The 49,966-nt window shown below is 71.6% G+C and carries 40 protein-coding genes; 16 read left to right on the forward strand and 24 right to left on the reverse strand.

What is annotated here, in order from left to right; all coding sequences use genetic code 11:
* Positions 1-290 precede the first annotated feature (290 nt).
* The gene (locus tag Dsi01nite_RS26625; RefSeq protein WP_203849005.1) at positions 291-797 is read left to right on the forward strand and encodes a hypothetical protein; all 507 of its coding nucleotides are present in this window, start codon (positions 291-293) and stop codon (positions 795-797) included.
* A 199-nt stretch (positions 798-996) separates the two neighbouring features.
* Here Dsi01nite_RS26625 and Dsi01nite_RS26630 read toward each other — a convergent pair whose 3' ends face one another.
* The 6 genes from Dsi01nite_RS26630 to Dsi01nite_RS26655 all read right to left on the reverse strand — a co-directional run bounded on the left by Dsi01nite_RS26630 (position 997) and on the right by Dsi01nite_RS26655 (position 7,370).
* A complete protein-coding gene (locus tag Dsi01nite_RS26630) occupies positions 997-2,658 on the reverse strand; it encodes a copper resistance CopC/CopD family protein (protein ID WP_203849006.1) in 1,662 nt (553 codons plus the stop codon).
* On the reverse strand, positions 2,655-3,212 hold the full coding sequence (locus Dsi01nite_RS26635) for a vitamin K epoxide reductase family protein (protein ID WP_203849007.1): 558 nt from the start codon (positions 3,210-3,212) through the stop codon (positions 2,655-2,657). The genes Dsi01nite_RS26630 and Dsi01nite_RS26635 overlap by 4 nt, the downstream gene beginning before the upstream one ends.
* Positions 3,212-3,856, reverse strand: a complete 645-nt coding sequence (locus tag Dsi01nite_RS26640) for a DsbA family protein (RefSeq protein WP_203849042.1) — start codon at positions 3,854-3,856, stop codon at positions 3,212-3,214. The genes Dsi01nite_RS26635 and Dsi01nite_RS26640 overlap by 1 nt, the downstream gene beginning before the upstream one ends.
* A gap of 107 nt (positions 3,857-3,963) precedes the next feature.
* Complete coding sequence (locus Dsi01nite_RS26645) at positions 3,964-6,003, reverse strand: bifunctional copper resistance protein CopD/cytochrome c oxidase assembly protein (RefSeq protein ID WP_203849008.1); 2,040 nt, start codon at positions 6,001-6,003, stop codon at positions 3,964-3,966.
* Entirely contained in the window at positions 6,000-6,686 is a 687-nt protein-coding gene (locus Dsi01nite_RS26650; protein WP_203849009.1) for a YcnI family protein, read from the reverse strand. Before Dsi01nite_RS26650 ends, Dsi01nite_RS26645 begins: the two co-directional genes overlap by 4 nt.
* Before the next feature lie 24 nt (positions 6,687-6,710).
* Entirely contained in the window at positions 6,711-7,370 is a 660-nt protein-coding gene (locus Dsi01nite_RS26655) for a copper resistance CopC family protein (RefSeq protein WP_203849010.1), read from the reverse strand.
* Between the two features lie 214 nt (positions 7,371-7,584).
* Here Dsi01nite_RS26655 and Dsi01nite_RS26660 point away from each other — a divergent pair, with 214 nt between their 5' ends.
* Complete coding sequence (locus tag Dsi01nite_RS26660) at positions 7,585-8,505, forward strand: cation diffusion facilitator family transporter (RefSeq protein WP_203849011.1); 921 nt, start codon at positions 7,585-7,587, stop codon at positions 8,503-8,505.
* Between the two features lie 77 nt (positions 8,506-8,582).
* Here the strand turns inward: Dsi01nite_RS26660 and Dsi01nite_RS26665 are convergent, their stop codons facing one another.
* The gene (locus Dsi01nite_RS26665) at positions 8,583-8,966 is read right to left on the reverse strand and encodes a winged helix-turn-helix transcriptional regulator (RefSeq protein WP_203849012.1); all 384 of its coding nucleotides are present in this window, start codon (positions 8,964-8,966) and stop codon (positions 8,583-8,585) included.
* 149 nt (positions 8,967-9,115) lie between these two features.
* On the opposite strand from Dsi01nite_RS26665, the gene Dsi01nite_RS26670 reads away from it, so the two are divergent.
* Complete coding sequence (locus Dsi01nite_RS26670) at positions 9,116-9,961, forward strand: NAD(P)H-binding protein (RefSeq protein ID WP_203849013.1); 846 nt, start codon at positions 9,116-9,118, stop codon at positions 9,959-9,961.
* A 30-nt stretch (positions 9,962-9,991) separates the two neighbouring features.
* Here the strand turns inward: Dsi01nite_RS26670 and Dsi01nite_RS26675 are convergent, their stop codons facing one another.
* From Dsi01nite_RS26675 to Dsi01nite_RS26685, 3 genes are all read right to left on the reverse strand, one after another.
* Entirely contained in the window at positions 9,992-10,183 is a 192-nt protein-coding gene (locus tag Dsi01nite_RS26675; RefSeq protein ID WP_203849014.1) for a hypothetical protein, read from the reverse strand.
* A 25-nt stretch (positions 10,184-10,208) separates the two neighbouring features.
* Positions 10,209-10,901 carry a ZIP family metal transporter gene (locus tag Dsi01nite_RS26680; protein ID WP_203849015.1) on the reverse strand — a complete coding sequence of 231 codons (693 nt, stop codon included), beginning with the start codon at positions 10,899-10,901 and terminating at the stop codon, positions 10,209-10,211.
* 125 nt (positions 10,902-11,026) lie between these two features.
* On the reverse strand, positions 11,027-11,533 hold the full coding sequence (locus Dsi01nite_RS26685; protein WP_203849016.1) for a DUF1269 domain-containing protein: 507 nt from the start codon (positions 11,531-11,533) through the stop codon (positions 11,027-11,029).
* Between the two features lie 151 nt (positions 11,534-11,684).
* On the opposite strand from Dsi01nite_RS26685, the gene Dsi01nite_RS26690 reads away from it, so the two are divergent.
* From Dsi01nite_RS26690 to Dsi01nite_RS58425, 3 genes are all read left to right on the forward strand, one after another.
* The gene (locus Dsi01nite_RS26690; protein ID WP_203849017.1) at positions 11,685-12,662 is read left to right on the forward strand and encodes a YihY/virulence factor BrkB family protein; all 978 of its coding nucleotides are present in this window, start codon (positions 11,685-11,687) and stop codon (positions 12,660-12,662) included.
* 244 nt (positions 12,663-12,906) lie between these two features.
* Positions 12,907-15,687 carry a hybrid sensor histidine kinase/response regulator gene (locus tag Dsi01nite_RS26695; protein WP_203849018.1) on the forward strand — a complete coding sequence of 927 codons (2,781 nt, stop codon included), beginning with the start codon at positions 12,907-12,909 and terminating at the stop codon, positions 15,685-15,687.
* A gap of 282 nt (positions 15,688-15,969) precedes the next feature.
* Positions 15,970-19,407 (forward strand): NB-ARC domain-containing protein, encoded by a 3,438-nt coding sequence (locus tag Dsi01nite_RS58425; RefSeq protein WP_203849019.1) that lies wholly within the window; start codon positions 15,970-15,972, stop codon positions 19,405-19,407.
* Here the strand turns inward: Dsi01nite_RS58425 and Dsi01nite_RS26705 are convergent.
* The 4 genes from Dsi01nite_RS26705 to Dsi01nite_RS26720 all read right to left on the reverse strand — a co-directional run bounded on the left by Dsi01nite_RS26705 (position 19,382) and on the right by Dsi01nite_RS26720 (position 28,170).
* A complete protein-coding gene (locus Dsi01nite_RS26705; RefSeq protein ID WP_203849020.1) occupies positions 19,382-21,166 on the reverse strand; it encodes a sensor histidine kinase in 1,785 nt (594 codons plus the stop codon). The two genes, Dsi01nite_RS58425 and Dsi01nite_RS26705, sit on opposite strands and share 26 nt — an antisense overlap.
* A gap of 149 nt (positions 21,167-21,315) precedes the next feature.
* A complete protein-coding gene (locus Dsi01nite_RS26710) occupies positions 21,316-21,834 on the reverse strand; it encodes a GAF domain-containing protein (protein ID WP_203849021.1) in 519 nt (172 codons plus the stop codon).
* A 72-nt stretch (positions 21,835-21,906) separates the two neighbouring features.
* The gene (locus Dsi01nite_RS26715) at positions 21,907-27,315 is read right to left on the reverse strand and encodes an AAA family ATPase (RefSeq protein ID WP_203849022.1); all 5,409 of its coding nucleotides are present in this window, start codon (positions 27,313-27,315) and stop codon (positions 21,907-21,909) included.
* A gap of 423 nt (positions 27,316-27,738) precedes the next feature.
* A complete protein-coding gene (locus tag Dsi01nite_RS26720) occupies positions 27,739-28,170 on the reverse strand; it encodes a DUF7144 family membrane protein (RefSeq protein ID WP_203849023.1) in 432 nt (143 codons plus the stop codon).
* 418 nt (positions 28,171-28,588) lie between these two features.
* On the opposite strand from Dsi01nite_RS26720, the gene Dsi01nite_RS26725 reads away from it, so the two are divergent.
* A complete protein-coding gene (locus tag Dsi01nite_RS26725) occupies positions 28,589-29,914 on the forward strand; it encodes a diacylglycerol/lipid kinase family protein (protein ID WP_203849024.1) in 1,326 nt (441 codons plus the stop codon).
* A complete protein-coding gene (locus tag Dsi01nite_RS26730; RefSeq protein ID WP_239136189.1) occupies positions 29,911-30,717 on the forward strand; it encodes a metallophosphoesterase family protein in 807 nt (268 codons plus the stop codon). Before Dsi01nite_RS26725 ends, Dsi01nite_RS26730 begins: the two co-directional genes overlap by 4 nt.
* A gap of 78 nt (positions 30,718-30,795) precedes the next feature.
* Here Dsi01nite_RS26730 and Dsi01nite_RS26735 read toward each other — a convergent pair whose 3' ends face one another.
* The 3 genes from Dsi01nite_RS26735 to Dsi01nite_RS26745 form a co-directional block, all read right to left on the reverse strand.
* Positions 30,796-31,830, reverse strand: a complete 1,035-nt coding sequence (locus Dsi01nite_RS26735; RefSeq protein WP_203849025.1) for a cellulase family glycosylhydrolase — start codon at positions 31,828-31,830, stop codon at positions 30,796-30,798.
* An 86-nt stretch (positions 31,831-31,916) separates the two neighbouring features.
* Positions 31,917-32,576: a DUF6226 family protein gene (locus tag Dsi01nite_RS26740; protein ID WP_203849026.1), complete on the reverse strand. Its 660-nt coding sequence runs from the start codon at positions 32,574-32,576 to the stop codon at positions 31,917-31,919.
* A gap of 49 nt (positions 32,577-32,625) precedes the next feature.
* Complete coding sequence (locus tag Dsi01nite_RS26745) at positions 32,626-33,249, reverse strand: maleylpyruvate isomerase family mycothiol-dependent enzyme (protein WP_203849027.1); 624 nt, start codon at positions 33,247-33,249, stop codon at positions 32,626-32,628.
* Between the two features lie 152 nt (positions 33,250-33,401).
* On the opposite strand from Dsi01nite_RS26745, the gene Dsi01nite_RS26750 reads away from it, so the two are divergent.
* Positions 33,402-35,516 carry a cellulase family glycosylhydrolase gene (locus Dsi01nite_RS26750; protein ID WP_203849028.1) on the forward strand — a complete coding sequence of 705 codons (2,115 nt, stop codon included), beginning with the start codon at positions 33,402-33,404 and terminating at the stop codon, positions 35,514-35,516.
* An 89-nt stretch (positions 35,517-35,605) separates the two neighbouring features.
* Here the strand turns inward: Dsi01nite_RS26750 and Dsi01nite_RS26755 are convergent, their stop codons facing one another.
* A complete protein-coding gene (locus Dsi01nite_RS26755) occupies positions 35,606-36,835 on the reverse strand; it encodes a hypothetical protein (RefSeq protein ID WP_203849029.1) in 1,230 nt (409 codons plus the stop codon).
* An 88-nt stretch (positions 36,836-36,923) separates the two neighbouring features.
* Positions 36,924-37,925, reverse strand: coding sequence for an RNA polymerase subunit sigma-70 (locus Dsi01nite_RS26760; protein ID WP_239136190.1), 1,002 nt, complete (start codon positions 37,923-37,925; stop codon positions 36,924-36,926).
* A gap of 152 nt (positions 37,926-38,077) precedes the next feature.
* Here Dsi01nite_RS26760 and Dsi01nite_RS26765 point away from each other — a divergent pair, with 152 nt between their 5' ends.
* The gene (locus tag Dsi01nite_RS26765; protein WP_203849031.1) at positions 38,078-38,623 is read left to right on the forward strand and encodes a dihydrofolate reductase family protein; all 546 of its coding nucleotides are present in this window, start codon (positions 38,078-38,080) and stop codon (positions 38,621-38,623) included.
* A gap of 318 nt (positions 38,624-38,941) precedes the next feature.
* Positions 38,942-39,199 carry a hypothetical protein gene (locus Dsi01nite_RS26770; RefSeq protein WP_203849032.1) on the forward strand — a complete coding sequence of 86 codons (258 nt, stop codon included), beginning with the start codon at positions 38,942-38,944 and terminating at the stop codon, positions 39,197-39,199.
* 93 nt (positions 39,200-39,292) lie between these two features.
* Here the strand turns inward: Dsi01nite_RS26770 and Dsi01nite_RS26775 are convergent, their stop codons facing one another.
* On the reverse strand, positions 39,293-39,847 hold the full coding sequence (locus tag Dsi01nite_RS26775) for a DUF4360 domain-containing protein (RefSeq protein ID WP_373318840.1): 555 nt from the start codon (positions 39,845-39,847) through the stop codon (positions 39,293-39,295).
* Between Dsi01nite_RS26775 and Dsi01nite_RS58930 the strand changes: the two genes are divergently transcribed.
* Together Dsi01nite_RS58930 and Dsi01nite_RS26780 are read left to right on the forward strand one after the other, a co-directional pair.
* The gene (locus Dsi01nite_RS58930; protein ID WP_373318841.1) at positions 39,741-39,971 is read left to right on the forward strand and encodes a hypothetical protein; all 231 of its coding nucleotides are present in this window, start codon (positions 39,741-39,743) and stop codon (positions 39,969-39,971) included. The two genes, Dsi01nite_RS26775 and Dsi01nite_RS58930, sit on opposite strands and share 107 nt — an antisense overlap.
* A gap of 303 nt (positions 39,972-40,274) precedes the next feature.
* Positions 40,275-40,940, forward strand: a complete 666-nt coding sequence (locus tag Dsi01nite_RS26780) for a hemerythrin domain-containing protein (protein WP_203849034.1) — start codon at positions 40,275-40,277, stop codon at positions 40,938-40,940.
* On the opposite strand, the gene Dsi01nite_RS26785 is transcribed toward Dsi01nite_RS26780, so the two are convergent.
* A complete protein-coding gene (locus Dsi01nite_RS26785) occupies positions 40,906-43,326 on the reverse strand; it encodes an ATP-binding protein (RefSeq protein WP_203849035.1) in 2,421 nt (806 codons plus the stop codon). The genes Dsi01nite_RS26780 and Dsi01nite_RS26785 overlap by 35 nt on opposite strands.
* Before the next feature lie 257 nt (positions 43,327-43,583).
* On the opposite strand from Dsi01nite_RS26785, the gene Dsi01nite_RS26790 reads away from it, so the two are divergent.
* A complete protein-coding gene (locus tag Dsi01nite_RS26790) occupies positions 43,584-43,943 on the forward strand; it encodes a hypothetical protein (protein WP_203849036.1) in 360 nt (119 codons plus the stop codon).
* A 15-nt stretch (positions 43,944-43,958) separates the two neighbouring features.
* Here Dsi01nite_RS26790 and Dsi01nite_RS26795 read toward each other — a convergent pair whose 3' ends face one another.
* Together Dsi01nite_RS26795 and Dsi01nite_RS26800 are read right to left on the reverse strand one after the other, a co-directional pair.
* On the reverse strand, positions 43,959-44,360 hold the full coding sequence (locus Dsi01nite_RS26795; RefSeq protein WP_203849037.1) for a DUF8820 family protein: 402 nt from the start codon (positions 44,358-44,360) through the stop codon (positions 43,959-43,961).
* Positions 44,361-44,385: 25 nt separating this feature from the next.
* Positions 44,386-45,525, reverse strand: coding sequence for a DUF6745 domain-containing protein (locus Dsi01nite_RS26800; protein WP_203849038.1), 1,140 nt, complete (start codon positions 45,523-45,525; stop codon positions 44,386-44,388).
* Positions 45,526-45,587: 62 nt separating this feature from the next.
* Between Dsi01nite_RS26800 and Dsi01nite_RS26805 the strand changes: the two genes are divergently transcribed.
* Positions 45,588-46,493, forward strand: coding sequence for a leucine-rich repeat domain-containing protein (locus tag Dsi01nite_RS26805; RefSeq protein WP_203849039.1), 906 nt, complete (start codon positions 45,588-45,590; stop codon positions 46,491-46,493).
* Positions 46,490-48,355 carry a hypothetical protein gene (locus Dsi01nite_RS26810; RefSeq protein WP_203849040.1) on the forward strand — a complete coding sequence of 622 codons (1,866 nt, stop codon included), beginning with the start codon at positions 46,490-46,492 and terminating at the stop codon, positions 48,353-48,355. Before Dsi01nite_RS26805 ends, Dsi01nite_RS26810 begins: the two co-directional genes overlap by 4 nt.
* A 94-nt stretch (positions 48,356-48,449) precedes the next feature.
* On the opposite strand, the gene Dsi01nite_RS26815 is transcribed toward Dsi01nite_RS26810, so the two are convergent.
* Positions 48,450-49,622, reverse strand: a complete 1,173-nt coding sequence (locus tag Dsi01nite_RS26815; protein WP_203849041.1) for a CapA family protein — start codon at positions 49,620-49,622, stop codon at positions 48,450-48,452.
* Between the last annotated feature and the right edge of the window lie 344 nt (positions 49,623-49,966).

Below are 49,966 nucleotides of genomic sequence, written 5' to 3' on the forward strand. Positions count from 1 at the left end.
AAGTCGGTGGACTCCGCCGACGCGCTGTCCTGGCTGTAGACGCCGAAGTCGGACTGGTAGTCCTGCTCGCTGCCGGCCTCGGTGTGCAGCTGCTCCACGTCACCGGACTCGTACCCGGTGTTGAACTCGCCGTACTCACTCATCGCGGTGTTCCTTCCAAGTGGCTGTGCCGTTGTCGTTCGTTCCGATGAGGAGGACACTACTAGGCGCGATCGTAGTGACGAATCCCCGAATCGTGCCACCGCCGCGGCCGGGTCAGGCGACGGTGGGCGGTCGCGTACGGTGACGGGGTGCAACTACGCGGGATCCAGACGGCGGACGGGACCACGGCGACACTGCGGTTCACCGGCGACGGTGTGTTCGTCGTCGGCCGCTCCGCTCGCCAGCACATGTTGCTGCGCCTGGCCGGCGGATCCGCGTTCGCCGCGCTGGCCGTCGCGATGACCGCGATGGGCGTCGGCGGTGCCGTCAGCGCCCGGGCCGGCGTGGTGCTCTTCGTGCTGGCCGGCGTTGTGGGCGCCGCTGCCGTGGCCGTGGCGTGCGCCGGTTGGGCGCTGTCGGTGCGGGCCGGCCGGGCAGTCCGTGACGGCGTGACGCCTCCGGACCTGCCGCTGTCCGCGATGCGCTGGGCGCGCAGCACTGACGAAGGAGGGCGGGTGCGCGTCACCGTTGGTATGGACGACGGCGGCGAGTTCGAATTCATGGCATCGGGTCAAGCCGGCGCCGACCTGGTCCGACGGTTCGCCGGCCTGCTGGGCGCGGGCGGTCCGCCCGGCGGATTCTCGGCGCAGGGCTGAGTGCGGCTGGCGCCCTTCTCCTGCTGAGGGTAGGAGTCGGCGATCGCTGTCACGCGACGCGAGTCCCTGAGCGATGCAGAACTCGCGCCGCGTCAAGCCGGGTTAACAGCGACCACACCAGAGGTCCCCGACTCACGCCGAATACTACTATCGCGTCTAGTAGACGTCGAGAGCGTGTGTGCTCGCCGGCAGCGCGCTCCTAACGGACGGGAACTCTGGCGGTCACGGTCGCCTGGTTGATGTCGTCGACGCGCACGGTGATACGCATGTCCCAGGTGCCGGCGCTCGGGAATGCGACCTGTCCGCTGGCATGGTCCGGACTGAGCGCCACCATCGGCACCGTGATCGGCTCGACCTCCTTCGCCGGCAGCGCGACCGTCGCCTTCCACTCCACGACCTGCAGCGGCGCGCTGCCGTCGGGTTTGCGCGCGTACAGGTGGACGGTGTTGATCCCGGTCTTCGCCGGCGAGACGTCGACGACGACCTGGAACAGGTTGCTGCTGACCTTGACCTCGACGGGGCGGCCGGGCTGCGCCGAGGCGGCTTCGACGCTGCGCGCGGGGGTCGTCTGCACCAGGACGGACGTCACGCCGAGGATGAGCACGACGACGCCGATCTCGACGAGGACCCCGATCCGCAGCCGCCCGCGCACGGAGGCGGCCTCCTTCTCGTCGTCGGCGGCGGCCGGGAAGTCGCGGTTGGTGATGTCGCGCGCGTATGCGGCTGCCACGATGATGACCGCGAAGAGGCCGACCTTCGTGATGACGAGCCGGCCGTAGAGCGTGCCGGTGAGTGCGCTGAGCGTGCCGATCTCGACGAGCGCCTGGGCGGTGCCGGCCAGGACGAGCACGGTGACGGCGAGCAGCGCCCAGCCGGACCACACGGGCATGATGGCGGCGAGCTCCCGGTGGCTCGCGCGGCGCAGGAGGAACCCGAACAGCACGACCAGTCCGCCGACCCAGACGGCCATGGCCGCGAGGTGGGCGGCGTCGGCGACGACCGTCAGCGCGGGGACCGGCGACGCGCTCGGATGCCCGGACAGCGGCCAGGTGGCGGCGCCGACGACCGCCACGAGAATCAGGAGCGCCCGGTCGACCTTGCCGGCGCGCAGGCCGGCGACCGGTCGCAGGAGCAGCACGGCGGCGGCGACGGCGGCGAGACGGACCAGGTGGGCGGCGCCGTAGGCGGTGCCGAGCGACTCGGCCGCCCCGTCGAGGGTCCCGCCCAGGAGCCCGTTGCCGGAGGTGTACGGGATCTGCAGGTACAGCTCCAGCAGCGTGCTGACCGCGACGAGCCCACCGCCGACGACGGCGAGGCGGGCCGGGCCGGTGGTGGGCAGCCGGGCCGGCCACAGCGTGAGGAGGATGAGGGCCGGGCCGACGAGCAGGATCAGTCCCAGGAAGCCGATCCACCGTGCGGCGGACATGGCGTTCTTCACGAGCGGGTCGGTCTGGACGCCGGCGCCCGCGTCGTCGGTCGGGGTGGCGGAGACCTGACCGTAGGAGAAGGCGAAGCCGCCGCTGATCGGGTGGTTGTCGGCGGAGATGACCCGGTAGCTGACGAGGTAGGTGCCCTTCGACCCGTCGCCGCGGACCGGGATGACGAGGTCGGCGCCGCGTGCGGTGGCTTTGCCGGTGTCCAGGCGTCCGCCGTCGGGCGTGATGACCCTGACCTTGTCGGCGACGGGCCGGACCGGCTCGCTGAACGTGACGACGACCTCGCCGGGCAGCGCGTCGACGACGACGTCCGCGGTCGGGGCCGAGCCGACCAGGGTCGCGTGCGCGTTCGCGGGGGCCGCCGGCAGCGCGAGGACGGTGAGCGCGCCGAGCATCATGGCGGCGAGGTGTGTCCGCCACCTCATCGCAGGGTCCTCCAGAAGTCCCAGAATTTCACGCCGATCAGTGCGACCAGGACCAGGAGCCAGCCGGTGAGGATCGTGCTGTGATACCGGACGAGGATGCCGGCGATCGGCCGTCCACCGAGGTTGTGCAGCGTCACGTACCAGAAGATGGCGATCGTGACGACCCAGACGCCCATGCAGTACGGGCACAGGGCACCGATGCGGTACACGCTCTGCACGAACAACCAGTGCACGAACGCCACGCCGAGGGTCGCGCCCGCCTGCAGGCCGAGCCACCACCAGCGGGGCAGCACGGCGCCGGCGAGCACCGCGACGCCGGTCGTGCCGACCACGGTGAACCCGACCAGGCCGAGCAGCGGGTTCGGGAACCCGAACACCTCGGCCTGGTCACTGGCCATGATCGAGCCACAGGACAGGATCGGGTTGATGCTGCACGTCGGCCGGTACGCCGGGTCCTGCAGCAGCCGGACCTTCTCGACGGTCAGCACGAACGCGGCGACCAGCCCGAGCCCGCCCGCGACGGTGAGCAGCCACCCGAGCCTGCGGACGGGCATCAGCTGCCGGCCGTGAGCGCGTCGTCGACGGCCTTCTTCAGGTTGGTGTAGGTGGGGGAGACCTGCAGCCGCTTGCCGTTGAGGAAGAACGTCGGGGTGCCCTGCACGCCGAGGTCGGTGCCGTCGGCCTTGTCCCGGTTGACGCGCTCGACGGTGGCCTGGGCGGTGACGTCGGCGCGGTAGCGGGTCATGTCGAGGCCGAGCTGCTCGGCGAAGCCCTCGAACGTCGCCGCGTGCGACGTGCGCGCCTCGCCCCAGTCCTTCTGGGTGTCGAAGAGTTTGGTGTACATGGCCTCGAACTTGTCCTGTTTCGCCGCGGCCTCGGCCGCCTGGGCGGCGTTCTGGGCGTTGGTGTGGTTCGGCAGCGGGAAGTACCGCACCACGTAGGTGATCTTCCCGGTGTACTCCTTGCGGATCCGTTCGACCGACGGGTACGCGGCGCCGCAGGACTCGCATTCGAAGTCCAGGAACTCGACCAGGGTGACCTTGCCATCGGCGGCGACGTCGAGGCGGTGGCTGTCCTCACGCACGAGGCGCGGGTCGGTGGCGCTGGTGACCGGCTCGGCCTCGCTGCCGGTGTCGTCGAGGACCAGGAACGCACCGACGGTGATCACGGCGGCGACCACGAGGGTGACGGTCAGCATCAGGTTGCCGTTCTGCCACCACCTGCGAGCCGGCCGGCGAGGTGAGCTGGTCCGTCGGGGCGGGGCGGTGAACGTCTGTCGCGTGGTGCGGGGCTTGGCCTTCTTGGTCATCGGCGGGAGGCTCCCTCGTCGGTGGCGTCTTGGCTGGTGCGGCGTGATCCGGCGGCCCAGGCGGCCAGCTGCCGGTTGTAGGCGGCGAGCGCGTGGTCTTCGCCGTCCGCCTCGGCGCGGTCGATGGCCCGGTCGACCCGTCGTGCCTCGCGCTGGTCGGCGCGCCACCACTGGGCGAGCAGGATGATCGCGACAAGCGCGGTCGGCAGTTCCCCGAACGACCAGGCGATGCCACCGCCGAGCCGTTGATCCTGCAGCGGCGACGCACCCCACGGCCGGGCGATGGCGGTGTACCAGTCGGCCGCGAGCACCGTCGTGGACTGCTGGATGGCCAGGCCGAAGATGGCGTGCAGCGCCATCGCGGCGAACAGCAGCAGCATCCGCAGCGGGTAGGGTGCGGGCCGCCGGCCGGGGTCGACGCCGATCAGGGCGTGGAAGAACAGGTACCCGGCGGTGAGGAAGTGCGCCTGCATCGCCAGGTGCGCGGCATGGGAGCGCAGCGCGAGCTCGAACAGGCCGGTGAAGTACAGCCCGTACAGGCTGCCGACGTAGACCGCGAGCGCGACGAGCGGATGGCTGAGCAGGACGGCGGGGCGGCTGTGCAGGGCGGCGGTCAGCCATTCCCGCGGCCCCGGCCAGTCCGATGCGCGGGTGGGACGCAGGGCCCGCAGCGCGAGGGTGACCGGTGCGCCGAGGACGAGCAGGATCGGGGCGAGCATGCTCAACGCCATGTGCACCACCATGTGCGCGCTGAACAGCACCGGCGCGTAGCGGGCCAGCCCCGAGCCGGTCACGAGGACCACCACCGCCCAGCCGGCCGTCCACACGACCAGGCGGTGCACCGGCCAGGTGACGCCTCGCCGCCGTAGGCGCCACCAGCCGGCGAGGTAGCTGCCGACCGCTACGACTGCGACCGTGACGGCGAGGGGTTCGACGAGCCACTGCGTGAGCAGCCGGCCGGCGGACAGCGGGCCGGGCATCGGGAAGCCGAGCAGGGTCTGGGCGATGGTCTCCTCGCCGCTGTCACCGGTGGGTGGCGGCGTGCGGGACAGCGCGACCGCGAGCCCGGACGCCGCGGCGAGGACGGCCACCTCGACGACGGCGATCCGCCGGAACGTCCCGGGCCGGCCGTCGGCCAGGGCCGGGACGCTGAACCGCCGGTGCCATGCGGCGAGCACCACGACCACCGCCACGGCGGCGATCTTGACGGTGAGGAGCTGTCCGTACGTGCTGTTCCACAGCTCGGCCGGGTGTTGCAGGCGGGTCGTGGCGTTGAGGGCGCCGGCGGCGACGACGAGCGGCAGGCACCAGGTGGCGAGGACCGAGAAGCGGCGCACTGCCCGGTGCCGGTCGGCGGTGCCGCGATGACGCAGGAGGAGCAGCGCGGTGAGTCCGCCGACCCAGGCGGCCGCGGCGACGCTGTGCAGGACCAGCGACGACACGGCGAGCTGATGGTCGCCGGACGAGGCGGCGTGCCCGGCGAACGCCGGCGCGGCGAGCCCGGCCACCGCCACCGCCGCGAGGGGGACGACCGTGCGCACCTCGAGGGCGAACCGTGCCACGACCGCGGTCACCACGGCGGCGCTCGCGCTCACGAGCAGCGCCCTGCCCTGCACCAGGTCGAGCAGGAAGCTCACGGTCGCCCGCCCGCGCAGGACTTCGACCGCCGGGGTGGCCAGGAGGTCCGACACGGTGAACACGGCGAGCGCGGCGACCGCCAGCAGCCATCCGGTCGCGGCGAGCGACGCCAGCCGGACCGCATGGAATCCGGTGGCGGAGAGTGCAAGGCGGGCCCGTTCACGTTCGACCGGTGCGAGGCAGGCGGCGGCGACGAGCAGCCCGAGCGTCGCGGCCGCACTCACGTCGGCGAGCACCCGGGCGACCGGCAGCCCCCACGCTGTCACCGGCCCGGCCACCGGCAAACCCGGCAGCGCCGTGGTGCCGGTGCCGCCACCGGCATACACCGCGCTCGCCGCCGCGGCGACCCCGACGACGACCAGCGTGGCGACGGTCGCGCGCCGGTTCGCGAGCGTCACGCGCTCCGCTCGCTCCGCCGGGCGGCGGCGATGGTCAGTACCAACGCCGCGACGGCGATCGCGAGCGCTGCGGCGGACACGGCGAACGGCAGAGGGCCGGTGCCGGAGGACGCGGGCGGTGCCACAGCCGCGGGAGCGCTGGTGGGTGCGGTGCGGTCGAGCTTGAGGATCGGTGCCGGGTCGTCGGGTTCCTGGCCGCCGGTCGGCTCCTCGATCCAGCGGGACACCTCGCCGTCGGAGTATGTCTGCAGCGCCTTGAACACGATGGTGTCCACGTCGGGCAGCGGACCGGCGGACAGCTCGAAGTCCTCGAAGTAGCCGGGTTTGATGCCGCCGCCGGCTGCCGCGGTCCAGGTGACCTTGGTGACGGCCTCGGTGAGCTGTCCGTCCGGCGTGTCGACCGGCTTGGGTAGCGGGGCGTGTTCCGTGGTGGCGGTCCAGCCGGGGACCGCCTTGAGGGCGACGAACGCGATCGGGGTCGCGGTCGGCATGACCAGTTCGAGTTTGACGGTGCTGGCGGTGTCGCTCTCGTTCGGCACCCGGAACGTCAGCCGGGCGGTGTTGCCCGGCACCGCGTCGACGGCGGTGACGCTGACGTGCGCGGCGGCGACACCCGGCGCCAGCAGGAGCGCGGCAGTGACGGCAACGACGACGGCGACCCGCTGCCACGTGGCTCTGAGCATGTACGTCCTCCGGTGGTGCGGCGGTCAGGTGGCGTCCGGCGATCCGGCGGGGGCCGGCGCGCTCGGTGGATCGCGACGTCGGCGGCGGGGCCAGAACGCGAGGGCGGCGGCGATCGCGATGAGGCCGACGAGAAGCCCGACGACGAACGCGACGCCCCACGGCTGCATGGGCTCCTCCGCCGCGGCCGCGGCCGGAGCGGTGGCAGCGGCCGTTGTGGGTGCCGGGGCGGCAGCGCTGGTCCGGGCCGGGGACGGACTGCTGGCAGCCGGCGACGCGGCCGGGACCGTGGTGACCGTGAAGGTGATCTTCCCTTGGACGGGGTGGCCATCGGTGGAGACGACCCGGTACGTGACGGTGACCGTGCCGGCCGCCGTCGCCGCGCGCAGGGGCTGGGTGAGGGTCGTCCCGGCCCCGGTCGGTGCACCGGCGACCAGGTCGGCGCCGGCGGCGTCGACGATCACCACCTGCGCCATCGCCGGGTTCGGCGACTCGCGGAACGTCATCGTGATGGCGGTGGGGCTGTTCGGGAGGCTCACGCCCTCGGCCGGGTTGCTGCTGCGCAGCGCGTTGTGCGCCCAGGCCGGTGCCGCCGTGGCGGCCAGGGCCGTGACGACGCTCACCACCGTGAGCGCGGCGCCCGCGCTCCACCGGCACCGCCGTCCCGCCAGCGTCTCTGACCTCACCGCGCCCGTTCCTTCCTTCCTCTGGCCCGACTCCTATGCCACATAGTCGTTCACCGTGACGCAAAAGTTCCCGTGGCCCGCAACTCGATCGCTACCGGGACGTAAGTACGAAGCAACATAGTAGACAGGGATGCGGGCCGAATACCTCTTGACGCGTCGTCGTTGATACATATTAGTATGCGCATGTGAACATGGGTTATGCGGAGGTGCCCTGATGGGCCACGGACACGACCACGACCACCAGGTGACGGCGACCGGCCGGCACCGTGCCGCGCTCGCCGGGGCCCTCGCCGTGTCGGTGGTGATCTTCGCCGTCGAGGTCGTCGGCGCGCTGGTCACCGGCAGTCTCGCGCTGTTCGCTGACGCCGGTCACGTCCTCGCCGACGCCGGCGGGGTGGCGCTCGCCCTCGGCGCGACGGTGCTCGCCGCCCGTCCCGCGACGGGCCGGCGCGCGTTCGGCTGGGCGCGGGCGGAGATCCTCGCCGCCGCCGTCAACGGCCTGGTGCTCGCCGGTATGAGCGTCTACGTGTTCGTCGAGGGTGTCCGGCGGTTGATCGAGCCGTCCGAGGTCGAGCCGGGCGGGATGGCCTTGTTCGGGGTCATCGGCCTGGCCGGCAACCTCGTGGGCGTCGCGCTGCTGTGGCGGGCCCGCAACGCCAGCCTCAACATGCGCGGCGCGTTTCTCGAGGTCGCCACCGACGCCGCCACCTCCGTCGGTGTCATCGTCGCGGCCGGGGTGATCGCGGCGACCGACTTCACCCGTGCCGACGCGATCGTGTCGGTGCTGATCGGTCTCATCATCGCGCCGCGAGCGGTCCGCCTGCTGCGTGAGGCGGTCAACGTCCTGCTCGAAGCGACTCCGGCCGGCATCGACCTGGATCAGCTCCGCGGTCACATCACCGACCTCGAACACGTGCTGGACGTGCACGACCTGCACGTGCACGCCGTCACGTCCGGGTTGCCGGTGCTGACCGCGCATGTCGTCGTGCGCGACGAGTGCTTCCAGGACGGGCGCGCCCCGCGGCTGCTGGACGCCCTGCAGGCGTGCGTGGCCGGGCACTTCGACGTGGCCCACTCGACGTTCCAGCTGGAGCCGGCCGGCCACACCGACCACGAACACCCCAGCCACCCGTAGGAGCGCATCATGTCCGGACGCTGGGCGCTGACCGGCCTCACCGTCGCCGTCGTCGCCATCGGGCCGTCGCCCTCAAGTCAGCGGGCGGATTTGCTGTCGTGGTCCTGGCGGGCCTGTTCGACCTTGTCGAGGTTGGTGGCGGCCCATTGGGCGAGGTGGGCGAACAGCGGGGCGAGGCTGCGGCCGAGGTCGCTGATCTCGTACTCCACCCGCGGAGGGATCTCGGGGTGGTAGGTGCGCACGATCAGTCCGTCGCGTTCGAGTTGGCGCAGCCGCTGGGTCAGCACCTTCGGCGTGATCGTGCTGATTCGCCGCTCCAGCTCGACGAACCGCTGCCGGCCGTATTCGTTGAGGGACCACAGGATCGGTGTGGTCCATCGACTGAACACGATATCCACGACCGGTGCGATCGGGCATGCCTGCTCGGGGTCGATCGGCGCGGGCGCCTGGGTCGCCGTCACGTCTGTCCTCTCGGAAAGCCACTTTCCTGTAGGTACCTACTATACCGGCGATGTTAGCGTCCTCGAGTCGCCGCAAGGCCACCCGGCCTGCGACGTTGTCGCCCGCCCGGGCGACGACGACCACGACTGAGATGACATCGGAGCCATTCATGATCGTAGTGACGGGAGCGACCGGCAACGTCGGCCGGCCGCTCGTGCAGGCCCTCGCGGCAGCCGGCGAGCAGGTGATGGCGGTGTCCCGGCGGGTCCCGGACGCGGCCGTGCCGGACGGCGTGGGACACCGGCAGGCGGACCTGACCGACCCGGAGCGCCTTCGTCCCGTGCTTGACGGCGCTGACGCGCTGTTCCTCCACGACGGCGGCGCCGGTGCCCACCTGTTGCGCCCACGGGACATCGTCGACGTCGCGAAAGCCGGCGGCGTCGGCCGCATCGTGTTGCTGTCCTCCATCGGCGTCGCCACCCGACCACAGTCGGCATCCCACGGCGGCATGATGCGGGCATTCGAAGACGCCGTGCGGCAATCGGCGATGGCCTGGACGATCCTGCGGCCCGGCGCCTTCAACTCCAACATGTACGCCTGGGCGGAGACGGTCCGTGCGCAGCGGACGGTCGCCGCGCCCTTCGGCGACGTCGGCCTGCCGACCGTCGACCCGGCCGACATCGCCGAGGTCGCCGCCGCGGCCCTGCGCGGAGACGGCCACGCCGGACAGGTCTACGCGCTGACCGGGCCGGCCCTCACCACACCGCGGCAACGGGCCGAGATGCTCGGCCACGCGCTCGGCGAGCCGATCCGGTTCGTCGAACAGACCCGCGACGAGGCCCGCGCGCAGATGCTGCAGTTCCTGCCCGAACCCGTGGTCGAGACCACGCTCGACGCCATCGGCGAGCCCACCTCCGCCGAACAGCGGATCAGTCCCGACGTCGAACGGGTTCTCGGCCGGGCACCGCACACCTTCACCGACTGGGTCCAGCGCAACATCACCGCCTTCCGCTGAGGGGCGGCCAGTGTCGGATGTCCCTGTACGTCAGGCTGCGCTGGTCCGGCGCCGCCGGGCGGCGGTGCTGAGGATCCGCCAGCCGCCGCGGGCGGCACCGAGGAGCGCAAGGGACGACGGCGCGACCGCCACCGCCAGGGCGGCGAGCCCTTTCCAGGCGGCGAGAGTGCGCAGGCCATCGGCGCGGATCGGGGCGACGCACAGGCCGACGAGATGCGGCACGCTGGGCAGGACGAACCTCGAGCTTTCAGTCCAGCGTCGTGAGGTAGGCGGCGACCGCGAATCCCAGCGCCGTCAGCAGCGCGATCGGGCGACCGCCCCGGCTGAAGGCCTCAGGCATCATCGAGTCGGCGAGCATCGTCAGCACGGAGCCGGCGGCGAGCGCCTGCACGTAACGTCCGTCCACGTTGGACAGGTGCGACGCGAGGGCGTAGCCGAGGACGGCGGCCAGCCCGGAGCAGACGACGATGGCCGCCCAGAGCCGGTAGATCCAGGCAGCGGAGTGGGTCCTGCGCAGGTCGGCGGTCGAGGAGAGACTCTCGGGCACGTTCGACACGAGCACGGCCACGAAGAAGCCGATGCTGACCGTCCCGCCGACGGCCATGCCAACACCGAGCACGATGGACTCCGGGACGCCGTCGAGCAGCGCGCCGAGGGCGATCGACACGCCCGCTCCGCCCCCGGTCGCCGATCGGCGCTCCAGCAGGCTGTCCAGGCCGTAGAAGACCAGGGCGCCGATGCCGAAGTTGACCCAGATCAGCCAGTCGGAGACGTGGCCGGTGGGGATGAGCTCATAGGCGAGCGCTGCCACCAGCGCCCCGGCGCCGAAACCCATGACGTTGCCCACGACCTTCGGCGGCACCCTGACCGTCAGCGCGACGACAGCCCCGAGCAGCAACGACGCGGCCGCGAGCATCGCCCACGCCCCAGCTCCGATCATAGGATTCAGTCCAAAGGCGTCTGTCGCTGCGAAGCCGCGACCGTCGACGGCACCACACCCGTCCCGGCCGTCGGCGGTCTGCGGTCCACACCGTGCACCCGGTTACCGGTGCACGTGCTCGGGCGTTACGCGGGGGTCAGATGCAACGCCTGGATGGCGTCGCGCAGGCGTTGCTCCGCCTCCATGCTCAGGGAGCTGCGGAGCAGCTTGCCGCCGAACTGATACGGCGCCATCTCCGCGATGACCTTGTCGACGGTGACCTGGTCGACGAGTAGGAACAGGGCCGCGGAGCCGGGCTGCATGGCCGCGCCGACGTCCTTCATGAACTTGTCGTCGACCCCGACGTCGGTGGCCTTGCCGGCCAGCGCGCCGGCGCCCGCACCGATTGCCATGCCGAGGAAGGGCGCGAAGAACAGCAGCCCGATGAGGCCACCCCACAGGGCCCCACCGGCAGCTCCGACCGCGGTCGCGCTGGTTCCCTGATGCAGCCGGATCTTGCCGTCGGGACCGACGTCCACGACAGCGGCGTCGCGCACGGTGATGAGTCCCTGCCGTTGCAGGTCGATGATCTTTTCCCGGGCGGCGTTCGCCGTGTCCAGGTCGCGGTATCCGATTGCGATCAGATCGCTCATGATGCGTCCTCTCCGACGATGGTCAGCTCCTAGCTGCAACGGTCGCCACCATGTCGCCGAGTCGCCTCACTCGGAAGGAGTGGCGCTGTCCCACCCCAGCACTGCGGGGACGGGCGAGCGTGACGCCGGGGCGACGGGGTAGGTGCTCACCGTGGTCGCGTGGTTGGATCGCTACCAGCGCCGGCACACCTGGCTCGGGTTCCCGCTGGCGGTGGTCTACAAGTTCGTCGACGACCGTGGTCCGTACCTTGCCGCGATGGTGACCTACTACGGCTTCATCTCGTTGTTCCCGCTGACGCTGCTGTTCTTCACCGCGCTGGGCTTCGTGCTGGAGGCCAACCCTGACCTGCACCAGCAACTGGTGCAGACGGCGGTGGGGGATCTGCCGGCCATCGGGCCGGAGTTGGAGCGCAACGTCAGCGGGTTACGCGGCAGCGGCACGCGTCTGGTGCTCAGCATCCTCGGAGCGCTGTACGGCGGACTCGGGGCGATGCAGGCCGCGCAGGCCGGCTTCAACCACATCTACGGCATCCCGCGCAACGAACAGCCCAATCCGATCCGGTCCAGGCTGCGCAGCCTCGGGCTGTTGCTGATGCTCGGCAGCGCGGTGCTGCTGTCCGCGGCGGCCTCGACGTTTGTGGCGTTCGCCAATGAGCTCACCGGCCGGTCCGGGCCCGGACTGCAGCTCCTCGGCTATGTGCTGACGTTCGTGATCAATGCCGGCCTGTTCACCGCGGCGATGCAGCTGTTGACAGCCCGGACGCTGCGGGTGCGCCAGGTCCTCGCCGGCGGGTTGATCGCCGCGACCTTCTGGATGGCATTGCAGGCCGTAGGTGCTCGATACGTCGCCGCTCAGCTCAGCCACGCGAGCGCGCTCTACGGCACGTTCGGGCTCGTGCTCGCCGCCCTCGCCTGGATCTACGTGCAGGCGCTCGTGGTGATGCTCTGCGCCGAGATCAACATGATCGCGAACTACCGCCTGTGGCCCCGGGCGCTGCTCACCCTGTTCACCGACGATGTCGAACTGACCGAGGCCGACCGGCGGATCTACACGACGCTCGCGACCGCGCAGCGATTCAAGGACTTCGAGACGGTGCGGGTCGACTTCGGCCCGCCCTCGCAACGATGAGCTCCTGTTCCTGGGCGGACGACGCGGCAATGCCTCGGCTGGTGACCATCGAGGCGAGGTGGCCGCACGTCAGGGAGCGCAAGACCCAGGTTCGCCGCGCACCGCCACAGCCTGACACACGCCGCCGTTGCCCGGCCCGTTGTTGGCCGCACCACAACCGAACTGCACCGGAAACGGGCCGGCGGGCTCACGCGCTCAGGTCGACGGTGGACCAGCCGATGGTCACGACGACAGGAGGGCAGGAATGGCGGACAGGCCCGGGCGGCGGCGCTTGCGAGGGTGGACGGTCGCGCGCCTGCTCGCTTCCGGGTATCTGCTGGCCATCAGTGGGTTGCTGCTGGTCGGGGCGGCGGCGTACGAGCGGATCGGGGTCCTGCTGGCCAATCGCGCCCAGGTCGAGGCCAACCACGCGGTCATGGACGACATCGACCTGCTGGGTAGCCAGCTCCGCAACGCCGAGCGGGGTCAGCGCGGCTACGTCATCACCGGCGACACGGCGTACCTCGCGCCGTACACCGAGGCCATGACCAGCATCCGCGAGACGATGCAGCGACTGCAGCAGCGCACGGTCCCCAACACCGACCTGCACTCGGCGGCGTACCGGTTGCGCGGGCCCGTCGACGACAAGCTCCGTGAGCTGGAGGTGACGATCGAGCTGCGCCGCGAGGAAGGGTTCGAGCCGGCCCAACGGGTCGTCAGCGGCGGTCGCGGGGCGCGGTACATGGCCAAGATCGAGTCCATCCTGGACGAGATGCGCGACGCTCAGCGTGCCACTCTGGCCGCCGACGAGCGGCGCACCGCCGACGCGGCGGCGGCCACCAGGCGGTTGATGGTCGGCGTGACCCTCGGGACGGCGTTGCTGGCCGCGGCCGGTGCGTGGTGGGCAACTCGCAGCATGTCCCGGTCGATCGCCGCGGTGACCCGGGCAGCCCGTGGAGTCGCCACGGGTGAGCGCGGCGCCCTACCGGTCCTGCGCGGGGCCGCGCGTGTGCGCGGGCCGACCGAGATCGCCGAGATGGCCGAGGCCGTCGGGGAGGCCACCCTTGTCGTGCTGCGCGCCCGCGACGAGGCGATGGCTGCCGCCCAGGCCAAGTCGGCGTTCCTGGCCACCATGAGCCACGAGATCCGCACCCCGATGAACGCCGTCATCGGCATGACCGGCCTGCTGCTGGACACCGACCTCAGCGACGGGCAGCGCGAGCTCGCCACCGTCGTGCGCGACAGCGGCGAGGCGCTGCTCACGATCATCAACGACATCCTCGACTTCTCCAAGATCGAGGCGGGTCACCTGGACCTCGAGGACGCGGTCTTCGATCTGCGTGAATGCGTCGAGAGCGCGCTCGCGCTGGTCGCGGCACCTGCCGCGGCGAAGGATCTGGAGCTCGTCGCCGACGTCGCCGACTGCCGGCCGCTGCGTGGGGACGTGACGCGGCTGCGGCAGGTGCTGGTGAACCTGCTGGCCAACGCGGTGAAGTTCACCGCTGCCGGCGAGGTCGTGGTGGTCGGGCGGACCGAGGCCACCGACGGCGACATGATCCGCGTGTCGCTGGCCGTCACGGACACCGGCATCGGCATCCCGCCCGACCGGATGGACCGGCTGTTCCGCTCGTTCTCCCAGGTGGACGAGTCGACCACCCGCATGTACGGCGGCACCGGCCTCGGCCTCGCCATCAGCCGGCGGCTCGCCGTCGCCATGGGTGGTGACATCACCGTGACCAGCTGCCCAGGGGAGGGCTCCACGTTCACCGCCACGGCCGTCGTGCGGGTCTGTGACGAGCTTGCCGCGGCGGCATCCCCGGCCGATCTGGCCGGCCGTGCCGCGCTCGTCGTCGACGACAACGCCACGAACCGGCGCGTGCTGCAGGCTCAGCTGACCGGCTGGGGCATGACCTGCATCGGCGCAGCCTCGGCGGCAGAGGCGCTGGCGCTGATCGCCGGCGGCGCGCGCTTCGATGTCGGCCTGCTCGACCTGCGCATGCCCGACGTCGACGGCGTGGACCTGGCCGAGCGGCTGCGTGCGGAGCCAGGGACCGCCGCGACCCCGCTCGTCCTGCTCAGCAGCGTCAACTGGCACGCTGAGCGCGATCGGGTCGGGAACTTCGCGGCGGTGCTGACGAAACCGGCCCGTGCCACGGCCCTGCTCGCCGTCCTGAGCCGGGTGCTGCCCGGCTCCGGCGAACCGGTCCCGGCGCCCGCCGCCGATGTCGCGGTGCCGGTGCCACCCGCACGTCCGCTGCGCGTCCTGATCGCCGAGGACAACCAGGTCAACCAGACCGTCGCCACGATGATGCTGGCCAAGCTCGGCTACCGCGCCGATGTCGCTGCCAACGGCGTGGAGGTCCTCGACGCGGTCCGCCGCATCCGGTACGACGTGATCCTGATGGACCTGCAGATGCCGATCCTCGACGGCCTCGACGCGACCCGCCGCATCCGCGCGGAGCTACCCGCCGAGCAGCAGCCGCACGTCATCGCCCTGACCGCGAGCGCGCTCATGGACGACCGGGCCGCCTGCGAGGCCGCCGGCATGGACGACTATCTCACCAAACCGGTCCGCCCCGCAGCGTTGGCCGCCGCCCTGCACGCTGTCCCCGGTGCGCCGGCCGCCGCCGGCCCCTCGGACGCGATCGTGGGCCCGGACGCGACCGGCGGGCTCGAAGACGAGATCCGGACCCGCGTCGGCGAGCTCATCGACGACGAGCCGACGCCGCAGGAGCTGGAGCTGATCAGCCGGCTGCTCGGCGGGTTCTGCACCAACGCCCCCGACACGCTGGCCCGGCTGGCCACCGTCGTGGCCGCCGGCGATGCGCCCGCCGTCGTCGGCGTCGCCCACACCCTGACCGGCGCGGCCGGCAACGTCGGCGCGACCACGCTCGCCCGGCTCAGCCGCGACCTCGAGACCCGGGCCCGCGCCGGCCAGCTCACCGCCGCCGAGGACGACCTGGCGGCGATGCGCCACGAACTGGATCGCGTGGTGACGGCCGTTGCCGCGGTGCGCCGCCGACTCGGCCGGCCAGACGGTCGTTGACCGCGGGCCGTTGACCGCGGCGGGGCACCGAGACGATCACCGCAGCCCGGCGTCGCCTCACGGTCATCAATTCAGCCGACTCGGCTGGTGACCGAGCGTGTGTGGGTGGGCTTGGATGGGTGGTTGTTCGCGAGAATAGGGGCATTGACGCGGCGTCGGTGGCGGCTGGTTGTGGTTGTTGTTGCCGTGGTGGTAGGGGTAGCTGCCACCACGCTGGCGGGGATTGCGGGAGCTGCGGCGACGGGCGGTTCTGTCGGGTGGTGGCCGTTGTGGTTGCCGTCGATGAATGACAACTATCTCCTGTGGTTGGCGGGGTCGACGGCGGCGGTGGCCGGTTCGGGGTGCTTCGGGTGGTGGTCGCAGCGGTGGTATGAGCACGGTCTGGCGGAGTTGGTGCCGGCGGAGCAGCGACCGGAGTCGTGGCTGGTGGACCGGCCGGTCGAGGTGGCGGAGATCAGTGTTGCGTTGCGCAGCAGGCGCGGTGCGGGGACGGTCGGGATCACGACGGCTGTGCATGGCGCCGGTGGGTTTGGCAAGACGTCGGTGGCACGGATGGTGCGGGTGGATCGGCGCGTGCTGCGCCGGTTCGACGGCCGCGTGTACTGGGTGACGCTGGGCCGGGACCTGCGTCATGGTGCGCTGGTGGAGAAGGTCAACGACCTGATCCGGCGGGTCGACGCCGACCGGGCGGAGCCGTTCACCGACGTGCGGCAGGCGGCGGAGCATCTGGCGGCGGTGCTGGCTGAGGGGCCTCGGCGGTTGATCGTGCTCGACGATGTGTGGTTCGACGATCAGCTCGCCGCATTCCCGGTGGCGGGCAGGTGCGCTCGGTTGGTGACGACCCGGAAGCCGTCGCTGGTGGCCGGCCAGTCGTTCGGGGTGCGGGTGGATCAGATGTCGCAGGAGCAGGCGCGGCGAGTGCTGACTGCTGATCTGCCCGGGTTGTCGCCGGCGGCGGTGGAGGCGTTGTTGGTGGAGACGGGTCGGTGGCCACTGCTGCTGCGGCTGACCAACCGGAACCTGCTCGCACAGACACAGTCACACACCGATCTGGCCGTGCTGGCGGACGACCTGCTGCAGCGGCTGCGCCGCGACGGTCCGTTACGCGCGGCCGGGCACCTGCCGGACGTCGGCGACATACAGCAGCTCGACGTCAGCGATCCGGACCAACGAAGCAAGGCGGTGTCGGCCACGATCGAGGCAAGCGTCGGTCTCCTCACCACCGAGGACCGCGCTCGGCTGACCGAGCTGGCAATCTTTGTCGAGGACGAGACCATCCCGGTCAACCTGGTGGCGGCGCTGTGGCGAGCCACCGGAGGGCACGACGGGGCACAAACCCGAATGCTGTGCGCAAGGCTGACAGACCTGGCCCTGCTGACGCTTACTCCGACCGGCGACGGTGGCACGATCGGCCTGCACGACGTGATCCGTGACTACCTGCACGAGCAACTCGGCGCCCGGGAGCGCCAGGTGCATGCGATGCTCCTCGACGCGGTCGCTGCCGACCTGGGCGGGGATCCGGCTGACTCCGGTGGTGGATCGGTAGCGGTGGTGGCCTGGTGGCAGCTGCCGGTGCAGGCCCGGTACATGCGCGAGCACCTGATCGAGCACATGCTCAGCGCCGGCCGCCGGGTTGAAGCCGAGGCCCTCGCCACAGACCTGCGCTGGGTCCAGTCCCGGCTGCAGGAAACCGGACCCGCCGGCCCTTTCGCCGACCTGGGCCAACTCGCCGGCCCGCGGGCAGCCCGGCTGTCCCGCCTGCTCGGCCAGTCCGCGCACCTCCTGGCGCCCACGGAGCCGCCCCACTCGCTGCCCGACATCCTGTGCTCCTTGGTCGCGCACGACCCGGACTGGGGCCCCCAAGCCCAGGCCCTCGCCCAGTCACGGAACACTGCGGCACTGTGCAACACCTGGCCGCTGCCCGACCTGCCCGACAGCGCATCACGTCGCGTCCTCACCGGGCACACCGCGTCGGTGTATGTGGTGGCGATCGCGCCCGACGGCACCTGGCTGGCCACCGGCGGCCGCGACGAGACGCTGCGGTTGTGGGACACCGCCACCGGCGCCGAACGCGCCCGGCTCGCCGACCACCCCAGACCGGTGCCGGTGTCCGCGGTGGCGATGGCTGCGGACGGCACCTGGCTGGCCATCGCCAGCGACGACGGGACGGTGCAGCTGTGGGATGTCGCTACTGACACAGAACGTGCCCGGCTCGTCGACAACATCGATCCGGTGTACGGGATGGTGATCGCGCCTGACGGCACGTGGCTGGCCACCGGCGGCCGCGACGGGAAGGTGCGGTTGTGGGACACCGCCACCGGCGCCGAACGCGCCGAGCTCGCCGGCTACATCGATCCGGTGTACGCGGTGGCGATCGCGCCCGACGGCACGTGGCTGGCGGCCGGCGGCCGCGACATCGTCGTGCGGTTGTGGGATGTCGCTACCGGCGCCGAACGTGGCCGGCTCGCCGGCCACACCAGGTCGGTGCGCGCGGTGGCGATCGCGCCCGACGGCACCTGGCTGGCCACCGGCGCGCTCGACGGGACGGTGCGGTTGTGGGATGTCGCCACCGGCACTGAACGTGCCCGACTCGCTGCTCTCGCCGGGCCGGTGCATGCGGTGGCGATCGCGCCGGACGGCACGTGGCTGGCAACCACCAGCGACGACGGAGTGGTCCGGTTGTGGGATGCCGCCACCGGCGCCGAACGCACCGGGCTTGCCGGGCATACCGCGTCGGTGTATGCGGTGGCGATCGCGCCCGACGGCACCTGGCTGGCCACCGGCGGCCGTGACGAGACAGTGCGGTTGTGGGACGCCGCCACCGGCACGGAACGTGCCCGGCTCGCGGACCGCGCCAGACGGGTGCCGGTGTCGGGGATGGCGATGGCTGTGGACGGCGCCTGGTTGGCCACTGCCGGCGATGATGGGACGGTGCGGTTGTGGGATGTCGCCACTGGCACCGAACGCGCGCGGCTCACCGGCCTGGCCGGGTCGGTGTATGCGATGGCGATCGCGCCCGACGGCACCTGGCTGGCCACGACCAGCTTCGATGAGACGCGGTTGTGGGATGTCGCCACTGGCACCGAACGCGCGCGGCTCACCGCCCTTGCCGGGGCGGTGCGCGCGGTGGCGATCGCGCCCGACGGCTCCTGGCTGGCCACGGCCAGCGACGACGGAATGGTGCGGTTGTGGGATGTCGCCACTGGCGCCGAACGTGTCCGGCTCGCCGGCGTTGCCGGGTCGGTGTATGCGGTCGCTGTCGCGCCTGACGGCTCCTGGCTGGCCACGGCCAGCTTCTCTGAGACGCGGTTGTGGGATGTCGCCACTGGCGCCGAACGTGTCCGGCTCGCCGGCCACACCGGGTCGGTGTCCGCGGTCGCGATCGCGCCTGACGGCTCCTGGCTGGCCACCGCCGGCGACGACGGAGTGGTGCGCCTGTGGGACGCCGCCACTGGCGCTGAGCGCGCCCGGCTGGATCACGCCAGGATGGTGCCGGTGTCCGGGGTGGCGATCACGGCGGACGGGACCTGGCTGGCCACCGTCAGCAACGACCATACGGTGAGAATCTGGCATGCCGGACGCGGCGACCTGGTCGCGGTGATGCGGACCCACGAGCGCATCTCGGGCTGCATCTGGAGCCCACATGACTACAACCTCCTGGCCGGAGGGCCTGCGGGCCTGTACCGCTTTGCGTTCACACCTCGTCGATCGGGATCTTGACCAGGAGTGCTGTGCCGTGTCCGACGGGGCTCAGGACCTCCATGTGGCCGCCGAGGGCCTCGATGTGGTCCTGCAGGCCGATCAGCCCGGACTGCTCGCCGGGGCTGGCTCCGCCGACACCGTCGTCCTGGATCGAGAGCCGGAAGACGGCATCCTCCGCTTCGGCGTTGACGTGCACCACGGTCGCGTGGGCATGCTTGGCCGCGTTGGCGAGTCCTTCGGACACGACGTAGTACGCGGCCACCTCGGCAAGGTCGGGCAGGCGCCGGTCGAGGTGCAGTTGGAGCTCCACCGGGACCGCGCTGCGGCGGGCGAGCGACTTGATCGAGGGGCCGAGCCCGCCCTTGGACATGATCGCCGGGTGGATTCCCCGCAGGACGTCCTGCACGCACGCGAACACGCCGTTCAGGCGCCGCGTCGTCTGTGACAGCTGCTCTTTGTACCTGTTCAGCTCGGGCGGCATGGTTGCCTCGAGCATGCCCAGATCGAGCCCGACCGAGACGAGACCCTGCAATGCGCCATCGTGCAGCTCCCGTTCGAGCTGCCGCCGAACGTGGTCGGCTGCGGTGACGATGCGGGCACGGGAGGCGGCGAGCTGCGCACGACTCCCGGCGTTGGCGATCGCGGCCGCGATGAGGTCGGCGAAGTCGGCCAGGCACGCCTCGGTGGCGGGCGGCACGGGCTCGGCCGTGGACGACACCACCGCGAGGACGCCCCAGAGCCGGCCCTGGGCCACGACGGGAACGCCCACCGCTGAGCGCATACCCTGGCCCGTGGCGTCTCCACCGCCGTCGATCCGGGTCGGGCGCCTGGTGCGCAACACCGTCGTGACGAGATGGTCCACTTCGAGAGGGCAGTTCGGCTCGTCGAGACCCGCAAGGCGGGTGGCGGTGCAGTCCGGTTCGTAGCGCATCAGCGCTGTGCGGGCCGGCCCGAGGGTCCGGCAGAGTTCTGCCGTTGCCGCGTCGAACACGTCGGTCGGTGCGGCCCCACGTGCGACCAGCGTGGCCACGCGCCGCCACGCGGCGTGTTCCTCCATGAGCACGATGAACCGTTCGCGGCTCGATGCGGTGATCGCCTCACGGGCGAGCGCGGCGCACAGCAACGACTCCAGCGACGGCACCACCCGTTGCAGCCGCTCGCGGGTCTGTTCGGGGAGGTCGGCCGGAACCAGCAGGGTGCCCAGGCGCGTCGTGCCGCCGTACAGCGGGAACGCGGCCCGCCGCTCGTCCCCGGGGACCGTTTCGAGCTCGACCGCCGCGGACCGCAGCTTGAGCACGTGCGCGAGCTGCTGCGCCACCGGGCCGAGCGCCGTGCGGACGTCGTCCGTGCACAACATGCGTTTGGCCAGCTCGGCGGTGAGGTCGGCGTCCTGGCGGTGTTGTGACGCCTCGGCGGCCCGGGCGCGGACCACGTCGGCAAGGCCGCTGATCACCAGCCCGGTGGCGATGAACACCACGACGGTCTGCAGGTCCCACCGCGCGATGAAATGCAACGTCCAGAAGGGCGGGACGTGGAAATAGTTCAGGGCGACGGCGCTGGCCACCGCCGTCACGACACCGAGCCTGGCTCCCCACACCATCGAGACGACCAGGATGCCGCACAGGTAGACCACGGCCGGCGTGCCCGTCGGAGCCTCTCCCCGGAGGGGAAACAGCACGATGGTCTCCGCCGCGATGAACGCCACGGCGACCATCAGCCCGAGCCAGAGCGGCGGCGGTTGAGGCCTCAGCAGCGACGGAACTCGGTTTGCGCGCACCGGCTACCGTCCTTCACCTCGCGTCGACACGCGACGCCGGCGCTGACCCATCACCGGGGAAGCCAACCGTGCGCACGACGCGCCCTCACGCAAAGGGCACGTTGATCTTACCGCGAAGCGCGGCGCGATCCCGGCGAGCGGGTGGTCTGCTACACCGGCGCGCCCGGCCTGCTCGGCTGCGGCACGGTGGCTGCCGGCGTCAGCAGGCGGGTCAGCGCTGCGCCGGCCGCCTCGGCCAGCGTCTGAAGGCGGGCCAGTTCCTCATCGGTGACATGGTGTGGCTGGATCCAGTAGGCGCCGATCGCCCCGAGCGGATCCTCGACGCGCATCGGGACGATGGCGAGGCTCTTCACGAACGTCGGTCGGTACGCCTCCTGCGGGACCCGCTCGTCGACGTGGATGTCCGGCACGATGGCCGGCTGACGGTTGAGGATCGCCCACCCACTGATGCACTGCCGCACCGGGAATCGTCTGCCCTTCCACAGCGGGCTCACCGCGTCCTCGTCGGCGTAGAAACAACATCCGTCTTCCAGCAGGACCACGGTGGACCCGTGGGCGTTCGCCAACCGCCTGGCGGCGCCACGGATGATCTGTTGCCCCTGCTCCAGGTCCTGCACCAGGGCCAGGTCACCCACTGCGGTGTCCAGCAGCTCGACTGCACCCCTCATCGGAAAGTCCGTCCCATCGCGATGTGCACGTCATTGGTACGGCCAGGTTGTCCCACCCTTCGCGAGATGTTGTCATCCTTTCCGGATGATCGTCGCCGGGTCCTGCGCCGCGGGTGGGGCGGCGGTGCGCGGGAACTCCACGCGCAGGCTGGTTCCCACGCCTCGGGAGCTGTTGAGCGAGAGCCGGCCACCGAGTGCCTCGACGCGGTCCCTGAGGCCGACCAGGCCGGTGCCGCGGGCGAAGTCGGCACCGCCGACACCGTCGTCGCGGACCACGACGCGCAGGACCACGTCGGCGGTGTCGGCTTCGACGGTGATCGTGGCGGCCGAGGCGTGCGCGTGCTTGGCCACGTTGGTCAGCGCCTCGGCGACGACGTAGTACGCGCTGACCTCGACCTGCTCGGGCAGCCGCTCCACCGGGCGCATGTCGAGGCCGACCGGGATCGGTGAACGGCGGGCGAGCGTGCGCAGCGCCGGGCCCAGGCCGCCCTCGGTCAGGATCGCCGGGTGGATGCCGCGGGCGATCTCGCGGAGTTCGTCCAGCGCGCCGGTCGCGCCGGCGACGGCGCTGTCCAGGGACGCGTCGAACTCGGGTGGCAGTGCCGCCTGTGCGGCGCGCAGTTGCAGCGCCAGGGCGACCAGCCGCTGCTGGGCGCCGTCGTGCAGGTCGCGCTCGATGCGCCGGCGCGTCTGGTCGGCGGTGGCGATGATCCTCGCCCGCGAGGTGGTGAGCTCGGCCCGGCTCTCAGCGTTGGCGATGGCGGTCGCGACGAGCTCGGTGAAGTCGGCCAGCCGTTGCTCGGTGTCCTCAGGCAGCCGTTCGCGCCGCGACCCGACGCCCACGGCGCCCCAGACCCGGCCCTCGACCTCGATCGGGCTGGCAACCATCGAACGGAGTCCGACGTGGTTGGCCTCGAGCAGGATCGCCGATACCGGCTCGTCCACATCGCGGCGAGCCGCGCGGCCGGTGGCCTGGACCGACGCCACGGCCAGGCGGGGGTCGGGTCTGCCGCGCAGACCCAGTTGGGTGTCCTCGAACCCGTGGCCTCCCATCAGCGTCGCGTCCCCGTTCGGCTCGAACCGGATGATCGCCGTGCCGTCGGCGCGGAAGAGCGCGCCGACCTCGTCGGCCACCGCGGCGAACACGAGATCCGGCCCCGCGCCGCGGGCGACCAGCGTCGCCACCCGCCGCAATGCCGCCTGCTCGTCGGCGATCCGGCGGAATCCGGCGTAGAGCTGAGCGTTGTCGAGGGAGACGGCGAGTTGGCCGGCGATGAGGTGGACCGCCTCGAACCGGGCGGTGGTGAAGGCGCCGCGGATGAGTCGATTCTCGAGCAGCAGCACCGCCTGCAGCGTGCCGCGGCTGAGGATGGGCACGGCCAGCAGCGAGCAGCACGTGACGTCGGTGAAGTACGGGTCGCGGGCGAAGCGGTCGTCGCGGGTGGCGTCGCCCACGACCAGTGGCTCACGCGTCCGCTGGGCGTATCGCACCACGGACATCGGCACCGCGTGTTCGGGGCCGGTGCCGTCGACCGGGACAACGCCGCCGTCGCCGCCCGGCGCGGGCAGCAGCCAGTCCTGCCGGTCGTCGCTCCACAACAACAGGAACACGCCGGTGGCACCGGTCATCGCACCGAGCACGTCGGCCACCCGCGAGTGCAGCCGTTCGACGCTGGTCTCCGAGCTCAGCGCCTGGGACGCGGACAGGATGCCGAGGAGATCGAGCGTTCCGGCCGTGACGGCGGCCCGCTGGTAGAGCGCGTCATCGGGCTGGGCGGTGCCCGGTGCGGCAGTCCGGTCGGGTGGCGGTCGCAGGGTTGGATACGCCCGGTCGAGTTGGTCGACTTTCGCGGTCGCGCCCCAGGCGAGGTACTCCCGGCGGGCTTCGGCAAGCAGGTTGTAGCCGGCGTGTTCGAGGCCATGGGCGAGGTGGAAACGGGCCGCGCGTTCGGTGATCAGGGCCCGATGCCATGGAAGCTGAAGGTGGGCGACCGCGCGCAGGGCGGTGTCGAAGCCGAGGGCGGCGGCTCGGAGGTTGCCGACCGCCCAGCCCCGCTCGGCCTCGACCAGCCGCAGCAGGTGCAGGAAGTTCATCGGCGCGTCCGCGGCGCGAGCGGCCAGCCACTGCGTCACGTCGTCCAGTTCGGACAGCAGGTCATCGCGCCCGCCATCGCGGCTGTCACGGATCTGCCGGGCCAGTGCGAGCCCGCGCAGCAGGTAGGCCGCGTCGGTCGGATACGGGCCCACGGTGCTCAGCAGCAACGACATCGCCGCCGCGGTGTGCCGCGTCAGGCCGGCCGGATCGTCGAAGATGGCGGCCGCCATCCCGTGGGTGAGATGCGTTGGGAGCGGCGTCGGCGTATCGATGGCAGACGCGTCGTCGCCCGCGATGTCCAGGCTTTCGCCGCGCAGCACATTCACCAACCACCGGTAGCTGTCGAGCAACCGGCCGGTCTGTTCGTTGCCGGTACGCCGCAGAAACGCCAGCCCGGCGTCGACCTCGGCGACGAAGCTGTCGAGCGTCGGCGCGCAGTCCACCAGGCCGGACACGGTCTGGTAGTACGTGTAGCCGGCGTTCGCCAGGTCACCACCGGCGATCAGCCCCTCCCTGGCGAGTTGGCATGCTCGGACACCGTCTTCGGCCGGTTCGAACCAATGACTGTGGCCGGCAAGCAGGCAGCGCGCCTGCGAGGTGCCGGGTTCGTAGCCGCGGGCCTCGCCCTGCGCCACAAGCCGCCGACCCGAGCGGTAACCGGCCGAGAAGTCCCCGCGCAGCACCGCAGCGGTGCAGGCCACACTGGCAGGGCCGAGAAGGGTGGGGTCCGGACCGTGCTCGACCCAGATCCGCAGCGCCTCCAGGCCGAGCCAGCTGTGCGTGGCGTAGTCGGCGGCGAAGTAGGACGCGGCCATGACCGCATTGAGCAGATGCGCCGTGGCGAGCAGCGCCGGGTCGGTGAGTTCCGGCCGGGTCAGGTCGTCGGTGCTGTCGGGGTGATCCAGCCAGCAGTGCAGGAACGCGAACTGGCGGTCGAGTTCGGCGGGGAGCCGGTCCGCCGCCGGGACGGTGACGCCGAGCGCACGCAGCGACTCGACGCCCAGCCTGGTCGCCTCGGCGGAACGACTCCGGTGGGTGAGGCTGCTGACCTGCACACCGGTCGCGTCCGCACAGTCCATGACGTTGGCGCACAGCCGCTCGATCCTCCGGTACTCCTCGTCCGCGTCGTCCAGGTGCCCCAGGCCGTACAGCGCCGCGTGGCGGGCGGTATGCACGTCGACGAGGGTGGCGGTCTCGTCCGGGTCGATCAACCGCAGGGCGGCCGTCAGCACCACGTCCACCAGCGCGTGGTCACCGGTCAACGCGGCCTGGCCGGCGGCGCGCCGCAGCAGACCCACGACCTGGTGCCGTTCCGCCGGGTCGCCGACCGCGCCGATCACCGGCAGGTACTGCTCCGCCGCGGCCGCGAACAGCTCCGGCACCCCGGCCAGCCGCCGCGCCACGGACAGCTGCAGGGTGCGGTGCCGGTGCGGGTCCATCGCGTGCAGGACCACCGCGCGGGTCTGGTCGTGCCGAAACCGCACCGCCTTCTGTACCCCGGCCTCCATCACGAGCAGGCCCTCGTCGAGCGCGGGAACCAGCCACTGCTCCACCGTGTCCACGGCGGTCGCGGTCTGCAGCAGGCTCAGCTCGGCGCGCCCGCCGAGACACGCCATCGTCTCGACCAACTGCCGAGACCGCGCCGGCATGGCCTCGAGGCCCGCCTCCAGCATCCCCGTCACATCGGACCGGCGCAGGCGACGGCGCACCTCCGCCTCGTCCCAGCGCCACCCGTCCACCGCCGCGGTCATGACGCCGTCGCGGCGCAGTGCGTTGAGCAGCTCCACCGTCTCGTGGGGGTTTCCGGAGGTGTACGGGCCGATGGTCCCGGCCAGACCCGCCGCCCTGGCCGGATCCACGTGCAGCATCTCGGCGACCATGCTGACGAGACCGGGGCCGGGCAGGTTGACCAGTCGCAGGTGCCGCACCCCGGGCTGCTCGCGCCATCGGGCCAGTGGCGTCGCCATCGGGTGCGCCGCGTCGACGTCGCCTTCGCGGTACGCACCCACGAGCAACAGGCCGTCGACCGGTTCCTCGCTCAGCAGCAGGTCGACGAAGCCCAGTGTCGCGCGCCCCGCCCACTGCAGGTCATCGACGAACACCAGGACCGGCCGGGCTCGTGACGCCACGGCGCGCAGGACCTGCACGGCCGTGCGCTGCATCCGCACCTGCGCGGTCAGTGGACTCCCGGCATCGGGCGGCACGCCGAGCAGCGCCGCGAACTCCGGCAGCACCGCCGTCAGCAACCCCGCGTTCGGCCCGAGGGCCGCCAACATCCGGGCGCGGACCTCGGCCAGCGTATCCTCCGGCTCGGCCAGCAGCAGCCGACCCAACGCGCGAAACGCCTGGTGCGCCGCGTCGAACTCCAGATCCCGCCGGTACTGGTCGAACTTGCCCACCACGAACCAGCCGTCCCGGCCCGTCACCACCGGTCGCAGCTCATCGACCAGTGCTGTCTTGCCCACCCCGGGCGCCCCGCCGACCAGCACCCCACGACACCGGCCCGCCAGCGCATCCTCGAACGCCGCCCGCAGCATCGCCAGCTCGTCATCGCGGCCCACCAGCCGCGACGGCGGCAGCAGCCGCAGCGGAACGTCACGCTCACCGACCCGCAGCGGGGCCGCGGCAGCTGGATCCGCGTCGCGCACCCGTTTCAGGTCGTGGAGCACGCCCTCGGCCGTCTGGTACCGGTTGTCCGGCTCCTTCTCCAGCAGATGCATGATGATCTCGGACAACGGCCCGGGCACGGCCCGGTTCACCTGCGCCGGCGCCACCGGTACCCGAGCCAAATGATCATGCGTGAGCCGCAACGGGTCACCGAGACCGAACGGCGGGTCACCCGTCGCCAGCTCATACAGCGTCGCGCCCAGCGCGTACAGGTCGGCGCGCTGATCCACCGGCCGGGCGGTCCGTCCGGTCTGCTCCGGCGCCAGGTACGCCAACGTGCCGACGATCTCGGTGTGATGCGTGAACTCGGGACGAAGCTCAGCCAGCGACGACGCCAACGCGAAGTCCACCAGCGTCAGCGCGCCGTCGTTGGAGATCACGATGTTCGCCGGCGTGATGTCCCGGTGCATGACACCGCGCCGGTGCATCCCCGCCACCGCCTGTGCCAACTGCACTGCCAGTCCGATCAGATCACCGGCGGACGGCGGCGTCGACAGCCCGGCCAGGCTCGTGTCACCGACGTCCGACATCATGATCGACCCGGACTGTCGGGGCGCCTCCACCAGTTGCGCAACGCCCGGGACGCCGCGCAGCCGCTCCAGCATCGCCGACTCGTGCTGCGCCCGCCGCGGCCCGTCCGGTCCCAGCGGGTCCTTGCGGATGACCGTATGCCCGGCGACGAACAGCCGAGTGACGCGGGTGTGTTCGGTCTCGTGCACGAGCTCACCCCGAACAGGCGGATCCCGGCCCGACGGCACCCTGCCCGTTCCCATCCGGCACCTCCACGCACACCGCACGCCGTGATCACCCGGTTCGTGCCCAGTGCCTGGGTGACCATTCACAATGCTAAGACGGAGGCGACGACCGACGGGTGGACGCGCTGGCCCAAGCGGTGCAGGAGCATGGGGGCGCGGGCTGGACCGACATCCGGCGAGATCGACCGCTTCCGGTCAGGACGCGCTGGTCCTGCCGCTACGCCACGGCGCTGCGGGCCAAGGCGCACAGTGCCATGCGCCGATACGAGCACGGCCACGAGAAAGCCGATGCTGACGTGAGCGCGCCTCACGGCGCGGGGAGAACCGTGGTTTGCGCGTCCCACTCCTCGTCCACGGGTCGGTGCTCGGCGCCAGCAGGGCCGGCCATCACGCATTGATCTTCCAGCCGTGCACCGCCAGTGCCCAGATCACGATTACGTCCAGCGCGATGATCAGCATCGACCACAGCGGGTAGTAGGGAAGGAACAGGAAGTTCGCAATGGCGCTCAGTCCGGCCAGGACGATGCCCAGGGCCAGGGCCCACAGCCGTCCGGAGAACACCGCGAAGCCGGCCAGGAGCACCACGAGGCCCACGACGAGGTGAATCCATCCCCAGCCGGTCACGTCGAACGCGTACAAGTAATCCGCCGTGACCACGAAGAACGTCTTCTCGACGATCGCGGCCAGACCCGCGGCCAGCTGGAACATGCCGACGATGATCATCACTATCCCGGCGAAGGCGGTGAAGCCGCTGGCCCACCTGGGGGAGGAGTTCCCACGGCCGGCCCCCGTCTCCTGCTGTGCCCCTTGCTCAGCCATGCTCGGCACCCCCTCCACTCAGGCGGGCGCCGTTCAACAGGTCACGCCGCGCGTAGCCCCGGTCAGCGTCCACAAGCCGGATGGGGGACGCCACCCGGGGAAGGATGGCACCGGGCATACCCCCGCAGAGCGCTTCCAACCGTCCGAGCGGCATCGAGCGGACAGCCGGGCGTGACGCTGGGGCGATGGGGTAGGTGGTCGCCGTGGTCGCGTGGTTGGATCGCTACCAGCGCCGGCACGCCTGGCTGGGGTTCCCGCTGGCGGTGATGCCCTGCGCCGAGATCAACATGATCGCGAACTCCCGCCTGTGGTCCCGGGTGCCAGCCGCGACCGGCGAAGCCCGTGGGCCTCATCTGTGCTGCGCCGATCGGCCCGGCCGCGAGGCGAGAGACACTGGCTGGGGAAGGCGGTGTGCGAAATGGACGAAGGGCGACCGGCGACCGGCGACCGTGCCACGACGTGGCTCGCGCGAGCGGCGTTCGCCGCGGCCGCGGCGGCCGTCGGACTGCTCGTCGGCGTCGCGGGACTGCGGGGGATCGGGCTGCTCGCCGTCGGAGCCGCCGGCGCGGCGACCGGCATCGCTGGTCTGTGGTGGTTCCTCACCCGCCGCGGCCTGCGGCGCCTCGCCGCGGCCGCCGTCACCATCGCCGCGCCGGTGACGGTGGTGACGCTGTACGGGCGGGCCGGGCTGCTATGGCTGGTGCTGACCTGCGCTGCGTTGAGCATCGCCGCAGCGGCGGCGGGCGGGGCCGCGCTGCGGCAGACCGGCCGGGCCGAGGACGCCCAGGGGTCCGAGGTCCCGCCGCCGCGGCACCCGTTCCTCGTCATGAACCCCCGATCGGGAGGCGGGAAGGTGCAGCGATGCGACCTGGCGCGCAAAGCCCGCGCGCTCGGCGCCGAGGTCGTGCTGCTGGACGAGGTGGGCACGTCCGACGTTGCCGCGCTCGCCCGCCGGGCCGTGCGCGCCGGCGCCGACCTGCTCGGTGTGGCCGCAGGCGACGGCACCCAGGCCGCGGTCGCCGCGGTCGCCGTGGACAACGACCTGCCGTTCCTGGTGATCCCCGCCGGCACACGCAACCACTTCGCGATGGACCTCGGGCTGGACCGCGCCGACCCGGCGAGCGGCCTGGACGCCCTCACCAACGGCGTCGAGATCCGCACCGACGTCGGGCTGGTCAATGACCGAATGTTCGTCAACAACGCCTCGTTCGGCGTCTACGCCGCGCTCGTGCAGAGCCCGGCCTACCGCGACGACAAGGCGGGCACCGCGCTGGAGTTGCTGCCCGACCTGCTGACCGCCGGACACGACCCGCCCCTGCGGCTGCGCGCCGGGCAGACGCTCGTGTACGGCCCGCCGGCGATCCTGGTGAGCAACAACCCGTACGCGGTCAACGACGTCATCGGCACGGGCCGGCGCGAACGCCTCACCGACGGTGTGCTCGGCGTGCTCGCCGTCAGTGCGAACGGCGCCTCCGACGCGGTCCGGCTTCTGCGCGGTGACCGCTCGAAGGGGCTCACCCGTTGCACGACCGACGAGGCCGTCGTCGACGCGGACACGCCGTGGATCCCGGCCGGTGTCGATGGTGAGCCGGCCCGGCTGTCCACGCCGGTCCGATGCCGCATCCGGCCCGGCGCGCTGCGGGTCCGGGTGCCCCGCAACCGGCCGGGCCGCGGGCCGCGGCCCCCGCTGGACTGGCGCCGGCTCGGCCGGCTCGCCTTCCCCGCCGGGCTGGGCCGGCCGTGAACGCAGGCCCGGCGCGGCCGCCGCTGGTCATCGCGCACGTGTCGGATCTGCACATCGGGGCACACCTGCCCCAAGTTGTCCAGACGCTGGTGGACGACGTCTCGGCCGCCGATCCCGCGCTGCTGGTCGTCACCGGCGACTGCACGATGCGCGCGCGGACCAGCCAGTTCTCGCAAGCCCGCGCCGTCCTCGAGCGGCTACCGGCGCCCCTCCTCGTGGTGACCGGGAACCACGACATCCCGCTGCTCGTGCTCGGCCGCCTCGTCGCACCGTACGCCCGCTACCGCACGTGGATCGACGCAGAGCTCGACCCACGGCTCGACCTGCCCGGCGTGAGGGCGCTCGGGCTGCAGACGATGCCCCGCTGGCGCTGGAAGAGCGGGCGGGTGAGCGGCGGGCAATCCGCACTGGTCGAGGACTTCCTCGGGTCGGCGCCGGTCGGCACGCTGCGCCTGCTGGCGCTGCATCACCCGCCGTCGGCCGCCGGCCTGGCCCGGATGCTCGGCCGCGCGGCGCTGATGCGTGCGGCCGCCGCCGCGCGCGTCGACATTGTCCTGGCCGGGCACACGCACGTGCCGGCCGTGCGCGCGATCGACCTGCCGTCCGGACACCAGCTGGCCGAGGTGGTGGCAGGGACCGCGACGAGCACACGGCTGCGTGGGGTGCCCCGCTCGTGGAACGTCATCCGCGTCGATGCCGCCCACATCCGCGTGGAGCAGCGCTACGAGATCGCCGGGGAGTGGCGGACCGGTCGTGTCGTCAGCGTCGAGCGCGGCGCAGGACGGCCTTACGCGCCTCGGTGAGTGACCACGCACAATGCCAGGACTCCACGGGTGGACCCGGCGTGAAGCTCGCCAGATCGTCCCACGGCGCCTGCACTCCTACGACCTGTAGACGGTCGCCTCATGGGACGTCTGCCGGATGCCGTTGGGACCGTCGAACACCCGCCGGCCCCACCAGGTGAGCGAGCCGGCGTTGAACTGCTCGACCATGTCGAGGTTGCTGACGTCTGCGCTGTTGCCGCTCCACGACCAGGCGAGATAGCCGACGCGGTCCGCCTGCGCCTCGGACATGATCGCGTCCTCGTCGACGTCGCCGTCGTGATGCGTGTACGCGAATTCGGTCACCGCGATGGGAAGCCCCGCGTGAAGGTACCGGCCGAGGTAGTCGTGGACGTTCGTGGCGCGGAAGAAGGCGCCGTACATGTGAATGGAGAAGACGGTGTTGCGATCCGGATCGCCGGCGAAGACGTCGGCGGCGTGGTCCCGCATGGTGAATGACAGGTCCTGACCCCAGTCGGGCGCGTCGACCATGAGGGTGTGATGGATGCCCGCCCGGCGCAGCCGGCGGATCGAGTCCGTCGTGTCGCCGGGCCAGGTGCGGACGTTGTCGAGGACGTAGGGCTCGTTCGCGACGTTGATGATGGCGTACTTCTCCTGGCCGACCAGCGCCTGGCGAATGCTGATCCAGTAGTCCACCGCCCGCGCCTGCGGAACGGCTTCCTTGCGGTAACCCCACCCGGTGGTGTCGTGCACCACCAGGACGCAGACGAGGTGGTTGCGCCGGCACAGCCCGATCAGGTGCGCGACGTCGGCGGCGTCGTCCCGTTTCGCGGTGACCCCGGTGGACACCTCGACCCGGACGGCGTTGGCGCCCATCGCCTTGACATCACTGAGCATCCGGGCCGTTCGCTGCGGATACACGGCATAGTTGTGGCCCACACCACGCATGACGAACTCATTGCCGTTGGCATCGTAGAGGCGCCCGCCGGCCACGTGGAACCCGGTTCGTAGCTGTTTCCCAACCGAATGATCCGGTCGCCCCACGAGATCCGAAGCGCGCGATCGCCCCACGAGGATGACCGCGACGACGACCGCGATGAGCACCGTGCCCGCGATCATGGTGCGCATGCTCATGACCGTTGACTCCTCCATGTGGGCCCGACGAGCGGGCGCAGGAGACCCTTCCCCGGCTCCGCCGCGCCAACCCCTCCCGGCATGGGTCAGTCGAGCCAGGAACGGCCCACGAAGGCCTCGGTGCCGGTGGGTAGCGGTGGGGTGTCGCCGGCGCTGAGCCGTCGGCAGAGGTCCATCAGGTGCCTGTGGTCGATGTGGTGTACGCCGCTGTGCGTGCTGCCGCCGTCCGGGTGCCAGTGCGCGTCCCAGCCCTGGCCCCGCAGCACGACGGACGGGCCGCCGACGACGGTGCCGATGGTCAGGTCGACCGCCTCGAGCAGGTCGTCGGAGCCACGGTCGCAGGCGTCGCAGCCGCAGTCGGGAAGCATCTGGAGCTGCGCCGTGGGCCGTACGACGCTGATGTGCAGCGCGGGCAGCGGCGTGTCGTGTTCCAGCAGCAGGAGCGGCAGCGTGCCGGGCCGCGGCGCGCTGATCCGGACGCCCCGGTCGAACCGGTGCGGGTGCACGCCGTCGTCGAGCGGCGCCGGGGTGAGCGGCTCGGCCACGGCGCCCAGCAGGCTGGTCAGGGCGCCGGTCCACGCTCGGGCGCGGGCGTGCACGATGGCGTACCGGCCGGGCCGGGTGAGCCTGGAGTACTCCTCGTCCCGCGGCGGTGCCGCATCCGGGTGCGGGTCGGGCCAGGTGGGCATGCCGAGGCCGGCGTAGTCCGCTTCGACCCGCGCCCGCACCTCGTCCAACCGCACCATCCCGCCGACGATATGCGGTCGCCGGCCGCCCGTGACGCTGTTGCGTCGCTCAGGACAGCACTGGGAACAGGTCGGTCGTGCTCCGGCCGGTCGCCGCTTCGATGAAGTCGACCGGCGGCGCCATCTGGGCGAGGAGCGCCGTGGTGTGCGTCAGGCCCTCGACGGGCACGTCCGGAGGCAGGCCCAGCGCGCGTCGCAGGTCGAGCAGGTGCACGGTTGCCTCCATGATGCCGATGCTGACGGCCTCGTCGAGACGCAGCATCGCCATGCCGAAGTAGTCGACGACCACGGGACCGAGCTGCCGCGCGGTGGCGATCGCCCGCGGTCCCGTGCCGGCGAACTGCTCGACCATCTGCGCCGTGCTGTACTTGGCCGCGTCCTCGCGGGCGCCGGCCGCGACGGTGTCCCGCCTGCTGTGGGCGGCCCCGTCCGGGGCGTTGAAGTCCCGCAGGAGCGCGGCGGCCGTGCCATGCGTCGGTTCGGCGTCCCGGACGCGGTCGACCAGGATCGACAGCATCCAGGGCCACGACCCGCCATGCGCGTAGAGGCTCCGCACATCCCAGTCGCCGAGCCGGGTCGGCCGCTGCCACTGCTCGTCGGTCATCACCCGGCCGTGCTCGGCCCAGACCGACCAGAGCGCGTCGAGCGTGGTGAGGCGATCATTGATCGTCATGGCTCGATCGTACCGGGCACGTGAAACGTTCACGCCCGGGCAGCGGCCGCGCCGTATGCGCGGTATCGGTGCATTGACAGCGTTCAGTGGGCGTCCCTACTGTCCGGCGCGCCGTCCGGATCGGGCGGGTTTCGAAACCATTTGGAGGCGTCATGGCCGGTTTGCTCGGCGGACGACACACACTCCGGGCCCGGCTGGCGTTGGCGATCGGTGCCGTCGTCGCCGTGTTGGCGGGCCTCGTCGCGGTCGTGACCACCAACGCCTACGCGGCGGCGGGGTGTCAGGTGACCTACCGGATCGCGAGCCAGTGGCCCGGTGGGTTCACCGGCGACGTGGCCGTGAAGAATCTCGGCGATCCGATCGGCGGGTGGACCCTGCGGTGGGCGTTCGGCGCCGGGCAGACCGTCACCCAGGCATGGAATGCGACCGTGACCGCATCCGGCGCGCAGGTCACGGCCGCCGATGCCGGGTACAACGGGGCCATCGCGACGAACGGGACCGTGTCGTTCGGCTTCAACGGGTCGTGGACCGGCAGCAATCCGGTGCCGGCGTCGTTCACGCTCAACGGCACGGTCTGCACCGGCGGCGTCGGCTCGGCCTCCCCGTCGGCGAGCGCCTCCCCGTCGCGCAGCGCCTCGGCCTCGCCGAGCACGTCGACGTCGCCGCAACCGTCCGGCGACGCCATGGCCGCCGTCGCCGCCATGCAGCCGGGCTGGAACCTCGGCAACAGCCTGGACGCGACCGGCGCCGACGAGACCTCGTGGGGCAACCCGCGGGTCACCGCCGCCCTGCTCGACAACATCCGCGCCCAGGGCTTCAACAGCGTCCGTATCCCGGTCACCTGGGGCCAGCACATGGGCGGCGCGCCGAACTACACCGTCGACGCGGCCTGGCTCGCCCGGGTCAAGGAGGTCGTCGACTGGGCGCTCGCCGACGGCTTCTACGTCATGATCAACGTTCACCACGACTCGTGGCAGTGGCTCAACACGATGCCGGGCGACCGCGCGAACGTCCAGAACAAGTACAACGCGCTGTGGACGCAGCTCGCGGCCGCGTTCCGCGGTTCGTCGCCGAAACTGGTCTTCGAGAGCGTCAACGAGCCGCAGTTCACCGGCTCCTCCGGCGATGCCCAGAACGCCGAGCTGCTGGCCGTGCTGAACAAGGAGTTCCACCGCATCGTCCGCGCGTCGGGCGGCACCAACGCGACCCGCCTGCTCGTCCTGCCGACCCTGCACACGTCGGCGGATCAGGCCCGCATCGACGAGCTCACGAGCACGTTCAACCAGTTGAACGACCGGAACCTCATCGCGACCGTGCACTTCTACGGCTACTGGCCGTTCAGCGTCAACGTCGCCGGCGGCACCAGGTTCGACCCGGCCGTCGAGCAGGACCTGGTCGGGCAGTTCGACCGGGTCGCCAACGCGTTCGTCGCACGCGGGATTCCGGTGATCATCGGCGAGTACGGGCTGCTCGGCTTCGACCGTCACACCGGCACCATCGAGCAGGGTGAGAAGCTCAAGTTCTTCGAATACCTCGGCCACTACGCCCGCACGAAGAAGCTCACGACGATGCTGTGGGACAACGGCCAGCACTTCGGCCGGACCTCGTTCACCTGGAGCGACCCGGAGCTGTTCGGGCAGATCAGGTCGAGCTGGACCACCCGCTCCGGCACCGCCTCGGCGGACTTCGTCTACGTGCCGAAGACCGGCTCGATCGCGGCACAGAACCTGACGCTCAACCTCAACGGCACCACGTTCCAGAGCCTGCGCCAGGGCAGCACCGATCTGGTCAGGGGCACCGACTACACCGTCTCCGGCAACCAGCTCACCCTGACGTCGGCCGCGTTGACCAGGCTTGTGGCGTCGCGGTCGTACGGCGTCAACGCGACGCTGCAGGCGAGGTTCTCCGCCGGTGTGCCGTGGCGGATCAACATCATCACGTTCGACCCGCCGGTCCTGGCGGCCGCGACCGGCACCACGGCGGCGTTCTCGCTGCCGGCCCAGTTCCGCGGCGACCAGCTCGCCACGATGGAGGCGAAGTATGCCGACGGCAGCAACGCCGGGCCGCAGAACTGGACGTCGTTCAAGGAGTTCGACGTGACCTTCGCGCCGGACACCACCGCGAACACGATCACGCTGCGCCCGGCCTTCTTCGCCGAGGTCAACGACAACGCCAGGGTCACTCTGACGTTCCACTTCTGGAGCGGCACCAGGGTCACGTACTTCGTGACGAAGTCCGGCAGCACCGTCACCGGCAGCACCTCCTGACCGTTGTCCGGCCCGCCGTGGAATGCACGGCGGGCCGGGCATGGCCGCGATCGGGAGGCCGCCGAATCCGAGCGGGCGGACTGACCACGTCAGTGCCAGGTGTCGGGCAGCACCGCGAACTGATCCGGGACACGGGTCTGCCACCCGGGCAGTGCCCGGACCCGGGTCTGCCCCTCTTCGACGGTGTCGTAGACGCGCTCGCCGACGATGAAGTCCCGGGCCACGTCACCGGGTCCGCTGTAGACGACGACATGATGGTCCGTCTGCTGGTGGCTGCCGTCGGCGTCGGGGACAGAGTAGGTATGGGTGAACTTACGCACGGCGACCCCTTCGACGTGCGTGCGGGTCCGCTCGAAGTCGCGCCGCCGTCGCCGCATCAGCGCGGCGCGATAGAGCCCCACGAGCAGCCGCAGCGCGAGGGCACCGAAGTACACGGAGAGCAGGGGCATGGCGAGGTCGCCCAGATCCCACCTGTCGGAGGTGGACACGAGGCTGAGCAGCCCGGCCGTCCACAGGATCGCGGCGCCGTAGACGATCCAGGCCGGCCAGGCGCTGAACCGGATGATCGGCGGCTCCTGGATCCGCCACTGCCGCCAGCCACCCCGGTCGTCGTGGACCCAGCCGGTGCTGTTGTCCCGCGGGGCGGTCAGCGGGCTGTCGGGCACCTGGCCGGCCGGCCCGGCGGCCGCCGCACCGGCGCGGGTCAGGACGAGCTTGCGCAGTGTCGCCTGGAGCAGCCACGCGTGCGCTCCGCCACTGAACAGGACGGAGCAAATGATCACTGCGAGGCGGGTGTCGCCCTCCAACGCCAGCACGGCGTAGGTCACCGGGGCCAGCGTGCCGCCGGCGACGAGCAGGAAGTACACGGGCCTGGCGATCCGGTCGCGGATGAAGCCACGACTGCGGGCGTCCCCGATGACGGCGTTGCTGAAGCCGTCCCAGCTCTCCGCCGCCCCTGGGCCTTCGCGGAGCACGTGCAGCGGAGCTGACCGCGCGGCACTTCTGCCCACCACTGCGGAGACGTGCCGCAGCACCTGCTCCTCGCCCTGGCTCAGCGGCCGGCCGTCACCGGGCCCGAGCCCGACCTGATCGCCGTGATTGTCGAACCAGCCCCGGCGCAGCATGCTCGCGTACGTGGCGTCCACGGCCGGGACGACCCAGCCCTTGACCCGCATCGCCAGCATGACCTGGATCGCGGGCGGGAGCGACACGTCGGCCGTGCTGCGTCTCGGTCGTGGCGGCCAGGTGAGCATCAGCGTCGCCGCGTAGGCGACGATCCAGCCTGCTTCGATCACCGCCGCGATGAAGAGGTCGCTCACGCGCGCAGGGTAACGACCTCACGCAATGCGTTCAGCGTTCGCAGCTCAGCTTGTCGAGCCCCGAGCAGCAGGCGCCGGCCGCCGGAGGTCACGCCGGCAGCGATCGGGGGAGCCCGAACGCCGGCAGGACGGTGTTCTCGAAGCGGGTGTAGCCGCGGATCCGGTCGCCGGCAAGGGTGAGCACGAGCAGGCCGGCGGCGTGGCGGGCGCCGGTCGAGGTGTGTGGGTAGACGCCGAACGCCGGCTGCCCGTTGGCCCGCGTCGGCACCAGGTCGACCGCCCTGCCCACGCGGACGATGCTGGCGTAGAACCTCGCGGCGTCCTCGCGGCCGTGGTATTCGAACGGCATCGGTGGCATCGTGACGAAGACGTCGTCGGTGAGCAGGGCGATCAGCGCGTCGAGGTCGGCGGATTCGTAGGCGCGGACGAATCCCGCCACGATCGCCTGTTCCGCGGGTGAGCCTGCGACCGGTGCCTGTTCGCGTTCGGCGCGGGTCGGCACGCGGTGCTGGAGGCCGGCACGGGCCCGTTTGAGGGCGCTGTTGACCGAGTCGAGGGTCGCGTCGAGCATCTCGGCGACCTCATCGGCGTGGTATCCGAGCACGTCACGCAGGACGAGGACGGCGACCTGGCGGGGTGGCAGCAACTGCAACGCGGTCACGAAGGCCAGGGACATGGCTTCGGTCTGCTCGTAGCGGGCTTCGGGGCCCGGCGCGCTGACGGTGCTGTCGAGCAGCACGTCCGGGTACGGCTGGAGCCAGACGACCTCGCCGAGCCGCGTCGGCTCGGGTGCGGTCGTGCCGGGGACGCTCCATTCCTTCGCGGCCCGCCGGCCGGCGGCGCGCAAAGCGCTCAGGCACCGGTTCGTGGCGATCCGGTAGAGCCAGGTGCGCACCGACGCGCGCCGCTCGAAGCCTCCGAGCGCCTGCCACGCCGCCAGGAGCGTGTCCTGCAGGGCGTCCTCGGCGTCCTGGAAGGAACCGAGCATCCGGTAGCAGTGCACGTGCAGCTCCCGGCGGTACGGCTCGGTCAGATCCCGGAACGCGTCACCGTCGCCGGCCAGTGCCTTCGCCATCAGATCGGTTGCCAACCTGTTCGCTCCGTCCCGTGCGCGCCGCGCCACTCGTGGCCCCATCCAGTGTTGACGCCCGCGCTGGCCCGAACTGGGCGGTCACCGGACGCCCAGTTCGCGGACATCACCGCGTCTGCATCGTCGGTACTTCCTACGAAGGGGATCGTGAGATGCGAAGAGTCATCGTTTCGACCTACGTGACGCTCGACGGCAGGGTCGAGGAGCTGCAGGACTGGACGACCCCGTACAACAGCGACGAGGCCGTCGCGTACCACTCCGACCTGCTGAAGGACAGCGACGGGCTGCTCCTGGGGCGCAGCACGTATGAGATCTTCGCCGCCATCTGGCCGCCGAGAGCGGGGGAGTCGGCCTACATCGACAAGATCAACAGCATGGCCAAGCACGTCGCCTCGAGGACGCTCTCCTCGGTGGGGTGGCAGAACTCCCACCTCATCGAGGGCGACGTCGCCGAAGGTGTCGACAAGCTCAAGCGTCAACCCGGACAGAACCTCGTCGTGTACGGCTGCCGCGACCTCATGCAGACGTTGCAGCAGCATGATCTCATCGACGAGTACCGGTTCCTGGTGCACCCGGTCCTGCTCGGGAGAGGCCGGACCCTGCTGCCTGACGGTGCGCCGACGGTCCGCCTCGACCTCGTCGACCACACCGTCATCTCGCCCGGCGTGACCGTACTCAGGTATCAGCCGGCGCGGTAGACGCGGCCACCGGCCGAGGGGCGGCGACCGGAGCGGGCGTGCAGCCCGGCCGGTCACCGGCCCGGCAGGTTCAGTCGGCGACCAGCCGCGTCTCCCGGTCGCCGACGGCGTCCGCGGTGTAGCAGACGGCGCCGGTGGCGAGCAGCAGGTGGGTGCCGGATCCGGGCCACCACCGGCACCCGCAGCGCGAACCTGGTCTACGACCAGGCCGGCACGACCCGCTCCGTCACGACCCTCGACGGGACCCTCACCACCTACACCGCCGACGGTGAAGGACTGCGGCAGTCACGCGCCCAGAACGGCGCCACCGCACGCTTCGTGTGGGCCCAGGCCGGCGGCCTGCCGCTGCTGCTCGACGACGGCGGCCACCGCTACCTGCACGGCAACGGCATCACCCCATACGCCCAGGTCGCCACCGACGGCACCATCGAGTGCCTGCACACCGGCGCCCTCGGATCGGTCCGCACCATCACCGACGCCGCAGACACCGTCGTGGCCACCAACACCTTCGGCTGCGGCGTGACCCTGGTGCCGACGCTGACCCTGCTGGTCGACCTCACCCACCAACGACACTGACCCGTGCCCGCCATGTCATGCGCGGTGGCACCCACCATCCACACGGGTTGGTGGGTGCCGGCGTGCTGAGCGAAAGGTCCCGCCGGTGGCCCGTTAGGAGCAGCGCTTCCAAGCGAACTGGTACACCGTGCTGAAGGCGCCGTCGGTGGAGTCCATGCTCATGAAGCTGGTGGTCTTCTTCGGGTTGGACCGGCCGGCGTTGACCCGCAGTTCGGTGTTGATGTTGAGGTTGCGCTGTTCGCCGCAGGGTTCGAACACGAGGGCGGTCACACCGACGGTGTCCTTGGTCTGCCAGTTGTCGTCGAGCGGGCCGTTGAAGGGGTGCGTGGCCCGGGCCGTCTGCGAGTTGCCCTGGAAGTAGTAACTGGCCACGGCCGTGCCGGTGGCGCCGCGCTCGAGGTGGGCGTAGCCGCGGTAGTCGGCTTCGGCAATGGCATACGTGAACCCCTGCGGGATGTGCACGTCGAGGGCGAGCTGGCAGTTCTTCCGGAAGTCGGTGGGTTTCGTGCCGACTCCGAGCTGGGCCATGTATTCACTGTAGGTGACCGTGAACGCGCGTCGGTCGGGTGAGACGGCGACTGCGGCGCTGCCGCTCGGACACCCGGACCCGTTGGCGGTGACGACGCTGATGCTGACCTCGTTGGGCAGTGGCGGCGGCGTGGTGGCCGCGGCGGGCGCTGTGAGCGAGGAAAACAGCATGGCGCCGGCCGCGATGGTGTGGAACATGGAACCCCCGAAGATCGACGTGCCCTGGCAATCCAGAGACACGTAAAGCGATGACTAAGTCACTCTATGGAGTCAAGGTGACGAAGTCTGACGGTCCGCCATGGCCACTCGGGTCGGTGTCACACACTGAACGAAGGACCGTCAATCATACGTTCGGTCAGTCGGCGCCCAGGTGGGTCTCCCGGTCACCCTGCTCTCGCTGGAGCCGCAGTTCGTACGTGCCGGGTCCGATGGCCCCGGGAGCGCGGTGCGGACGTGTGGGGCGAGTGTGTGGGTGCTGTGGGTGGGGTGGGACGGCATCGGTCAGGAGGCTGGACGCACCAGATCCGTCCAGCCATGAGGAGCCATCGTGACCGCACTGACCCGCACTGACCGGCGTCCCGACGTCCACGAGATGGTGGTCGTCCACCGCGCCTTCCGACGGGAGTTCGGCGCCGCCGCTGACCTCGTGCGTCGCACACCCGTAGGCGACACCCGCCGCGCGAAGATCGTCGCGAGCCACCTGCGCCTCTGTACCGCCGGCCTCGAGATGCACCACACCGGCGAGGACGTCGTGCTCTGGCCGCTGCTGCTCGAGCGGGCCGCGCCGTCGACCGGGCTCGTCGAGACGATGCAGGCCCAGCACCACAGCATCGACGGGCACGTCGAGGCAATTGCCCCGGCCCTCGCCACCTGGGAGGCTGCTCCGAGCGAAGCCGCCGGTGAGCACCTCGCGACCCTCTGCGAGCGGTTCACGGCAGCCCTGATCGAGCACCTCGATCTCGAGGAGCGAGAGGTGCTGCCGCTGGCCTCGCGCCACGTCACCGCAGTCGAGTGGAACCAGATGGGACAGCACGGCAAGGATACGATGACCCCCAGTCAGCTGCCGATCATGTTCGGCCTGGTGCTCCAGGACGCCGACGACGAGGAGCGCGCCCGCATGCTCGGCAACCTTCCGCTGCCGATCCGGTTCCTGCTGAAGACCGTCGGCGCCTGGCAGTTCAAGCGCTACGTCCGCGGCCTGCGCGCGTCGTAACCACCGCGGCACGGGCTTGGATCTCGGTATCACTCGCGGCGCGCCCGGCGTCCCACGCGTGGGTGAACCGCAGTTCCCCGAGGGCGGCTCGGGTGGCGTCGAGCCCGCGGTCGGACAGCGCCCGCGAGACCGGGAAGGTGGGGTCGACGGCATCGGCCGCCGAAATCGAGGCGCCCGCCCCGAAGAGCCAGGCCGCGGATACCGGGTCGCCCACCCGTTGCGCAAGGCTCGCCAGGGCGGGCAGCGCGTATCCGAGGGTCCAGCTCATCCGGGCGGCGAGCGACAGGGCTACCGCTTCACCGAGCAGCGTGGCGGTCGCCGGCTCGTCGCCGAGCAGCTCGGTGAGCGTGGCGTGCACGTTGAGCGCGGTGGCCAGGGTGAAGGCATTGCCGATCTCGCGGGCCGCACGCACCACCGTTGGCAGGATCAGCCCGGCCGTTGCGAGATCATTTGCGACGAGGGCGAGCTGGCACTGCGCGAGCCGGGTGTGCACGGCCACCCAACGACGACCGGCGGCCTCCGCCTGCACCAGCGCGCGGGCCAGCAGCTCATCGGCGTCGTCGAGGGCACCGGCGAAGACCGCCGCCTGGCCGGCCAAGGTCAGGAGCTCGCACGTCACGGCCGGCTCGGCCACCCGACCGGCCAACGCCACCGCGACGTGGGCGTCGCTGCGCATCGAGACGGTGTCGCCGGCGAGCAACTGCAGCCCGAGCCGGCCGGTCAGGGCGCGGCAGCGTGCGACGTCGGAGGCCCCTGGTCCGATCCGCTCCAGCCAGGCGAGTCCCTCGCGGGCGTGACCGCGCAGCGCGAGGTAGAGCCAGATGCTCCCGGCGAGCTCGGCGGCGTCCCCGTCCCGATCGAGCTCGAGCAGCCGTAGGTAGGCCGAGCGCAGGTTGGCGTGGTCGGCATCGAGCCGGTTGAGCACGGCCACGAGGTCCGGCCCGTCGAGCAGTGCAGCGGATGCTGTGGCCCGCGCGTGGAAGTGCGCGGCGTGCCGGTCGGCGGTCGCGGTGGCCAGCCCCGATGCATGAAGCCGCTGCATCGCGAACTGCCGCACCGGCTCGAGCAGCCGGAAGCGTGGCTGCTGGTCGGGCGACGGCGCACGAAGCACCAGCGACTGGTCGACGAGCGCACCGAGGGCAGGCAGCACGTCGGCGCCCTCTTCGGTGACGGCCTCGATCGAGTCGAGGGAGAACCCGCCGCTGAGGACTGCCAGTCGCTCGAAGAGGGCGATCTCCTCGGGCTCGAGGAGATCCATGCTCCACTCGAGCACCGCAGCCATCGTGCGGTGCCGCTCGGGCAGGTCTCGCAGGCTCGCGCCGGGGCCCGGCTGCTCCAGCCGGGTGAGGAGGGCCCACGGCGAGAGCAGCCGCAGGCCGGGCGCCGCGAGTTCGACCGCGAGGGGGAGGCCGTCGAGCCGCCGGACGATTGCGGCCAGGGCGGGAGCGTCGGCGTCGGTGACGACCGTGGGGGACCCGGCGGCCGCGGCCCGGTCGAGGAGCAGGGCGACGGCGGGCGAGGAGGCCACCGCGTCCACGTCGTCTGCGGCGGGTGTGGTGAGCGGCCCCAGCACGAACTCGTGCTCGGCGCGCACCCGTAGTGGCGCCCGGCTGGTCGCCACCACGACGAGATCAGGGCAGCGCGCCACGAGGCCGGCGAGCACCGGCGCCGCCTTTGTCAGCTGCTCCAGGTTGTCGAGCACCAGCAGCACCCGCAGGCCGATCAGGTGAGGGACGAGCGCGTCGAGGGGCTCGATGCCGACCGCGTCGGGCAGCCCGAGAGCCGCGGCGATCCTCGGCACGACGAGCGTCGGCTCCCGCACCGCCGAAAGGTCGACGCCTTGGGCGCCGCCGGGGAAGTCCGGCGCCGCGAGGTGTAGCACCTCCATCGCGAGTCGCGTCTTGCCCACCCCACCGGGGCCGGTGATCGTCACGAGCCGGCGCGTGCCCGAACTGATGACGGCCAGCAGTTCGGCGAGCTCGCCGTCGCGCCCGATGCATGGTGTCATCGGGCCCGCTGGGGCGTAGCGGGAACCGTTGGGCGCCGGTAACGAGCCAGGGGATGCGGTGCCCTGGGTGGCTGACGGTGAGGCCGGGCTGCTCAACGTGAGTGCGGCGGGTGGGGTCGGCCCGACCCGCGGCGTGGTGTCCCGACCGGGGACCGCGGCGACGAGGGCAGCCCGGTCGTCGTCACCGAGGGCGAGTCCGTCGGCGAGCGAGCGCACAGTGTGTGGGTAGGGTCGGCGCCGTTCGCCGCGTTCGAGGGCACCGATCGCCTTCGCCGTGAGGCCCGCCCGCTCGGCGAGCTCCTCCTGGGTCAGCGACCGCGACTCGCGCAGGCGGCGCAGCACGACGGCGAAGTCGCCGGATGCCGCCACTGCCTCCACAGCGCAGATGTTAGCCCGTACGGTGCCGTGCGCAGCAGCGACTTGAGACGGCGACCGGCTGTGGTGCCGGTGTGGACCTGCTGTGGGTGGGATGGCGCCCGGCCCGGCCCGAGGCTGGGGATCGACGGCATCCTGCCTTCACGACGAGAGGACAAACCATGGCCACGGCACCAACCACCCCCCACGACACCACCGCTGGTGGACGCACGGCAACCGGCCGCCGGACGAGCGCGCGGACGGCGTCGTACGGCCGGCACATGTCGAACGTGCTCATCGCTGCCTTCACCCTGTCGGCGGGGCACACCGTCTATGCGAGGGTCGAGGGCATCGAGGACCCGACGTTCACCGTGACCACCCCGCTCGCGTGGGCGTTCTACGTCGTGGGGTTCGGGTCGGCGGTGCTGGCCAGGCGGACCGGGCGCGTGGCGCAGGTGTCGGTGCTCGCCTACCTCGCGACGCTGTTGTTCGTCTCCGTCTTCTACTACCCGACGACGTTCGGGCCGCAGCAGCAGACGACGTTCGGGTGGTTCGAGAACGACGTCTACGTCGGGCTGCTCGTCACGGCGACGTACCTCGGGGTGCAGCGATTGCGGCGCACGACGCTCACCCCGCAGTGACGTCGATGGGGCGGCTCAGTCGGCGACCAGCCGCGTCTCCCGGTCGCCCTGCTCGCGCTGGCGTCGCAGCTCGTACGTGCCGGGGCCGATCCCGCTGAAGGCGTGTTCGGGGTGGGCCAGGTAAGCGGTCGCGCCCTCCTCGACGGTGAGGACGCCGAGCACCGTACCGAAGGCGTCCGGGGTGTAGCAGACGGTGCCGGTGGCGAGCAGGAGGTGGGTGTTGGCGCCGGCCTCGCCGCGCACCACGGCGACGCCGCCGGCCGGGACGGGCGTGCGCGACGGCGTCCGTTCGGCCGGGATGACCGCCACGTCACCCTGGAACTGCAGGCCCGACAGGATCGGGATGTCGGCCTGCCGGTCGAGGTGCGGGTCGACGGTGACACCGAAGGCGGCGATGGCCTCTTCGACGGTGGGCATGGCTGGCAGCTCCTTTTGCAGGGGATCAGGTGCGTCGTTGTGCCGTGGCGTACTGCGCGGGCGTCAGTCCGTACGTCCACGCCGCGGCGGTGATCGGGTCGTCGCAGTTGGCGGGGACGGTCAGGCCGAAGCGGCGGCGGGTGCCGTCGCGTTCGACGGTGCCGTTGGTGCACAGCAGGACCCGCACGTGGTTGGTGAAGATGCCGGATGGTACGTCGTGCAGGGTGAGGGTCTGACCCGGGTTTCCGGGGTCGTCGGCGGGCGGCCCGATCTGCGCGAGGCCCGCGTCGGCGACGAAACGGTCCCAGCCGCGGCGCTCGATGGCGCAGCGGCGCACCTCGGCGTTGGGTTCCCGGAGGATCTCCTCGGTGCTCCACGCGTCGTCGATGACGGCGCGAGGGACGTGGACGCCGTGCCAGTAGTGCAGCCCGAAGCCGTCGGCCCAGACGACCGCGGGTCCGTCGGCGCGGTGCGGGCGGCGCAGCATCCGCGGGTCGGGCTCGAGGTGCAGTTCGGCCGGCGGCGGGCAGAGCATGACGAAGTGCCGGAACGGCCACCACCACCAGCCGTCGCGGGTCGACGGCGGGTCCTCCTCGGGAGGCGGGCCGTCCGGCCAGCACTGGTCGACGAGCCGCAACCAGGCGGTATGGCGCCGGCCGGGCAGGTGCGCCTGCCACAGCGTGCGGATGTGGCCGCGGAGCGTGTCCTGCAACGGCCCGCCGACGGCAGCGTCGACCGCGGCTCGCACCGCCGCGTCCGTCGCCTCGAACACGACGTCGAGCACGCCGGTCAGCGGCTCGCGGCGAGGCGTCGCCGAGCCCGTCGCGGCGCCGATGACGGCGGTGACCGAAGTGTGCAGCGCTGTCGCCGCCGCACCGTGCACCGGGTCGTGGACCGAACCGTCCGTGGCGGCCCCGACCGCGGCCCGGACCGCGTCGCCCACCCCGCGGCCCGCGCTGTCGTCGACCGCACGGTAGACCGACTCCAGGACCCGGCGGTTGCGGTGTCCGGTGTTCAGCCCGGCCGCGATCGGTGCGGCCAGCGCGCCGGTCAGCGGCGAGGGCACCCACACGACCCGATCCGGGAAGGGCACGCCAAGCTCGCGGTAACAGGCGCGGGCCGCGGACTCCCAGGCCCGCCGGCCGGGTGATGACGGTGCGTGCACCGCGACAACGTACCAACGCGGCCCCACTTGACACCTTCGGCTCCGTCACTAGATTCGACCGGATGCGGGTGTCCAGTGTCGAGGCGGCGTTGCGGGACAGCCCGGACGACCGGGACCTGTGGCTCACGTACAGCGCGGAACTGCTGGAACGCGGCGACAGCCGGGGCACGCTGATCCGGCTGGAGCTGCTGCAGGACGCCGACCGTGCCGCCGTGCGGCGCGACGTCGCCGAGCTGGTCGATCGGGACGAGGCGGCCTGGGATGACGGGCTGCCGGTCGGGGTACGGGTACGCCGCCGCCGGCACGGGTTCCCCACGGATGTCGCCGTCACGTGGAGCGACGACGTCGGTGAGACGGCCGCGCAGGTGCTCAGCGCGCCGTTCGTGACCACGCTGAGGCTCGTCGCGGACGCCGTCGACCAGGACGACCTGGACGACAAGGAGTGGGACGACGACGACTACACCTGGGACGGCGGGCCGGGGGTCGCCAACCGGCCGGGGCGCCTCGACCTGAGCGCGCTCGCCGGCCTGGACACCGGACGGCTGGTCGAGCTGGACCTCGCGTACCTCGACCTGGGACCCGACGGCGCCGAAACCCTCGCCACCGCGTTCGACCTCGGCCGGTTGCGGGCGCTCGACCTGCGGTACTGCCGCATCGGCGACGCCGGACTGGCCGCACTGGCCGGATCGGCGCAGCTGGGCGGGCTGCGCCGGCTGCACCTGCAGCGGGACAGGATCACCGGCGCGGGCGTGCCCGCCCTGCACCGGTTCCCCGCGCTCACGGAGCTGGACCTGCGGTACAACGCCATCGGCGCGGACGGTGTGGACGTCCTGCTCGCCGCCCCGTTCGCCGCTGGGCTCACCCGGTTGTGGCTCTACGGTGCCGATGTGGGATCCGACGGTGCGCGCGCCCTGGCGCAGTCGGCGAGGCTTTCCCCGGCACTGCGGACGTTGTGGAGGTGCGTGTGAGCGTCGAACTACGGGACCGGTTCTTCGTCCTGTCCGCCGGGGACGGGTCGCCGGAGGAGGCTGAACGCTACCGGGCCGAGGTGGACGCCACCCACGCCGAGCCGGTCGCCTCCGTCGACGGGCTGGACGTGTCGTGGCACCCGACCGCCCGCTACAAGGCGGTGCGGCTCGTCGACGCCGACCGCATCGACGCGGCGGTGCGGCAGCTGTTCGCCCGGCCGGCCCCGGACGCGCCGCACCTGGCGGCGGCGTTCGCCGACCCGCACGAGCTGTCGTTGCGGACGTTCGAGAACATCGTGCCCCTGGACCGCCTCTTCGAGGACGTGGCGCTGGACGTCGAGCTGGCCGGACACGCGGACCGGGCCGAGGGCGTCCACACCTTCGAGGTGCGGCTGCCCGCCGAGGCGCGGGACCGCCTGGAGCGGCTCGACGCGCTGAACCTGTACGTGACACCGCTCAACGCGGCGTCGCGTGGCGGCGTGCGGTTCATCTTCCACTCGGCGCTGCTCGCGGAGGCGCTGACCGCGGCGGTGGCCGAGGCGCTGCCACCGGCTGCGGGGGAGGGGTTCTCCCATGTCAACCCGGTGTTCCGGTGCAACCGGTTCGAGCCGGGTGACGCCAACTTCCACCGGCACCGCGACACGCCGTACTTCGACGCGGCCCGGCGGCACGTCTCGCGGTACACGGTGCTGCTGTACCTCACCGGCGGCACCGGCGCACCGGCACTGGACCTCGGCGACGGTGCCGCGTTCGACCGCATCGACGCGTTCACGTGCGTCATCTTCGATCAGCGGCGCGAGCATGAGGGCGCCCCGTTCGACGACGGCCGCAAGGTGTTCCTGCGCACCGAGCTGGTCTTCGCCGCCGACGGGATGATCGAGTCGCCGCAGATCGGCGCGCTGTTCGGCAAAGCCTGCTATCTGACCGGGGAGAGCGTGTTCGCGCCAGAGCTGGCGCGGCAGGCCGACGACTACTTCAACCGGGTCGCCGCCGCCCACTGGCACGGCCTGCGCCCCGGACCGGTCCGCGAGACGTTCGTGCACAAGGAGTTTCGCGGTGTGCACTTCGTCGCCAACGGCTACGACTTCTGGTTCCCGCGCACGGACGCGTTGTCGCTGGCCGAGTGCGCCGCGCTGACGCTGCTGGACTACTTCAACTGCAAGGTCGGCGACACCGCGTTCCGGGCCCTGTGCCGCACGGCGGTGATCGAGGCCGACGACGCCGACTGGATCCCCGCGTTCCTGCGGGAGCACGGCAGCGGCGGCGCGACGACGCCCGTCGACAAGAGCGTGTTCTTCCCCGAGCCGGAGGAGCCGGACGGCGACATCTGCTGCCCGTTCCACTCCAGCGACATCTACGACCCCACCCGCCACGACGAGATCATCAAGGTCTACACCGGCGCGCAGTCCTTCGCGAAGGCGCACATCCTGCCCGCCCCGATCCTCATGCTCGGTGAGGAGGTGGCGCTGGACCCCGAGCAGTTCGTCGTCCAGGACGGCCGTATCCACGTGCTGGGCCGGGAGGCGCTGGCGCCGGTGAACTTCGCCGCCTGCTGGAACGACGGATCACAGCCCGACGACTACGTGACCGTCGCGGGCAAGGTCGGCGTCGCGCACTTCCTCGTGCCACCGATCCTGTACACGCAACGCGACGACCACTGGCACCTGCGGTTCGACTTCTTCCGCAACTCGTGGATGGTCGGCCACCAGCAGGGGACGGTACCGATCCCGCAGATCACGGAGCTGCAATGGGTCGACGAGGACGAGGCGGCCCCGTGGTGGCGTGCGGTGGACCGGTCTCTGGTCGACGAGCGCCATCCGCTGCCGGTCCTGGACGAATACGACGACGAGGACGAGGACTGACCGACCAGCGCCGCCACCTCCGCTGCGCTCCGGCGCCGACCTGAGCCAACACTGCACCCATGGTTCGCGGCCCCTCCGTTGCGCTCCGGACCGCTCACTGGACCATCCGCAGGCCGTCGGTCACGGCGCCGCGCAGGTCCACGTAGCCGGCGATGCGCCGGTACACGCCGCCGTAGGCGTCGCCCGCAGCGGCGACGTCGACGAGCCGGGGCTGCGGGTAGTACCGCATGAAGAACGCCCGCACGGTGACGTCGGTGACCCGCCACCGGCCGGGCGCGACCTGGGTGAACGTGAAGCGGGGCACGACCGAATCCTGGGTGTTCTCCTTCGACCCGTCCGCGAACCGGACCAGCAGGTTGCCCAGGCCGTAGGCGACCCACTTGTCGCCGATCTTCTCGAACGGCTGCACGACGTGCACGTGCATGCCGATGATCAGGTCGATGTCGGGGCTGGCCAGCAGCTCCCGGGCGAGGCCGAGCTGGCCGCGGTCGGGCTGGTTCTGATACTCCGTGCCCCAGTGCAGCGACAGGATGACGATCTCGGCGCCGGCCTGCCGGGCCGCGCGGGCCTCGGCGAGGATCTGGCCGACGTCGATCAGGTTGGCCATCCACGGCTTGCCGGTCGGCCGGTGCAGGCCGTTGAAGCTGAAGGTGTACGACAGCTGGGCGATCTTCACGCCCCGCACGTTGACGACGTCGGGAGTGGCGGCCTCCTCCGCCGTGCGGGCGGACCCGGTGTGCCGCAGCCGCACCCGGTCGAGGTTGTCCAGGGTGCGCCGCACGCCGGCCTCGCCGTAGTCGAGAGTGTGGTTCGAGGCGGTCGAGCAGGTGTCGAAGCCGCTGTCGGCCGCCGCGTCGGCGAGCTGCGGCGGTGCGCTGAAGATCGGGTAGCCGGTGAACGGGCCCTCGGGCGGGGCCAGCGGCTGCTCGATGTGGCAGATCGCGAGGTCCGCCTGCCGGACGGTCGGGGTGACCGCAGCGAGGATCTGGGTGAAGTCGTGGCCGGTCCGGCCGGCTGAACGGGCGTCGGCGGCGGCCTGTTGGCTCAGGGCGGGCTGGACGAACAGGTCGCCGGCGGCGACGACGCTGAGGTTGGCCGGCCGGGCCGGGGCGGCGAGCAAGCCCACGGGCGGCCGATCCGACGTGGCGGGCTTGCCGGGGCCGCCGACGCCGGCGGGACGGGCCGGATGCGGATGGGGGTGGATGGGCACGCCCGTCGCCGGGACGGCCAGCACGAGGCAGAGCAGGACAACGAGCGTTCTCCGCATGGCGCCACTGTCACCGGGGCGGGTGAGCGCCCACCGCGTTTCGGCCAGCAGCCATACTGCCTGTCACCCGATCGCGTCCTGGCACCGTCCGGCCCCAGGTTCCGGGACGGCTGCGGACCGTGGCGGCGATGGCTCGCTCGCCGGCAGGTGCGCGGTCCGCTCACCCCGCGGTGCCGCCGGAAGGGGTGACGCCGCCGGTGGTGTTGCAGCGGCCCGGATTGTCGGCGTGGAAGCTCTGGGCGAACCGCCGGGTGATTGCTCCTGGCCCGTCCCGGCCTGACCGCAGAGGGCTGGCCCGGTAGGACCAGCCCTCGCGTGCGGTTGGAAACTATCCGGTGAAGGTT

The sequence above is a fragment of the Dactylosporangium siamense genome, assembly GCF_016862795.1.
GTDB classification, from domain to species: domain Bacteria; phylum Actinomycetota; class Actinomycetes; order Mycobacteriales; family Micromonosporaceae; genus Dactylosporangium; species Dactylosporangium siamense.

What these genes read in the sequence shown, in the direction of transcription:
- Dsi01nite_RS26630 (WP_203849006.1), bottom strand. Translation starts at nt 2,658, where the DNA reads ATGAGGTGGCGGACACACCTCGCCGCCATGATGCTCGGCGCGCTCACC.
- Dsi01nite_RS26635 (WP_203849007.1), bottom strand. Translation starts at nt 3,212, where the DNA reads ATGCCCGTCCGCAGGCTCGGGTGGCTGCTCACCGTCGCGGGCGGGCTC.
- Dsi01nite_RS26640 (WP_203849042.1), bottom strand. Translation starts at nt 3,856, where the DNA reads ATGCTGACCGTCACCCTCGTGGTCGCCGCCGTGATCACCGTCGGTGCG.
- Dsi01nite_RS26650 (WP_203849009.1), bottom strand. Translation starts at nt 6,686, where the DNA reads ATGCTCAGAGCCACGTGGCAGCGGGTCGCCGTCGTCGTTGCCGTCACT.
- Dsi01nite_RS26660 (WP_203849011.1), top strand. Translation starts at nt 7,585, where the DNA reads ATGGGCCACGGACACGACCACGACCACCAGGTGACGGCGACCGGCCGG.
- Dsi01nite_RS26670 (WP_203849013.1), top strand. Translation starts at nt 9,116, where the DNA reads ATGATCGTAGTGACGGGAGCGACCGGCAACGTCGGCCGGCCGCTCGTG.
- Dsi01nite_RS26680 (WP_203849015.1), bottom strand. Translation starts at nt 10,901, where the DNA reads ATGATCGGAGCTGGGGCGTGGGCGATGCTCGCGGCCGCGTCGTTGCTG.
- Dsi01nite_RS26685 (WP_203849016.1), bottom strand. Translation starts at nt 11,533, where the DNA reads ATGAGCGATCTGATCGCAATCGGATACCGCGACCTGGACACGGCGAAC.
- Dsi01nite_RS26695 (WP_203849018.1), top strand. Translation starts at nt 12,907, where the DNA reads ATGGCGGACAGGCCCGGGCGGCGGCGCTTGCGAGGGTGGACGGTCGCG.
- Dsi01nite_RS58425 (WP_203849019.1), top strand. Translation starts at nt 15,970, where the DNA reads ATGAATGACAACTATCTCCTGTGGTTGGCGGGGTCGACGGCGGCGGTG.
- Dsi01nite_RS26710 (WP_203849021.1), bottom strand. Translation starts at nt 21,834, where the DNA reads ATGAGGGGTGCAGTCGAGCTGCTGGACACCGCAGTGGGTGACCTGGCC.
- Dsi01nite_RS26720 (WP_203849023.1), bottom strand. Translation starts at nt 28,170, where the DNA reads ATGGCTGAGCAAGGGGCACAGCAGGAGACGGGGGCCGGCCGTGGGAAC.
- Dsi01nite_RS26725 (WP_203849024.1), top strand. Translation starts at nt 28,589, where the DNA reads ATGGACGAAGGGCGACCGGCGACCGGCGACCGTGCCACGACGTGGCTC.
- Dsi01nite_RS26735 (WP_203849025.1), bottom strand. Translation starts at nt 31,830, where the DNA reads ATGAGCATGCGCACCATGATCGCGGGCACGGTGCTCATCGCGGTCGTC.
- Dsi01nite_RS26740 (WP_203849026.1), bottom strand. Translation starts at nt 32,576, where the DNA reads ATGGTGCGGTTGGACGAGGTGCGGGCGCGGGTCGAAGCGGACTACGCC.
- Dsi01nite_RS26745 (WP_203849027.1), bottom strand. Translation starts at nt 33,249, where the DNA reads ATGACGATCAATGATCGCCTCACCACGCTCGACGCGCTCTGGTCGGTC.
- Dsi01nite_RS26750 (WP_203849028.1), top strand. Translation starts at nt 33,402, where the DNA reads ATGGCCGGTTTGCTCGGCGGACGACACACACTCCGGGCCCGGCTGGCG.
- Dsi01nite_RS26765 (WP_203849031.1), top strand. Translation starts at nt 38,078, where the DNA reads ATGCGAAGAGTCATCGTTTCGACCTACGTGACGCTCGACGGCAGGGTC.
- Dsi01nite_RS26790 (WP_203849036.1), top strand. Translation starts at nt 43,584, where the DNA reads ATGTCGAACGTGCTCATCGCTGCCTTCACCCTGTCGGCGGGGCACACC.
- Dsi01nite_RS26795 (WP_203849037.1), bottom strand. Translation starts at nt 44,360, where the DNA reads ATGCCCACCGTCGAAGAGGCCATCGCCGCCTTCGGTGTCACCGTCGAC.
- Dsi01nite_RS26805 (WP_203849039.1), top strand. Translation starts at nt 45,588, where the DNA reads ATGCGGGTGTCCAGTGTCGAGGCGGCGTTGCGGGACAGCCCGGACGAC.
- Dsi01nite_RS26815 (WP_203849041.1), bottom strand. Translation starts at nt 49,622, where the DNA reads ATGCGGAGAACGCTCGTTGTCCTGCTCTGCCTCGTGCTGGCCGTCCCG.